This window comes from Streptomyces plumbidurans, assembly GCF_019857225.1.
Lineage (GTDB): Bacteria > Actinomycetota > Actinomycetes > Streptomycetales > Streptomycetaceae > Streptomyces > Streptomyces plumbidurans.
On sequence record NZ_JAFJSY010000037.1, the window covers coordinates 1 to 55,793 of the forward strand.

Here is a 55,793-nt window from a genome sequence, read left to right on the forward strand (position 1 = left end):
GGGTGCTGACCGCCTGCGCCGACGCCCGCACGACCGTCGTCGTCGCCGACGCCCGGCCCACCGCCCGGCCCGTGCGCTGGGCCCGCGAGGACCCGCCCGGCGGCGGACCGCTCGCCGCGCTCGGCGCCGGGCTGCACCACACCACGGCCGAGGAACTCGTCGTACTCTCGGCCGATCTGCCGTTCCTCGGGGCCGCGACGGTGCGGCGGCTGCTGACCGCGCTGCGCGCGAGCGGCACGGACGGCGCCCTGCTCACCGACGCCGACGGCCGCGACCAGCCCCTTGTGGCCGCCTACCGCACCGACGCGCTGCGCCGCGTACTGGCCGCCCTGTCCACCGGGCACGACGGTCTCACCGGGCTGCCGCTGCGCCGGCTGATTGCGGCCCTCGACCTCACCCGCGTCCAGGACCCCGTCGCATCCTTCGACTGCGACACCTGGGACGACATCGCCTCCGCCAGGGCACGTATCAGGGAGCATGGGCACGTGTTGGATGAATGGATTTCCGCAGCCAAGAACGAGCTGGGCATCGACCTCGACGTCGACATCCGTGCCCTGCTCGACGTCGCCCGCGACGCCGCACACTCCGTCGCCAGGCCCGCGGCACCGCTGACCACCTTCCTCGTCGGCTACGCGGCCGCACAGGCCGGAGGGAGCCCCGAAGCCGTCGCCGAAGCCGCCCGCAAGGTCTCGGCCCTCGCTCTGAGCTGGGCCGAGGAGGACGCCGGCGACAAGCCCGGCGACGCCCCCGGCACCGGCCCGGACGCCGGATGACCGCCCGCTCCGCCCGCACCGGCGAGGACGCCGAGGACCTCGACGTCGAGGAGGTGCTCGCCCTGGTGAACGACCCCGACGGCCGCGTCGCTCCCGGCGACGGCGTACCCGCGCCCGCCGCGCCCGGCGCCCACGCCCGCCACGGCGCACCGCACAAGCCCGACGCCCACCACCGGGCCACGTCCTGGCCCGAGGCCCGGGAGATCGCCGCACGCGCCGCCCGGTCCGGTGCCCGCCGCGACCTCGTCTCCGTCCCCCTCGACGCCTCTCTGGGCCTCACCCTCGCCGCCCCCCTCACCGCCCTCACCGACCTGCCCTCCTTCGACACCTCCGCGATGGACGGCTGGGCGGTCGCGGGACCCGGCCCCTGGGACGTACGGGAGGAGGGCGTCCTCGCCGGGCACGACGAGCCGGAGGCGCTCACCGACGGGGAGGCCGTCCGGATCGCCACCGGCGCCCGTATCCCGCCCGACACGACCGCCGTGATCCGCACCGAGCACGGCCGTACCGACGACAAGGGTCGGCTGCACGCCACCCGCGAGATGCACCACGGCCAGGACATCCGCCCCCGCGGCCAGGAGTGCCGCTCCGGCGACCAGCTCCTGCCCGTCGGCGTCCTCGTGACACCCGCAGTGCTCGGCCTCGCCGCGGCCGCCGGCTACGACACCGTCACCGCCGTTCCGCGCCCCCGCGTCCATGTCCTCGTACTGGGCGACGAGTTGCTCACCGAGGGCACCCCGCACGACGGCCTGATCAGGGACGCCCTCGGCCCGATGCTGCCGCCCTGGCTGCGGGCGCTGGGCGGCGAGGTCACCTCCGTACGGCGGATCGGGGACGACGCGAAGGCCCTGCGCAAGGCCATCACCGGCTCCGACGCCGACCTGATCGTCACCACCGGCGGCACGGCCTCCGGCCCCGTCGACCACGTCCACCCCACCCTGCGCCGCATCGGCGCCGAACTCCTCGTGGACGGCGTCAAGGTGCGCCCCGGCCACCCGATGCTGCTGGCCCGCACCAAGGCCGGACAGCACCTGGTCGGCCTGCCGGGCAATCCCCTGGCCGCCGTCTCCGGGCTGCTCACGCTCGCCGAACCACTGCTGCGCACGCTCGCCGCCCGCCCCGCCCCGGAGCCGTACACCCTCCCGGTCCAGGACGCGGCGCACGGGCATCCGTACGACACCCGGCTCATCCCCGTCGTGCTGCGCGGGGACCGTGCCGTGCCGGTGCACTACAACGGCCCGGCCATGCTGCGCGGCATCGCGGCGGCCGACGCCCTCGCCGTCGTCCCACCCGGCGGCGCCCGCCCCGGCCAGGAGCTCGAACTCCTCGACCTGCCCTGGGCGTCCGCCGGAATCGGGGTGTGTTTCACGTGAAACTTCCGGGCCATGACGCGATCGCCCGCCAAGCGGACGAACATCTCGAGCCGACAACCAACAAGAACAGTCGAAACGGTCCGCCGAAGAATCCGGCGGACCGTCACGAATGACCGAAGTTAGTTCCCGGGTGGTTGGGTGATAACGACCCGCCAGATCACGGAATTGCGCGCTGAGAATTTCCACACCAATGCGTGCATATTGGCGTGCGGTACTTTCGCGGTGAATACGCCGCTCCCGTCACCACACTGAGACCCGGCGAGGAGCTTTCCAGCGGCGGTGATGTTGAACTTGGCAGTGCCTGCGCATGTCCACATCGCCGTGACGGATGAGGCTTTCCCGGCTGACGCGGGAAGCCTGACACTGCCCGCACCGTGACCTGACCCTGTGTAGAGCGTCTTCGATCCGACAGGGATCGAAGACTGGATCGGATTGGGGAGGCGGTCGGGGTTCGTCGGGGTCTGTACCTGAGAGGGGGGCGCGCTGATCCCCGTCGTCGCCCCGTGGGTGGCGTTCGCGCGGGGATGAGTGCTGCCGGAACAGGCCGACACAAGCGCCAGGGCCGACAGGCCGACGGCCAGCACGGAAAGCTTCATCAGATCGTCCTCAACTCAGGAGTGGGCGATGTAGGGCGAGAGCGCCGGGAGCTTCGCGGTCCCGTGGTTGGAGACGATCCACTTGCAGCCACCGTTCGTCGAACCCCGTTCCCATTTGAAGGAATATCCCTTCGAGCCGAGGGCGAGCCATCCGTCCCTCTTGCTCGCGGGAACCTTCCACGACCCACCCAGGGTGACGGTGGTGGTCTTGGCGTAGGAGATCGAGCCGCTGATGGTCTCCTCGGCGGAACTGACGAGGATTGACTCACTCAGCTTCACCGCGTAGCTGATGGTGCCGGTCCAGGTGTGGCCCTTGGCCACTGAAACCGAGAGGGTAACGCCGGACTGTCCATAAACGGTCTTGCTCTTGTCCCCGACGAACGTGCTCTTGACATTGTGGAAGCGGAAGCCCGGGTCGGGCGGGCAGCCGTCCGGGTGCATCGAGCTCCCGTCCGAGTTCACCGTGACGTCGGCATCGGCCGGCGCCTGCGGGATCGGGTTTCCGTCCTGGTCGGCATTGACCGGCGCCGGAGAGTCTTCCGCAAAGGCGGGTCCAACTCCTCCGGCTCCTACAACGAGAAAAGCGGTCAGCGCAGCTGCTGTGCACGCGCGAGACAATTTGGCACTCATGATTCCCTCCCGTTCGCCCCCTCCGGGAGCGTCATGGACAGAACAATCACGGAATGCCGGGGTGATCGTCAAGGAAACTCGGACTATCTGAGCGAGACTTGAGCTTGCCTACGCGTAAGGAGTTGCTGCTTATGTCACGGATCTCGTGATGGAGTAAGCAGAATACTTTGCCGTTCAATTAATACCGGCCGATTGAGAGCCGTCAGACATCGTCAGGCGATGGAGGCTGCGCAGCTCTAGTGCAGATGTCATGCCACAAGTACGGCCAAGCCCGTTGGAATGTGAACGCAAGAGTGGCTCGGAGGCCGATGGACCTCGAGTACGGCGGCTCGCCATGGCTGCGGTTCCGGATGGATCGACCGGTCCGGGTCCCACTGCACGCGCACTGGGCGCGTGATGCCTCGCGGGTACGCAGCCGGAGTCGGCGGGTCGACGAGGGGTAGCGTCCCCCTCATGCATGCGATCACGATTCCCGAACCTGGTGGGCCCGAGGCGCTGGTGTGGGACGAGGTCCCCGATCCGGTGGCCGGTGACGGCGAGGTGCTGGTCGAGGTGGTGGCCGGGGCCGTCAACCGCGCCGACATCCTGCAGCGGCAGGGTTTCTACGACCCGCCGCCGGGCTCGTCCCCCTACCCCGGCCTGGAGTGCTCCGGCAGGATCGCCGCGGTCGGCGCCGGCGTCTCCGGCTGGGCGGTCGGCGACGAGGTGTGCGCGCTGCTCGCGGGCGGCGGCTACGCCGAGAAGGTCGCCGTCCCGGCCGGTCAGCTGCTGCCCGTACCGAAGGGCCTCGACCTCAAGCAGGCCGCGGCACTGCCCGAAGTGGTCTGCACCGTCTGGTCGAACGTCTTCATGATCGCCCAGCTGCGCCCCGGCGAGACGCTGCTCGTGCACGGCGGCTCCAGCGGCATCGGCACCATGGCGATCCAGCTGGCCAAGGCCGTCGGCGCCAAGGTCGCGGTCACGGCGGGCACCCGGGAGAAGCTGGAGCGGTGCGCCGCGCTGGGCGCGGACATCCTGATCAACTACAGGGAGCAGGACTTCGTCGAGGAGGTCAAGAAGGCCAGCGACGGGGCGGGCGCCGACGTCATCCTCGACAACATGGGCGCCAAGTACCTGGACCGCAATCTGCGGGCCCTCGCCGTCAGCGGCCGCCTCGCCGTCATCGGCATGCAGGGCGGCATCAAGGGCGAGCTGAACCTCGCCACGCTTCTGAACAAGCGGGCCGCGATCAGCGCGACCTCGCTCCGGGCGCGCCCGCTCGGCGAGAAGGCGGCGATCGTCGCGGCCGTACGCGAGCACGTGTGGCCCCTGATCGACGGCGGCCATGTCCGTCCGGTCGTCGACCGCGAGATCCCGATGAGTGACGCGGCCGCGGCGCACCGGGTCGTGGAGGAGAGCGGGCACGTGGGCAAGGTGCTGCTGGTCGTGCCCTGACACGCGCGCCCGCGGGCCACCGACCGCGTGTCTAGGCCCGCCGCATCCGCAGGCCGATGAAGGCGAGTCCCAGACCGAGCCCGATCAGGACCAGTCCGCTGCCCAGCGGCAGGATCTTCAGTACGGGCTCGGCGGGGCTCCCGGCCTGCGAGGCGGCCTGCCGAGCCGGGGCCTGCGCGGGCCCGGAGGGCGCCAGGCCCGCCTCGTCGGGCGGCGAGGCGGTGGCGTCCCCGGCAGTCTCGTCACCCGGGTCCGACCCTTGCGGGTAGGTCGTGTCCTCGCTCTCGTCCTCCCCCTGGTCCGAGGAGTCGCCGGCCGTCTCGTCCGCCGACGGCGTCTCCTGCCGCCCGGGCCGCTCCCGCCCCTCGCCCGCGACGCTCCCGGCCCGTGGGGGTTTCGGGGAGCCGGTGGGGGAGGCGGAACGGTGCCCGGCCCCCGGGGTGCGGGCACTGGGCGTACGTCCGGCGTGGGGCTTCTCCCCCGCATCCTCCCCGGAGCCCGCCTCGCGCCCCGAACCGTTCTCGTCCCCCGGCCAGGCTTCGTCCCCCGAACCCGCCGCATGCCCGGAGCCGGTCTCGTTGCCGGAGCTGTTCTCATCCCCGGAACCGTTCTCGTCCCCGGAGCCGTTCTCGTCCCGGGAACCGGTCTGACCGGCGTGCCCGGTGTGCCCGGCCTGCCCGGCCTGCCCCCTCGATCCGGCCCCGGCCCCGTGCGTCGGCCCCGGCGCACGCGCAGGGGGACCGGCGATCACCGCCACGGGCGCGTACGACGCGACGCCCCGGTACGACGCGTTCGCCACCGCACCCCCGCAGGGCAGCACGAGCACGCTCGCCCCCACCCCCACCACCAGTCCGGCCCCCTGCAAAGCACGCAGCCATGGAGTCACGTATCAAGGCTCACACCGGGGCGCACTTCCGGCACTCCGGACACCGCCAAAAGTCCGAAGCCCGGCTGCTGCGGACGGTGGACACCGCGCCCTGACGGAAAACACCGCACCGTAAACGGTGGATCACCCTTCACCGGGGGCACCACGGTGATGAGATGCACGGGTGCGAGAGAATGGCGGCATGGAGATGCCGAGGAACGACAGGTCGCCGGAGAACCCCCAGATCCTGGTCGTGGGCCAGGACGGCATGGCGATTGGCGGCGGTACAGACGAGGACTCCCGCGAGATTCCGGTGACGGAACAGGTCGAGCAGCCGGCCAAGGTGATGCGGATCGGCAGCATGATCAAACAGCTCCTCGAAGAGGTGCGCGTGGCTCCCCTGGACGAGGCGAGCCGGGCCCGGCTCAAGGAGATCCACCGCAGCTCGGTGAAGGAGCTGGAGGACGGTCTTGCGCCGGAGCTGGTGGAGGAGCTGGAGCGGCTCTCCCTGCCCTTCACGGACGACGGCACTCCCTCCGATGCCGAACTGCGCATCGCGCAGGCACAGTTGGTGGGCTGGCTGGAGGGGCTCTTCCACGGCATCCAGACCACGCTGTTCGCCCAGCAGATGGCCGCGCGGGCCCAGCTGGAGCAGATGCGGCGCGCGCTGCCGCCGGGCGTGGCCCCCGACGGCACCGAGGACCGCCAGGCGGGCGGCCGCTCGGGCGGACCGTACCTGTAGGCGGACCTGTAACGAGCCGAATCCGTAAGAACCCGTAAGAACCCGTAAGAACCCGTAAGAACCCGTAAGAAAGGGCCCGGCGGCCGAGAAGCCGCCGGGCCCTTCACCTGTCCGTCGCGCGGGTCAGGACGGCGGGTTGCCCGAGGAGACGCTGAGCTCGATCTCGGGCATCTTCTTCGGGTCGACGTCCGTGTCGGCGGACGGGAACTGGTCGATGACCGCGCCCTGGCCGTAGGTGTTCTCGTCGACCGGCTTGATCTTCAGCTCCCAGCCGGCGGCCTGCAGGCACTCCTTGACCGAACCGATGTACTTGAAGCGGAAGTCGGGGAGCTTGATCTTGTGGGGGTCGTTGTACGACTCCTGTGGCTCCGTGCACTCGGTCGACTCGATCTTCTTCGTGGTGTCCGGGCCGCGGTAGCCCGCCGCCTTGGTCGCCGAGGCGCTCGCGCTGCCGCCGCCGCCCTTGCCCTCGTCGTCACCGCCGCCGCTGTTCAGCAGCAGCGCCGCGATCAGGCCGCCGACCGCGATGATCGAGACGACGATCGAGCCGATGATCACCGGCCTGTTGTTCTTGCCGCCGCCGCCCGCGGGGGGCGCGGCGGCCTGGGGCGTGATGTTGTACGGCGGCGGGGTGGAGGGCTGGCCGTACGGGGACGGCGTCGGCTGGTAGCCGCCCTGCTGCGGGTAGCCGTACGCCGGGGAGGCCGGCTGCGACGGCGGCGCCGGGGTGCCGTACGGGTTCGGGGTCGGCTGGTACGGCGTCTGGACGGGGCCCGTCGGTGCCGGGGTCGACTGGTCGACCGGCGGGAAGACCGCGGAGCCGACGCCGGAACCGGCCTGGGCGGGCGCGCCCGGCACGATGCTCGGCGGGGTGGCGTTGAAGGAGGCGGCCACGCGCAGGCACTCGTCGCGCATGGACTCGGAGTTCGGGAAGCGCTCGTTCGGGTTCTTCTTCAGCGCGCGGGCGACCAGGGCGTCCACCGCGGGCGGCAGCGCCCGGTTGATCGACGACGGGGCGACCGGCTCCTCCTGCACATGCGCGTAGGCGATCGCGAGCGGTGAGTCCGCATCGAACGGCAGCCGCCCGGTGACCAGTTGGAAGAGCATGATGCCGACCGAGTAGAGGTCGGAGCGGGCGTCCACACCGCGCCCCAGCGCCTGCTCCGGCGAGAGGTACTGCGGGGTGCCCACGACCATGCCGGTCTGCGTCATCGACGTCACGCCCGACTGCATGGCGCGCGCGATGCCGAAGTCCATCACCTTGACCACGCCGCGCTTGGTCATCATGACGTTGCCCGGCTTGATGTCGCGGTGGACCAGGCCCATCTCGTGGCTGATCTCCAGCGCCGCGAGCACATCGGCGGTGATCTTCAGCGCCTTGTCCGCGGGCATCGCGCCGAGCTGCCGTACGTCCTCGTCGAGCACCGAGCCCAGCGGGCGGCCCTCGATGTACTCCATGACGATGTACGGAGTCGTCATGCCGTCGAGGGTGTCCTCGCCGGTGTCGAAGACGGAGACGATGTTGGTGTGCGTGAGCTTGGCCACGGCCTGGGCCTCGCGGCGGAAGCGCTCGCGGAAGGCCTGTTCGCGCCCCAGGTCGGTGTGGAGCGTCTTGATCGCGACCTGGCGGTCGAGCACGCTGTCGTAGGCGAGATGCACCGAGGCCATGCCGCCCTCACCGAGCAGGTCGCGCAGCTGATAGCGGCCACCGGCCAACGCCCGCCCCGTGTACCGGCCCTGTGCGCCGTCCTGGCTCATGTTCCGCTTCCCCCGTGGGCCTTCAGGCGCCGTTGACTGTCATTGATCCAAAGTGCTATTCCCGGCCAAGTCTGCCCCAGGGCACTGACACGTCAAGTTCAGTGCCCGATCCGTGACCGTACGCGAAAGAAGCGTCGCGCGAGCGTTACAGACGTTGTACGTGCGGTACACAGAATTTGCACGGGACCCTTGTCGGAGGGTTTGATGGCCGGTCCGTCCTCAGCCGGTTCCGGTCCCCTTCTCGGAACGGCGGCTTGCGTTGAGGCTGTAGCGTGGCCGACGGAGACCGTAACAACACCGCGCGCACCGCGGGCAGAAACGACGGCGAGGACTGATGGCACAGCAGCAGCGCGCTCAGGGCCCGTCCGACCCCGAGGCGACTGGCGGCGGTATGTCAGACGCGCCGGAGATGTGGGGTAACGGCGGGCTTGTCGGGGACGGCCGGTACCGGCTGACCCGCAGACTCGGCCGGGGCGGCATGGCAGAGGTGTTCGCCGCCGAGGACGTGCGTCTCGGACGCACCGTCGCGGTCAAGCTGCTGCGCGCCGACCTCGCCGAGGACCCGGTCTCCAAGGCCCGTTTCACCCGCGAGGCACAGTCGGTGGCCGGCCTCAACCACCATGCCATCGTCGCCGTGTACGACTCCGGTGAGGACTTCGTCGGCGGCCAGTCGGTCCCCTACATCGTCATGGAGATCGTCGAGGGCCGCACCATCCGCGACCTGCTGCTCAACGCCGAGGCGCCGGGCCCCGAGCAGGCCCTGATCATCGTCTCCGGTGTGCTGGAGGCGCTCGCCTACTCGCACCAGCACGGCATCGTGCACCGCGACATCAAGCCCGCCAACGTCATCATCACGCACAACGGCGCGGTCAAGGTGATGGACTTCGGCATCGCCCGCGCCCTGCACGGCGCGTCCACGACGATGACGCAGACCGGCATGGTCATGGGCACCCCGCAGTACCTCTCCCCGGAGCAGGCGCTCGGCAAGGCCGTCGACCACCGCTCGGACCTGTACGCGGTGGGCTGTCTGCTCTACGAACTCCTCGCGCTCAGGCCCCCGTTCGTCGGCGAGACCCCGCTGTCGGTGGTCTACCAGCACGTCCAGGACATCCCGGCGCCGCCGTCGGAGGTCTCCGACGCCACCCCGCCGGAGCTCGACGGCCTCGTCATGCGATCGCTCGCCAAGGAGCCGGACGACCGCTTCCAGACGGCCGAGGAGATGCGCGGGCTCGTCCAGTACGGGCTGCAGATGCTCTACGACCAGGGCGGCCACACCGGCACCTGGAACACCGGCCCGGTCGATGTGCACGAGGGCCGGCACACCCCGGCCGCGGGCTTCGCCGGCACCCAGGTGCTGCCGCACCCCGGCCACGCCTCCGGCACGACGCAGATCCCGCAGCAGGTCCTGCCCGCGGGCTACGGCGGCGGGGACGACGGCGGCTTCGAGGGCCACGGGAACAGGGGCGGCGGCCGCGGCAAGCTGTGGATCCTCGCCGTCCTCGCGGTGATCGCCATCGCGGCGGGTGTCGCGCTCGCGCTGAACAACGGAGGCGGCTCGGGCGGGGGCACGGACCCCACCAAGTCGCCGACCGCGACGCACCACACCAAGGACGACTCGACCACCGAGACGCCCAGCTCGGAGCCGAGCGACGACTCGACGAACAGCTCCACGGACGACAACTCCACGAGCGGCGGCTCGGGGGACTACACACCCTCGTACACACCGTCGTACACGCCGTCCGAGGAGCCCACGAAGGAGCCCACCAAGGAGCCCACGGACGAGCCGACCGACGAGCCGACCCAGACACCGACCCAGACGCCGACCCAGTCGGCGGACCCGTCGGACCCGGCGACGGGTGGCGGCGACGACGGCGGGACCGCGGGTCTCGTCCACTGACGAATCACTCCACGAACGCCCCGCACACCGTGTCGTACTCCCGCGTCCACCACACCGCCAGGGCGGAGGCCGCCGGGAACTGGGGGTCGGCGCGGGTGTCGCCGCGTTCGTAGTGCCAGCGCAGCATCCAGAAGTCGTTGAGGCGTTCCCACCACACGCGGTGCACGGCCGCCGCGAGTTCGGAGGGCGTGGCACCGGCCGTGCGCCGGTACGCGCGCGCGTACGCACGCACTTTGGGCAGGTCGAGGGTTCCGGTGGGCCGTACGAAGAAGATCGCGGCGGCGCGTACCGCCTCCTCCGCGCGCGGGCCGAGGCCGAGGCGGTCCCAGTCGACGATGGCGGCGGGCGCGTCCCCCTTGTAGAGCAGGTTGAAGGGGTGGAAGTCGCCGTGCACCCAGCCCACCGAACTCCCGCACGGCGGGCGGCTGTCGGCGTGCCGCTCCAGCAGGGTGCGGCGTTCCAGCAGGCGGTGGCGGGCGAGTTCGTCGAACGAGTCGGCGGGGCGGTGGCGGCGTACCCGGCCGAGCAGGTCGTCGATGAGGGCGAAGGTGTCGGCGGCGTCGGCGGCCACCGGCTCGGTACGGGCACGCGCGTGTGCCGGCATCACCCGCTCCAGGCTCGCGTGCACCACTCCCAGCAGCGCCCCCAGCCGGTCGCACTGTCCGGTCGTGAGCTGTCCGCCGTGCCGGTGCCGTCCGTCGATCCAGGGGTGCAGCGCGTAGGCGTGTCCGCCGACGACGGCGACCGTGCGCCCGTCCCGCGCGGGCAGCGGGGGCGCCACCGGGACGCCCAGATCGGCCAGGCGCTGGGTGGCCCGGTGCTGGCGGGCGATCGCGGCCGGGTCGGCGGTCTCCGGGTCGAAGTGGTGCTTGAGGAAGTAGCGGCCGCGGGTGGTGCACAGGCGGTAGCCGCGGTTGAGCAGACCCTGGTCGACGGGCTCGCAGGCGACGGCGGAACCGGCGCCGTACTGGCGCAGCAGGGCGCCCAGTGGGGGCGCGTGTGGCACGAGCGGTGGTACGGAGGAGCGCGGCACGCGCCAGATGGTAGGGCACGATCCAGGGCTGTGAGCTGGGCGTTGTCACAGGCAGTCGCATTCGGTCACGGCATGTGCTCGAAATGGCGTTCCCGCTCGAAGTGAAGTCTTCCCGTGAACTGGGTCACCGGGATAACGTGCCGTTGTTCCGGCCCCCTGCAAGGCTGTGACCAGGAAACCTTCCGAGCTTTCGCGATTTACTTGGAAATCCAAGCAAAATCGCAGGTCAGGAGGGGTTTCACAGAAATGTGGAGCACTGGGTAACGTGCCTTCTGCAGGGCGCTCGCCGGGGCACCTGTCACGCCTGTTCCCGAACGGACGCACCCACCCTGTGCACCCGCGGGAGTCAGGTGAGCCGCACTGGCACCCGGCGAACCCGGGTAGCCGGACCGACGGAGGAGCACACGTGACCGTGGAGAGCACTGCCGCGCGCAAACCGCGACGCAGCGCCGGAACCAAGAGCACGGCCGGCAAGCGCACGACCGCAAAGAACGCGCCTGGCACCGACCCCGAGCTCGTACAGCTGCTGACGCCCGAGGGCGAGCGGCTCAAGAACGCCGAGTACGACCAGTACGTCGCCGGCATCACCCCCGATGAGCTCCGCGGCCTGTACCGCGACATGGTGCTCACCCGCCGCTTCGACGCCGAGGCCACCTCCCTGCAGCGCCAGGGCGAGCTGGGCCTGTGGGCCTCGCTGCTCGGCCAGGAGGCCGCCCAGATCGGCTCCGGGCGGGCCACCCGCGAGGACGACTACGTCTTCCCGACCTACCGCGAGCACGGCGTCGCCTGGTGCCGCGGGGTCGACCCGACCAATCTGCTGGGCATGTTCCGCGGCGTGAACAACGGCGGCTGGGACCCCAACAGCAACAACTTCCACCTGTACACCATCGTCATCGGCTCTCAGACGCTGCACGCCACGGGCTATGCGATGGGCGTGGCCAAGGACGGCGCGGACAGCGCGGTGATCGCCTACTTCGGCGACGGCGCCTCCAGCCAGGGCGACGTCGCGGAGTCCTTCACCTTCTCCGCGGTCTACAACGCCCCGGTGGTGTTCTTCTGCCAGAACAACCAGTGGGCGATCTCCGAGCCGACCGAGAAGCAGACCCGCGTGCCGCTCTACCAGCGCGCGCAGGGCTACGGCTTCCCGGGCGTGCGGGTGGACGGCAACGACGTGCTCGCCTGTCTCGCGGTCACCCGGTGGGCGCTGGAGCGGGCGCGCAGCGGCGAGGGCCCGACCCTCGTGGAGGCGTTCACCTACCGCATGGGCGCGCACACCACCTCCGACGACCCGACGAAGTACCGGGCCGACGAGGAGCGCGAGTCCTGGGAGGCGAAGGACCCGATCCTGCGCCTTCGCCGGTACCTGGAGGCCGCAAACCACGCGGACGAGGGATTCTTCGCGGAACTCGAAGCGGAGAGCGAAGCGTTGGGCAAGCGAGTGCGTGAGGCGGTCCGCGCCATGCCGGACCCGGACCGCTTCGCCATCTTCGAGAACGCGTACGCGGACGGGCATGCGCTCGTCGACGAGGAGCGAGCCCAGTTCGCCGCCTACCAGGCGTCGTTCGCAGACGAGGGGGGTCACTGAGATGGCGGAGGCTGTGACAGTCAGGACCATGGCTCTGGCCAAGGCGGTCAACGAATCGCTGCGCCGCGCCCTGGAGACCGACCCCAAGGTCCTGGTCATGGGCGAGGACGTCGGCAAGCTCGGCGGTGTCTTCCGGGTGACGGACGGCCTGCAGAAGGACTTCGGCGAGAGCAGGGTCATCGACACCCCGCTGGCCGAGTCCGGCATCGTGGGCACCGCGATCGGTCTGGCCCTGCGGGGCTACCGCCCGGTCGTGGAGATCCAGTTCGACGGCTTCGTCTTCCCGGCGTACGACCAGATCGTCACCCAGCTCGCCAAGATGCACGCGCGCTCCCTGGGCAAGGTCAAGCTCCCGGTCGTCGTGCGCATTCCCTACGGCGGCGGCATCGGCGCCGTGGAGCACCACTCCGAGTCGCCGGAGGCCCTGTTCGCGCATGTCGCGGGCCTGAAGGTGGTCTCGCCCTCGAACGCCTCGGACGCGTACTGGATGATGCAGCAGGCCATCCAGAGCGACGACCCGGTGATCTTCTTCGAGCCCAAGCGGCGCTACTGGGACAAGGCCGAGGTCAACACCGAGGCCATCCCGGGACCGCTGCACAAGGCGCAGATCGTGCGCCCCGGCACCGACCTCACGCTGGCCGCCTACGGCCCGATGGTGAAGCTCTGCCGTGAGGTGGCCGACGCGGCCGCCGAGGAGGGCAAGTCCCTGGAGGTGCTGGACCTGCGCTCGGTCTCCCCGCTGGACTTCGACTCGATCCAGGCCTCCGTGGAGAGGACGGGCCGCCTGGTCGTCGTCCACGAGGCGCCGGTGTTCTTCGGCTCGGGCGCGGAGATCGCCGCCCGGATCACGGAGCGCTGCTTCTACCACCTGGAGGCTCCGGTCCTCAGGGTCGGCGGCTACCACGCCCCGTACCCGCCGGCCCGCCTGGAGGAGGAGTATCTGCCGGGCCTGGACCGGGTGCTCGACGCCGTCGACCGTGCCCTGGCGTACTGAGGAGAGGGTCGTGACGACGATGACGGAAGCTTCCGTACGCGAGTTCAAGATGCCGGACGTGGGCGAGGGACTCACCGAGGCCGAGATCCTCAAGTGGTACGTCCAGCCGGGCGACACGGTCACCGACGGCCAGGTGGTGTGCGAGGTCGAGACGGCGAAGGCGGCGGTGGAACTGCCCATCCCGTACGACGGCGTGGTCCGTGACCTGCACTTCCCGGAGGGCGCCACGGTGGACGTGGGCACGTCGATCATCGCGGTGGACGTCTCGGGAGGCGCCGCGGCCCCCGAGGCTCCGGCCGAGCCGGCAGCCCCGGCCGCCGCGCCCGCCGCACCGGCCGAGGAGAGCAAGCCGCAGGGCTCGGGCCGCCAGCCGGTCCTGGTGGGTTACGGCGTGGCGGAGTCCTCCACCAAGCGCCGCCCGCGCAAGGGCGCCGACACGGAGGCCGCGCAGGCCTCGACGGCGATCCAGACCGAGCTGAACGGCCATGGACCGGCGCCCGTGGCCGAGCCGGTGGCGACGACGACCGGGCAGCGCCCGCTCGCCAAGCCGCCGGTGCGCAAGCTGGCGAAGGACCTGGGCGTCGATCTGGCGACGGTCGTCCCGTCGGGCCCGGACGGCATCATCACGCGTGAGGACGTCCATGCCGCCCTCGCGCCTGCCCCGGCACCGGAAGCGCCCGTGGCGGCGCCCGCCGCGCCCGTGTCCGCCCCGGCCCCCGTGGCGGCGTACGACGCGGCGCGTGAGACCCGTATCCCCATCAAGGGGGTCCGCAGGGCGACCGCGCAGGCGATGGTCGGCTCGGCGTTCACCGCGCCGCACGTCACGGAGTTCGTGACGGTGGACGTGACGCGCACGATGAAGCTGGTCGAGGAGCTCAAGCAGGACAAGGAGTTCGCGGGCCTGCGGGTGAACCCGCTGCTGCTGATCGCCAAGGCCCTGCTGGTCGCTCTCAAGCGCAACCCGGAGATCAACGCCTCGTGGGACGAGGCCGCCCAGGAGATCGTGGTCAAGCACTACGTCAACCTCGGCATCGCGGCGGCCACCCCGCGCGGCCTGATCGTCCCGAACATCAAGGACGCGCATGCCAAGACCCTGCCGCAACTGGCCGAGTCCCTGGGCGAGCTGGTGTCCACGGCCCGCGAGGGCAAGACCTCCCCGGGCGCGATGCAGGGCGGCACGGTGACCATCACCAACGTCGGCGTCTTCGGCGTCGACACGGGAACGCCCATCCTCAACCCCGGCGAGTCCGCGATCCTCGCGGTCGGCGCGATCAAGCTCCAGCCGTGGGTGCACAAGGGCAAGGTGAAGCCGCGTCAGGTCACCACGCTGGCCCTGTCCTTCGACCACCGTCTGGTCGACGGCGAGCTGGGCTCCAAGGTCCTCGCGGACGTGGCGGCGATCCTGGAGCAGCCGAAGCGGCTGATCAGCTGGGCGTGAGAGTCCGGCCCGGTCCTGCCGGGCCGGCCGTGCAACGCAATGGGCCCGTCGCGACAAGCGACGGGCCCTTTCGCGTGCTGCCGGCTGCCCGGGTCAGATCTTGGTGAAGCCGTAGCTCATGAGCTTCTTCGCGTCCGACTCGCGCTGGGCGATGGAGGAGGAGGCGAGCACGGTGCCGATGACCGTCTTGCCGCCGCGGGTGGCGGCGAAGACCAGGCAGTACTTGGCCTCGGGGCCGGAGCCCGTCTTCACGCCGATCGTGCCGCTGTAGCTGCTGAGCAGGCCGTTGGTGTTGGTCCACGCGGCCATCGTGCGGGTGCTGCCCGTCTTGGTGATGGTCTTCGCGGTGTACTTCTTCGTCTTCACCAGCGTGCGGAACGTGGAGTTCTTCATCGCACTGCTGGCGATCTTCGTCAGGTCACGGGGGGTTGAGTAGTTCGAGCCATTCCCTATGCCGTCGAAGGAGTCGAAGTGGGTGTGCGTCAGGCCCAGGCTCTTGGCGGCGGTGTTCATCTTGCCGATGAAGTTGGACACCCGCTTGGCCCGCGTCGAGCCGGAACCGAACTTGTCGGCGAGCGCGTAGGCCGCGTCGCAGCCGGACGGCAGCATCAGGCCGTACAGCAGCTGGCGGACCGTCACCTTGTCACCGACGATCAGATGCGCCTGCGAGGCGTTGTGGGAGACGACGTAGTCGCTGTACGCCTTCTGGATCGTCACCTTGGAGTCGAGGTTCAGGTGCGACTGCGCCAGCACGACCTTCGCGGTCATGATCTTGGTGGTGGAACCGGTGGAGCGCTTGGTGTCCGCGGCCTTGGTGTAGAGCGTCTTGGCGTTGGAATTGTTCATCACGTAGCCGCCCTTGGCCACGATGGACGGCGCGGAGGCCGCCTGAGCGGGTACGGCGGCCAGTGCTCCGGTCGCGAGCACGGCGCCTGCGGTGACGCTGACCGCGGCGGCTCTGCGAAGCCGCCTGCCCGTCATGCCGTTGATGGCAGTAATCAACTTGAAATACCCCGATTACGTCGAATACCCCTGATGCGCGGCCGAGTTGGAGGGGAAAGAAAGGAGGGCCGCAGGTGTGTGACACGTAAGTAGCACAGAAGGTTGTGCCGTCGCTGAGGCACCTACCTCCTTGTGATGAACCGTCCGCATGATGGACGGGCTCCTTGATGCGTACGTGTTGTATCTATGCTGTCCTCATGACCAGCTCCGGGACCGTGACCAGCAAGCAACCACCAGCCGCCGACCGGGTCTACGCCCACGTCAAGCAGTCGGTCCTGGAGCGCCGCTACGAGGGCGGGACCCTGCTGACCGAGGGCGAGCTCGCCGAGGCCGTGGGAGTCTCCCGCACCCCGGTGCGCGAGGCGCTGCTGCGCCTGGAGGTGGAGGGGCTGATCAAGCTCTACCCCAAGAAGGGCGCCCTGGTCCTGCCCGTGTCCGCGCAGGAGATCGCGGACGTGGTGGAGACCAGGCTGCTGGTCGAGGAGCACGCGGCGCGCAAGGCCGTGCCCGCGCCCGCCGGGCTCGTGGAGCGCCTCGAAGCGCTGCTCGCGAAGCAGCACGAGCAGGTCGCCGCGGGCGACCTCGCCGCGGCCGCCGTGACCGACCGCTGCTTCCACGCCGAGATCGTCCGCAGCGGCGGCAACGAGATCCTCTCCCGGCTCTACGACCAGCTGCGCGACCGCCAGCTGCGGATGGGCGTCGCCGTGCTGCACTCCCACCCCGACCGGGTCGCCAAGACCCTCGCCGAGCACGCGGAGCTGCTTCAGGCGCTGCGCTCGGGCGACGAGGAGGCGGCCGTCGGCGTCGTCCACCGCCACGTCAGCTGGTTCTCGCACCTGGCCCGGGGTGAGGTCCGATGAGCTCCCCCTCCTCCTCGTCCTCGCTCACCCTTCCGGGAGACCCGCCGGGCGGCCGCCGCGCGATCGCCGTGTGGAGCATCGGCGTCTCCGTCTACTTCGTCGCCGTCATCTTCCGTACGTCCCTCGGGGTCGCGGGCCTCGACGCCGCCGACCGCTTCCATGTGAACGCCTCGGCCCTGTCGACCTTCTCGATCCTGCAGCTGCTGGTCTACGCCGGCATGCAGATACCCGTCGGCCTGCTGGTGGACCGGCTCGGCACCAAGAAGGTGCTGACCATAGGCGTGGTGCTGTTCACGGCGGGCCAGCTGGGCTTCGCCTTCTCCCCCTCCTACGGCACCGCCCTCGCCTCCCGCGCCCTGCTCGGCTGCGGCGACGCGCTGACCTTCATCAGCGTGCTGCGGCTCGGCACCCGCTGGTTCCCGGCCCGGCGCGGGCCGATGGTCGCGCAGCTCGCGGGCCTCGTCGGCATGGCGGGCAACCTCGTCTCCACGCTCGTCCTGTCCCGTCTCCTGCACGGCGTCGGCTGGACCGCGGCCTTCGCGGGCAGCGCGCTGGCCGGAGTCGTCGTCCTCGTCCTGCTGCTGCTCTTCCTCAAGGACCATCCCGAGGGGCACGAGCCGCAGCCGCTCGCGCACCAGGGCGCGGCCTATGTGCGCCGGCAGATAGCGGCCTCCTGGCGCGAGCCCGGGACCCGGCTCGGGCTGTGGGTGCACTTCACGACCCAGTTCCCGGCGATGGTGTTCCTGCTGCTGTGGGGCATGCCGTTCCTGGTCCAGGCCCAGGGCCTGTCCCGGGCCACGGCGGGCGAACTGCTGACCCTGGTCGTCCTGTCGAACATGGTCGTGGGCCTGGTCTACGGCCAGGTCGTCGCCCGGCACCACGCGGCGCGGCTGCCGCTGGCGCTCGGCACCGTGGCGGCGACGGCGACGCTGTGGGCGGCGACGATCGCCTACCCGGCCGACAGGGCACCGATGTGGCTGCTGGTCGTGCTGTGCACGGTGCTCGGCGCCTGCGGCCCGGCGTCGATGATCGGCTTCGACTTCGCCCGGCCCGCCAACCCGGCCGAGCGGCAGGGGACGGCCTCCGGCATCACCAACATGGGCGGCTTCGTCGCCTCGATGACCACCCTGTTCGCGATCGGCGTGCTGCTCGACGCCACCGGCGACAACTACTCGATCGCCTTCTCCGCGGTGTTCGTGCTCCAGGCGCTCGGCATCAGCCAGATCCTGCGGCTGCGCCGACGGGTCGCCCGGCGCGAGCGCGAGCGCCTGGTGGCGAGCCGGGTGAAGACGGTGCACGTGCCGGTGTGAGTCGTTCACAGCACGGATGTTGCTCTGTCATAGGCGTGTGACAGCGTTGTCGTGAAGCGAGGACGGGCGTGACCTGCACAGCCGACGAGACCTCATAGTCGGTGAACGCAGTGCTCGTCCTCGAAGGGAACCCGTCCATGAACCGCCACCTCCGCAAGGCCACCCTCGTCACCGCCGCGATCACGGCCGGCCTGCTGATGACGGCTTGTCAGAGCGGCTCCTCGCACGGCGGCTCGTCCCACGGCAGCTCGTCGGGCCACGGATCCAAGAGCACCGGCAGCTCCCGGCACCACTCGGCGTCCAAGGCCTCCGGGGCCACCGGGCACACGGGCTCGACGGGCACGACCGCGCGGAACGCGTCGAGCACGTCGAACACCCACAAGGGCGTCAACGGCACCTTCACCGGCGGCACGGTCAGCTACCTCGCCCCCGGCAAGTACGTCGTCCACACCTCCCGGACGGGCGACCAGGCCTTCTTCGTCGCCGACGACACCGCGGTCTACGGCGCCGGAAAGGTGTGCGGCAGCCCGCGCTCCGAGGCCCGCCCGCGCTGCACCCTCGACCAGCTGGAGACGGCCGTCAAGAAGGCCGCCGTCACCGCCGACGTCACGCTGAAGAACGGCATCGCCACCGTCGTACGCGAGCGCCACGACGTGGACAGCGGCACCGGTTCCGGCACGACAGGCGTGAACGGCACATGGCTCGGCAACGTCGCCTATCTCGCGCCGGGCAAGTACACCGTCTCCGACATGAAGGGCGTCGAGCAGGCGTTCTACGTCTCCGACGACACCGCCGTCCGCGGCGCCGGCACCATCTGCGGCAGCCCGATGTCCGAGTCGATGTACACCTGCACGCTCGACCAGCTGGAGACCGCCGCCAAGAAGGGCGTCTCCGCCAAGGTCGTCATCGCCGACGGCGTCGCGACGTCGGTGACGGAGGACCGCTGAACCGGCCTGCGCCCTACTGCGTCAGCGTGAAGTTGCGCAGGATCGCCGCCGTCAGCTCCGGGTCCCCCTCCGTCTTCAGCCGGTCCGCCACCGCCTCCGGCGTGACCCGGCCGCAGGCCAGGCGCACGAAGGTCTCCCAGTCGAGGGTGAGGGTGGCGGCGGGGCCGAGGGCGGGGGCGGTCTCCAGGGTGCCGCGGCCCTGGATGTCGACGCGGATGGTGCGCAGGAACTCGATCGGCCCGTGCACGTCGAAGACGATCGCCGAACTGCGCGGCGCGGCCGCACCATCCGCGATGACCTGCGGCAGCAGACCCAGCAGCACATCACGGGCGACATGGGCGCCGGGGGAGTCGAGGTTGCCGGGGCGGCCGAGGGCGGCGCGCAGGTCCTGCTCGTGCACCCAGACGTTGAACGCGTGGGTGCGCATGGCCTCTTCGAGCGTGATCTCCGTACCGAGCGGACCGCGCACCTTCGTGCCCGGATCGCGCGACTCGTTGCGCTGCTGGCGGTTGCGGCGGATGATCACGTACTCCAGCTCGGAGGTCATCTCCGGTGCCGTGTGGTGGCGGCGGACGTCGACCTGCATCTCCATGTAGCGCTGGTGGTCGTTGGTGACGTGGAACAGGTCGCGCGGCAGCGTGTGGATGGGGCGGGGGTCACCCAGCATCTCGCAGTCCAGGCCGATGACATGGGAGACCACGTCACGGACCGACCAGCCCGGGCACGGCGTCCGCCGGTTCCACTCTCCCTCCGCGAGCGGCCCCACCAGTTCGGATATCGACTCGATGGAGTGGGTCCAGGCGTCGGCGTAGGGCTGGAGGGTGGGATGCAGACTCACGGAACGGGACCCCTCGGCGGTCGGTACACGGGCGGTTGGCGGCAGCGTTGCCAGCGGGAGGTGGCTGCACTCGGCGACGTCTTGGGACTGTGCCGGTTCTCGACTGCGCTCGAACCGGACGGACCCCCAAGCTACGCTGCTGTGAGGCACCCCGGCAGTGCTTTCGTGTGACGATCGTAGGCCCGTGTGGACGGCTCGAATGCCAGGACGGTGGTAGTGTGCGCGCCTCTCTGCTCCAGATCGACGTGAACGAGGGCGAATCGGTCGAATCACGTCGCCGCCGGGTCACCTCGCTGGTACGGGATCAGGCCGGGGCCGATCTGGTCGTACTGCCGGAGCTGTGGACCACGGGAGCCTTCGCCTACGAGGCGTTCGCCGACGAGGCCGAACCGCTCGACGGCCCGACCCACGAGACCATGGCCAAGGCGGCGAGCGACGCGGGCGTATGGCTGCACGCGGGCTCCGTCCCCGAGCGCGGCGCCGACGGCGCCCTCTACAACACCTCCCTCCTCTTCTCCCCCTCCGGCGACCTGGCCGCCGCCTACCGCAAGATCCACCGCTTCGGCTTCGACAAGGGCGAGGCCGTGCTGATGGGCGCGGGACAGGACCTGGTGACGGTCCGTCTGCCCGAGACCACCCTCGGCCTCGCGACCTGCTACGACCTCCGCTTCCCCGAACTCTTCCGCGGCCTCGTCGACTCGGGCGCCGAGACCCTTCTCGTCCCGGCGGGCTGGCCGGAGCGCCGCCGGTCGCACTGGACGCTGCTGGCCCAGGCGCGGGCGGTCGAGAACCAGGCGTTCGTGCTCGCCTGCGGAACGGCCGGGACCCATGCGGGAGTTCCGCAGGCCGGTCACTCGATCGTGGTGGATCCCTGGGGCGAGGTGCTCGCGCAGGCGGGCGCCGGCGAGGAGGTCCTCACGGTGGAGTTCGACCCCGCGAAGGCCGCCACGACCCGCGAGCAGTTCCCGGCCCTCAAGGACCGCGTACTGGGCCTGGACCCGCCGCACCGTCCCCAGCCGGGCCGGGCCTGACAGGCGTCCCCGCGACCCGTCCCCGTCGAGCCGTCTCCGTCGGCCCGTCCCGGTCGGCCCCGCTCCCTCAGTCGTCCTCGCGCTCCTTCTCCGCGAGATGGATCACGCACACCGCCACCGCGATCAGCAGCGCCGGATCGGCGTCGTCGCGCACCACGTCCACGCCGTACGTCTCCCGGACGTGCAGCCACCGCCGGGAGATCACCGCCAGCAGCTCCCCGTCGTACTCGACGGCGAACTCCCGGTCGAGGATCTTGCCGCTGACGTCCAGTTCGGTGCCGTCGACGAGCGTGACCCGGTAGTGGTTGCGCAGCAGCGACAGCCGCTTGCGCCTGATGGTGGCCAGGGCCTCGCCCTCGCGTTCGATCACCATCGTGTCGCGCAGCGCGAACATCTTCTGGTGGATGTCGATCAGGACACGCCCCTGCGCGTCCTTGATCTCGAAGGTGTCCCGGATGCGCATGGCCTTGCCGTCGACGAGGAACACCTTGTTGCCGTGCTCGTCCTCGATCCAGTAGTCGTCACCGATGCCGAGGAGCCGATCGCGTACGAGGAATCTCATACCCTCACCGCTTCCCCGGCGGACGGCCCGAAACGCCGCCGGTAGGCCGACGGACTGAGCCCGGTCTCGCGCCGCACGCGCGCGCGGAGGTTCGCGGCGCTCCCCAGGCCGCTCAGCGCCGCCACCACGTCCAGCCGTTCCTCGCCGCGCTCGATCAGCCGGCAGGCGAGCGCGACCCGCTCCCCCGTCAGCCAGGCCAGCGGGGTCGTACCCAGCTCGGCCCGGAAACGCCGGTGCAGGGTGGCCGGAGACACGGCCGCGCGGGCCGCCAGGTCCGCCACCGTCAGCGGCTCGCCGAGGCGCTCCTGCGCCCACGCCAGCAGCGGGGCGAGCGACTCGTCGGGCACGCTCGGCACCGGCCGCTCCACGAACTGCCGCTGCCCGCCGTCCCGGTGGGCGGCGAAGACCAGACGCCGGGACACGGCGTTGGCGATCTCGGCGCCGTGGTCCTGCCGTACGACATGCAGCCCGAGGTCGAGCGCGGCCGCGCTGCCCGCCGCGGTCAGGATGCGGCCCTCGTCGACGAAGAGCACGTCGGGCTCCAGGAGCACCTTCGGATGCAGCTCGCGGAAGATGTCGGCCCACATCCAGTGCGTGGTGGCCCGGCGCCCGTCGAGCAGCCCCGCCTCGGCGAGCGCGAAACTCCCGGTGCACAGGCTCATGACGCGCGCCCCGCGCGCGTGCGCGCGCCGGACGGCCTCCAGGACGGCCTCGACGCGCGGGACGACGTTGTCGGGCCGCCCGGGCACGACGAGCGTGTCCGCGCGATCCACGGCGCCGAGACCCGCCACGCCGGTCAGCGTGAAGAAGCCGTGGTTCATCCGCACCTCGCGCGCGGGCGCGCACAGCGTCACCTCGTACAGCGGTGCGGACAGCCCGAGTTCGGGCCGCGGCAGCCCGAACAGCTCGGTCGCGACCCCGACCTCGAAGGGGTTGGTGCCCTCGTCGACGATCACGGCGACCCGGTGCGGCGGGCTCTTCCGCGCTCGCGTGCGGCCCTGCGAGGATCCTTGCGCCATATGCGATTTCTAGCACTCGCGCCCGCGCCGGGCCACCGCCGACGATGGAGCGCATGACCAACGAACCCGTCGCCCTGGACCAGGCCCTCGCCTCCTTCACCGAGCAGTGGAGCCCCCGCATCGTCACCACCGTCAACGACTACGACGTCCGCATCGCGAAGGTCGAGGGCGAGCACCTCTGGCACGTCCACGACCACACCGACGAGTTCTTCCTGGTCCTGGACGGAGAACTGCACATCTCGCTGCGCGAGCCGGCCGGCGAGCGCACGGTCGTCCTCGCGCGCGGCTCGGTCTTCACCGTCCCGCGCGGCACCGAGCACAAGCCGTACGCGCGCGTGCCCACCGCGATCCTCATGCTGGAACCGGCCGGCACCTCCACGGTCGGCGACCGCCACGACGACATCCCCGCGCACGTGGACGCCACCACCGGCCACGCCCTCGGCTGACCGGGCCGCGGAATCCACCGGGACACGAGGTGACCCGGAGTTGAACATCCCGTGCGTATGCGGGAGTTGGCCAACCAAACAGGCGCAGGCCGTGTCGGACGTTACGTAAGCCGCACAGTGCTCACGTTCCTCACGGAGGTCTTCCATGCGCTCTCGTCCCGCCCGCCACCGGCTGATCGGCGTCGTCCCGGCGGTGACGCTGGCCTTCGGCGCGGCCCTGGCCGTACCGCTCACGACGGCCGGCAGCGCCGCCGCCGCGACGACGCCCGCCACCGCCTCGGTCAACGAATACGACTGGCAGCTCACCTACAAGGCCGCCCCCGGCCAGGCCAACACGGCCACGGTCACGGCGTCGTACACCGCGGACCGCACCGGCTTCACCTACGTCATCGACGACGTCGTCCCGATCAGCGCGGGCCACGACTGCACCTACCTCGACGCATCGGACCGGACCAAGGTCTCCTGCACGGTCACCGACGTGGAGAGCCAGGACCCGTACCCCGCCCTGGTCATGGACCTCGGCGACGGCAACGACAAGGCGGCGTACAACAACGCCACCGGCCAGGTGTACTCCTACGCCGAGATCTCGCTCGGCGCCGGCGACGACAAGGCCATCGACACCGGCCGGCTCGACGGTGCCTACGTCGACGGCGAGGCGGGCAACGACACGATCAACGTGGGCGCCGACGGCCTGGCCTGGGGCGGCGACGGCAAGGACACGATCTTCGCGAGCGGCGGCGACAACATCGTCAAGGGCGGCGCGGGCGACGACACGCTGCACGGCGGCGCCGGCGCCCAGGACCTGTCGGGCGACGACGGCAACGACACCATTTACGGCGGCACCGGCGACGACTTGCTCTACGGTGGCAAGGGCAACGATGTCATCTACGGCAACAGCGGCAACGACACCCTGTACGGCAACAGCGGCAACGACAAGCTCTACGGCGGCCCCGGCACCGACACCCTCTCGGGCGGCCCGGGCAGCAATGTGATCCACCAGGACTGAGGGCACGGGACGGCTTGAGGGCTTGAGGGCCCGAGCGGCCCGGACGGCCCGGAGGCGGTCGCCGGGCCGGTTGTCGGTGCCGAGTGGCACCCTTGATCCATGACCGACTCCACCCCTCGCCGCGTCCGAGTCCGCGCCCCCGAGCTGGTCGGCAAGGGCGGCTGGCTGAACACCGGAGACAAGCAGTACACCCTCGCCGACCTGCGCGGACGCATTGTTCTGCTCGACTTTTGGACGTTTTGCTGCATCAACTGCCTACATGTCCTCGACGAGCTCCGTGAGCTGGAGGAGAGGCACGCCGACACCGTCGTGGTGATCGGTGTGCACTCGCCGAAGTTCGTGCACGAGGCGGAACATGCGGCGGTGGTGGACGCGGTGGAGCGGTACGGGGTGGCGCATCCGGTGCTGGACGACCCGGAGCTGGCGACGTGGAAGCAGTACGCGGTGCGCGCGTGGCCGACACTCGTGGTGATCGACCCCGAGGGGTACGTCGTCGCGCAGCACGCCGGTGAGGGCCATGTGCACGCCATCGAGCGGCTGGTGACGGAGCTGGAGGCCGAGCACGGGGCCAAGGGGACGCTGCGGCGCGGGGACGGGCCCTATGTGGCGCCGGAGCCGCAGCCGACGGCCCTGCGCTTCCCCGGCAAGGCGCTCGTGCTGCCGTCCGGCAATTTTCTGGTGAGCGACACGACCCGGCATCAGCTGGTGGAGCTGGAGGCGGACGGGGAGAGCGTCGTACGGCGGATCGGGTCCGGGGAGCGCGGGTTCACGGACGGCCCGGCGGGCACCGCCGCCTTCAGCGAGCCGCAGGGGCTCGCGCTGCTCGACGAGGGCGCGGTCGTCGTCGCCGACACGGTGAATCACGCCCTGCGCCGGCTCGACCTCGCGACGGGCGAGGTCACCACGCTCGCGGGCACGGGCCGGCAGTGGTGGCAGGGCTCGCCCACCTCGGGTCCGGCGCGCGAGGTCGACCTGTCGTCACCGTGGGACGTTGCCCTCTTCGGCGGCAGGGTGTGGATCGCGATGGCGGGCGTGCACCAGTTGTGGGCGTACGACCCGGTGGAGCGGACGGTCGCCGTCACGGCGGGTACGACCAACGAGGGTCTGGTGGACGGGCCCGGCGCCGAGGCCTGGTTCGCGCAGCCCTCCGGGCTCGCCGCCACCGCCGATCGCCTGTGGGTCGCCGACTCCGAGACGTCGGCCCTGCGTTGGGTGGAGCCGGACGGCAGTGTGCACACCGCGGTCGGCACCGGCCTGTTCGACTTCGGGCACCGCGACGGCGCCGCCGAACAGGCCCTGCTCCAACACCCGTTGGGCGTCACCGCGCTGCCCGACGGCTCGGTCGCGGTGAGCGACACGTACAACCACGCCCTGCGCCGCTACGACCCGGCGACCGGCGAAGTCACCACCCTCGCCACGGACTTGCGGGAGCCGAGCGACGCGGTGCTCGTCGGCGACGACCTCGTGGTGGTGGAGTCGGCCCGGCACCGGCTGACCAGGCTGCGCCTGCCGGAGGAGGCCGTCCAGGTGGCGTCGGTGGCCCACCGCACGCAGCGCGCGGCCACCGAAGTCGCCCCGGGCAGGCTGGAGTTGGACGTGATCTTCCAGGCCCCGGCGGGTCAGAAGCTCGATGAGCGGTACGGCCCCTCGACCCGGCTGCTGGTCTCGGCCACCCCGCCGGAGCTGCTGCTGTCGGGAGAGGGAGCGGGCACGGATCTCAGCCGCGTCCTGGAGCTGGATCCGCGGGTCACGGAGGGGGTTCTGCATGTGTCCGCGATGGCGGCGTCGTGCGACGACGACGAGGCGAACGAGTACCCGGCCTGCCATGTCCATCAGCAGGACTGGGGTGTGCCGGTCCGCCTCGCCCAGGGCGGTGCGGACCGGCTGCCGCTGGTGCTCGCCGGTCTGGACGATCAGGCGTCTCTGGACGATCAGACGCCGTAGCCGTCGCTGTAGCCGTCGCGGTGGTGGTGCCGTTCCTCTTCCACGACCGGCGTCGTGGGCGGTACGACCACACGGCGGCGGCGGGCGATGCCGCTGAAGGTGCTGACGCCGATCAGTCCGACGATCATGAGGATGATGCCGACCAGATCGAGATTGACCCCCTTCATGTGCCAGTCGGTCGCGAACGTGAGAATTGCTCCCGCGGCGATGAGGATGATGCATCCGCCGAGGCCCATGAGTGTCGCCTCCCTCTCCGGTCCGGTGGCTTCCGGACTCCCGGTCAACTCCGGGTACCCGCAGGGGAGCTGCTCATGCGGAGGCGACCGCTCAGGTCTGCGCCGTCAGCCCTGAAGGAACGCCACCAGCGCGTTCGCCAGCAGATGCGGGTCGTCGGCGCCGCACAGTTCACGCGCGCTGTGCATGGAGAGGATCGCCACGCCGATGTCGACGGTCTTGATGCCGTGCCGGGCGGCGGTGATCGGGCCGATCGTGGTGCCGCACGGCATGGAGTTGTTGGAGACGAAGGACTGGAAGGGGACGTTCGCCTTCTCGCAGGCGGCGGCGAAGACCGCGCGGCCCGAACCGTCGGTGGCGTAGCGGTTGTTGACGTTGACCTTGAGGATGGGACCGCCGTTGACCCGCGGGTGGTGCGTCGGGTCGTGCCGCTCCGCGTAGTTGGGGTGGACGGCGTGGCCGGTGTCGGAGGACAGGCAGACCGTGCCCGCGAAGGCCCTGGCCCGGTCCTCGAAGGACCCGCCGCGCGCGAACACCGAACGCTCCAGCACGCTGCCGAGCAGCGGCCCGTCCGCGCCCGTGTCCGACTGCGAGCCGTTCTCCTCGTGGTCGAAGGCGGCCAGGACGGGGATGCAGGACAGGTCGCTGCTGCCGGCCACCGCCGTCAGCGCGGCCACACCGGCGTGCACGGACAGCAGGTTGTCCATCCGCGGCCCGGCGACCAGTTCCTTGTCCCGGCCGAGATGGGCCGGCGCCTCCACGGAGTGCGTCATCAGGTCCCAGCCGGTGACCTGGCCCGCGCCGAGCCCGGCCTCCTCCTCCAGGAAGGCGATCAGATCGCCCTCGCGCACGTCGTTGCCCAGGCCCCAGATCGGCAGGATGTGGCGCTGCTTGTCGAGCTTGAGGCCGTCCGCCGACACCGAGCGGTCGAGGTGGATGGCGAGCTGGGGGACCCGCATCAGCGGCCGGTCGACGTTGACCAGCCGGGTCGAGCCGTCCCGCAGGGTGAGCCGGCCGGACAGGCCCAGGTCGCGGTCGAGCCAGGAGTTCAGCAGCGGCCCGCCGTAGATCTCCACGGCGACTTGGCGCCAGCCGTGCGCTCCGGTGTCGGGCTGCGGCTTGACCCGCAGGTTCGGGGAGTCGGTGTGCGCGCCGACGATGCGGAACGGCGTGTGGGGCGCCGCTCCCTCGGGGACGTACCAGGCCACGATCGCGCCGCCGCGCAGCACGTATCTGCCGCCGCTGCCCGCGGCCGAGACCGCGACGCCGGCGTCGGCGGCGTCCGCCGCCGGCTCCATGTCCCAGGCGTCCGTCTCCGAGACCTGCCTGAACCCGGCCTTCTCCAGCCGCTCGGCGGCACTGGCCACCGCGTGGTACGGCGACGGGCTCGCCGCCAGGAAGGACATCAGGTCGTCGGTGTGGCCGCGGTCGAAGCGGTGGGGTGCGCTCATGGGGTTCACCTTAACGACGTACGAGGGCCCACTCCTCGTAGCGGGAGCGGGCCCTCGTGAGGGCGATGTGGAATTTTGGCTACCCAGAACCGGGGCGCCGGAACCCGCGACGGGGAACGCGACGGGGAACGCTAGAAGGCGTCCTCGTCCAGCTCCATCAGGTCCAGCTCGACGCCCTCGGCGAGCTTGCGCGCGCCGGTGACGCCCGGCAGGACGTTGGCCGCGAAGAACTTCGCCGCCGCGATCTTGCCCTGGTAGAACGCCTTGTCCTTGCTGCTGGCCGTCTCCAGCTTGTCGGCGGCGACCGCGGCACCCTTGAGCAGCAGATAGCCGACGACCACGTCACCGGAGGCCATGAGCAGGCGGGTGGTGTTCAGGCCCACCTTGTAGATGTTCTTGACGTCCTGCTCGGTGGCCGCGAGGTCGGTCAGCATCAGGCCGACGATGGCCTCCAGCTCGACGGCGGCCTTCGCCAGGTGCTCACGGGCGCCCGCCAGCTCCTCGCCGCCGGTGCCGAGCGCCAGGAACTTCTTGATGTCCTCGGCCAGCGAGTTCAGCGCCGCGCCCTGGTTGCGGACGATCTTCCGGAAGAAGAAGTCCTGGCCCTGGATCGCGGTGGTGCCCTCGTACAGGGTGTCGATCTTGGCGTCGCGGATGTACTGCTCGATCGGGTACTCCTGCAGGAACCCGGAGCCGCCGAAGGTCTGCAGCGACTGGGCGAGCTGCTCGTAGCCCTTCTCGGAGCCGTAGCCCTTGACGATCGGCAGCAGCAGGTCGTTGAGCGCGATCTCGGCCTTGGCGTCCTCGCCGGCCGCTTCCTTGACCTGGATCTCGTCCTGGAGGGCGGCGGTGTGGAGGACCAGGGCGCGCATGCCCTCGGCGTACGCCTTCTGCGTCATCAGCGAGCGGCGCACGTCGGGGTGGTGGGTGATGGTGACCTTCGGCGCGGTCTTGTCCATGAAGTTCGCCAGGTCGGGGCCCTGGACGCGCTCCTTGGCGTACTCCAGCGCGTTCAGGTAGCCCGTCGACAGCGTGGAGATCGCCTTCGTGCCGACCATCATGCGGGCGAACTCGATGATGCGGAACATCTGGCGGATGCCGTCGTGCTTGTCGCCGATCAGCCAGCCCTTGGCGGGGTGCTGGTCGCCGAAGGTCATCTCGCAGGTGTTGGAGGCCTTCAGGCCCATCTTGTGCTCGACGTTGGTGGCGTAGACGCCGTTGCGCTCGCCGAGTTCACCGGTCTCGAAGTCGAACTCGTACTTCGGCACGAGGAAGAGGGACAGGCCCTTGGTGCCGGGACCGGCACCCTCGGGGCGGGCGAGGACGTAGTGGAGGATGTTCTCCGACATGTCGTGCTCACCGGAGGTGATGAAGCGCTTCACGCCCTCGATGTGCCAGGAGCCGTCCTCCTGCTGGACCGCCTTGGTACGGCCGGCGCCCACGTCGGAGCCCGCGTCGGGCTCGGTGAGCACCATCGTGGAGCCCCACTGCTTCTCCACGGCGATCTTGGCGATGTGCTTCTGGACCTCGTTGCCCTCCTCGAAGAGGATGCCGGCGAACGCGGGGCCCGAGGAGTACATCCACACGGCCGGGTTGGCGCCGAGCACCAGTTCCGCGTAGGCCCAGATCAGGGAGCGCGGGGCGGTGGTGCCGCCGATCTCCTCGGGCAGGCCCAGGCGCCAGTACTCCGACTCCATGAAGGACTTGTAGCTCTTCTTGAAGGACGCCGGGACCGGGGCGGTGTGGGTCTCCGGGTCGAAGACCGGGGGGTTGCGGTCGGCGTCGGCGAAGGACTCCGCCAGCTCGTTCTCCGCGAGCCGGGTCAGCTCCTCGAGGATGCTCTTCGCGGTCTCGGTGTCCATCTCCTCGAACGGGCCGGTGCCGTACAGCTTGTCCCGCCCGAGGACTTCGAAGAGGTTGAACTCGATGTCGCGCAGATTCGACTTGTAGTGCCCCATGGCGACGGCTCCGTTAGAGAGATCGGCGAGGCACCGGGTGTAGCTCCTCGCGCTAGTTCACGTACCAACAAGTAGCTACGATGATGCTACCCGTCGGTAATAAGAAGCAAGCCCGAATCGGTCATCTGTGACTCAGTACTCTTGCGTCCATGTACGGCTACGACCAGAACGTGGGTGCGGGTGCGCAGCAGCAGTACGCCCAGCCGCCGCCGGGCCCGGGCGGTTACGGGCAGCAGCCACCGCTGTACCCCGAGCCGTCCCCGCCGTCGCTCGCGGACGCGGTGCGGGCCTTCACCACCGGCCAGCTCTCCGCGGAGGATTTCCAGCAGGTCTTCGCCACGTCGAAGGTCTACTGCCCGCGCGGCGACAACCCGGGTTTCCTCGCCCTGCACAACACCCAGCAGCCGGTGATCCCGATGTTCACCTCGCTCAAGGAGCTGCGCCGGTACGCGGGCAAGGAGTCCAAGTACTTCGTGATCACGGGAGCGGAGGTCATCGACCTGCTGCCCACCGGCTACGGCTTCGTCCTCGACATGGAGGGCGAGCACCGCATGGTCTTCGACGCGAAGGCCGTGGAGCAGATGGTCGAGTTCGCGATGCGCAGGATGTACGGCTGACGCGTGCCACCGGCGGCCCGGAGGGAATGCCCTCCGGGCCTTCTCTGTTTTGGGTGGCAGAAAGTTCAATGCTCAACTAAACTGGTGTCACACCAAGGAGGTACCGACATGCCTGCAGTGACTGTCGAGAACCCGCTGACGCTGCCGCGCGTCACCGCGCCGGCCGACGCAGAGGCGCGTCCCGTACTCGCCGTCACGACCGCGCCGAGCGGTTTCGAGGGCGAGGGCTTCCCGGTGCGCCGGGCGTTCGCGGGGATCAATTACCAGTACCTCGACCCGTTCATCATGATGGATCAGATGGGTGAGGTGGACTACGGGCCGTCCGAGCCGAAGGGGACCCCCTGGCATCCGCACCGGGGGTTCGAGACCGTGACGTACATCATCGACGGAACGTTCGTCCACCAGGACAGCAATGGCGGCGGCGGGACCATCACGAACGGCGACACCCAGTGGATGACGGCGGGCTCCGGCCTGCTGCACATCGAGACCCCGCCCGAGTCGCTCGTCGTGTCCGGCGGCCTCTTCCACGGCCTTCAGCTCTGGGTCAACCTGCCCGCCAAGGACAAGATGCGGGACCCGCGCTACCAGGACATCCGCGGCGGCCAGGTGCAGCTGCTGACCTCGCCGGACGGTGGCTCTCTGCTCCGCGTCATCGCGGGCGAACTGGACGGCCACCAGGGCCCCGGCATCACGCACACGCCGATCACCATGGTCCACGCGACCCTGGCACCGGGCGCTGAGATCACGCTGCCGTGGCGCGAGGACTTCAACGGTCTCGCCTACGTCCTGGCCGGGCGCGGCAGCGTGGGCGCCGAGCGCCGCCCGGTCCACCTGGGCCAGACGGCCGTCTTCGGCAGCGGCGGCTCGCTGACCGTGCGCGCGGACGAGAAGCAGGACTCGAACACCCCGGACCTGGAGGTCGTGCTCCTGGGCGGGCAGCCCATCCGTGAGCCGATGGCCCACTACGGCCCGTTCGTGATGAACACCCGCGAGGAACTGCAGCAGGCCTTCGACGACTTCCAGAAGGGCCGCCTGGGGACGATCCCGGCGGTGCACGGGATGTCGGAGGGCGGCCTGTAGGGCCTCGCGCCGGACCTCCTCGCAGGCGCGAGCCAGGCGCGAGCGCTACTCCTGGAGTGAGCCGTCCGTCCCGGCCGTGCCCGGACCGGCGGACTCGTGGAGTTCGAACCAGATGCGTTTGCCCTCGCCCTGGGGGTCCACGCCCCAGGCGTCGGCGAGGAGTTCGATGAGGACCAGGCCGCGGCCGGAGGAGGCCAGCTCGCCGGGGCGGCGTTTGTGGGGGAGGGCGTCGCTGGTGTCGGTGACCTGGATGCGCATCCGGCGGGCGCCGGGCTCGCCCCGGACCTCGGCCAGCAGCAGTGCGTCGGCGTCGGTGTGCACCAGGACGTTGGTGAGCATCTCGGAGACCAGCAGCACCGCCGAGTCGACCTGGTCCGGCTCGGGCCAGTCGTGCAGCAGCTCGCGCAGTTGCTGGCGGGCGGCCGCCACCCGCTCCGGTTCCGCCTGTGCGACGGACAGCATGGTGCGGCGCACCGGCGGCGGTACGAGCAGGGCCTCGTCGGGGCTCTCCCCCGGCCGGGACAGCAGCAGTACCGCTATGTCGTCCTCGCGCCGGTCGGCGAGCGGGCCGGTGGTGTGGTGCGAGGAGGGCCCGTGCACGCCCTGTACCAGGGCGTCCGCCAGTTCCTCCAGATCGTCGCCCTTGTGTTCCTCCAGGATCGCGCGGATCCGCTGCCAGCCGCTCTCCAGGTCGTGGCCGCCGGTCTCGATCAGGCCGTCGGTGCAGATCAGCATGGTCTCGCCGGGTTGGAGGGTGATCCGCGTGGTCGGGTAGTCGGCGTCCGGGTCGATGCCCAGCGGCAGGCCGCCCGCCGTCGGACGGGCCAGCACCGTGCCGTCCGCCATGCGGATCGCCGGGTCGGGATGTCCGGCGCGCGCGATCTGCAGGACGCCCGTCGCCGGGTCGGCCTCCACGTACAGGCAGGTCGCGAAGCGCAGATCCGCCTCGTCGTCCTCGGAGTCGTCGGCTGCCATCCCGTGCAGGAAGCGGGAGGCGCGGGAGAGCACGGCGTCGGGGCGGTGGCCCTCGGAGGCGTAGGCGCGCAGTGCGATCCGCAGCTGGCCCATGAGACCGGCCGCGCGGACGTCGTGGCCCTGGACGTCGCCGATGACCAGGGCGATCCGGCCGCTCCCGGAGTGCGGACCGCCGGGCAGCGGGATCATGTCGTACCAGTCGCCGCCGACCTGGAGCCCGCCGCCGGTGGGTACGTAGCGGGCGGCGACGTTCATCCCGGGTATCTGCGGGCCGAGCGTCGGCAGCATCGAGCGCTGCAGGCCGTCGGTGAGCGCGCGCTCGGTCTCGGCGGCGCCGGCCCGCGACAGGGCCTGGGCGAGCATGCGGGCCACCGTCGTCAGCACCGAGCGCTCGTCGGGGTTGAAGGTGACGGGGTAGGCGAAGGCCGCCATCCAGGCGCCCATCGTGCGTCCGGCCACGGTCAGCGGCAGGAAGGCCCACGAGTGGCGGCCGAAGGACGAGGCGAGCGGCCAGGTGGCGGGATAGCGGGCCTTGTACTGCTCGGGGGTGGAGATGTACACGGCGCGGCCGGTGCGGACCACCTCGGCGGCCGGGTAGTCCGTGGCCAGGGCCATGTTCGAGAAGGGGCCGTCGTCGCCGGCCTTGTGTCCGTGGTGGCCGATGATCGTCAGGCGGTCGCCCTCGACGCCGAAGACGGCGAGCCCGTCCGGGCTGAACCCCGGCATCGACAGGCCGGCCGCGACCCGCAGCACCTCCTCCGTGGAGCGCGCCTCCGCCAGCGCGCGGCCCGCATCCAGCAGGAACGCCTCTCTGGAGCGCCGCCAGTCACCGGTGACGGCGCTGCGTCCGGCCGGGGTGCCCGGGGCGGGTTCGGTGACCTCCTGAAGGGTGCCGATCAGCTGGAAGGACCGCTTCTCGCGGTCGAAGGACGGCTTGGAGCGGGAGCGGACGACACGGATCACCCGGCCCTGCTCGTCCATGATCCGGATGCGGACCTCGGCCAGGGTGCGTTCGGCGACGGCGAGACCGACCACGGCGGTGATCTCGTTCCAGTCGACCGGGTGCAGACGGGCCCGGGTCTGTGCCTCGGTGAGGGTGGTCCCCACGGCGGGCAGGCCGAGCAGCCGGGCGGCCTCGGCGTTCACCGTGACCCGGTCGGTGGCGGTGTCCCATTGCCAGATGCCGGTCGCGAGGGTGGCGAGAACCTCCCCCACGGCGGGCAGAGGCTCACCAGTGCGCATTGCCCCACTTTATGAAGAGGTGATCCAGGAGTGCCACTGATTGCCACCCCGTAATGACCGATTGCCTCCCCGTAATGGTGGGGAGGCGATCTTGGGGTGCCCGGTACCCTGGGGTTGTTTCACGTGAAACGCCATGAAACACAGACCCCGATCCGCGAAGACTGGATGAACGACGATGCATCGGTACAGGTCCCACACCTGCGGCCAGCTCCGCTCCTCTGACGTCGGCAGCGACGTCCGGCTGAGTGGCTGGCTGCACAATCGGCGCGACCTGGGCGGCATCCTCTTCATCGATCTGCGTGACCACTACGGCATCACGCAGCTGGTCGCCCGTCCCGGCACGGCCGCCTACGAGGCCCTCGACAAGGTCACCAAGGAGTCGACCGTCCGGGTCGACGGCAAGGTGGTCTCCCGTGGCGCCGAGAACATCAACCCCGAGCTGCCCACCGGTGAGATCGAGGTCGAGGTGAGCGAGGTCGAGCTGCTCGGCGCCGCCGCCCCGCTCCCCTTCACGATCAACACCGAGGACGGGGTCAACGAGGAACGGCGCCTGGAGTACCGCTTCCTGGACCTGCGCCGCGAGCGCATGCACAAGAACATCCTGCTGCGTACGTCGGTGATCTCGGCGATCCGCCACAAGATGACGGCGCTGGGCTTCAACGAGATGGCGACGCCGATCCTGTCGGCCACCTCCCCCGAGGGCGCCCGCGACTTCGTCGTGCCCTCCCGCCTGAACCCCGGCAAGTTCTACGCGCTGCCGCAGGCCCCGCAGCAGTTCAAGCAGCTGCTGATGATCTCCGGCTTCGACCGCTACTTCCAGATCGCGCCCTGCTTCCGTGACGAGGACGCGCGTGCGGACCGTTCGCCGGGCGAGTTCTACCAGCTCGACATCGAGATGAGCTTCGTCGAGCAGGAGGACGTCTTCCAGCCCGTCGAGAGGCTGATGACCGAGCTGTTCGAGGAGTTCGGCAACGGCCGCCATGTGACCTCGCCGTTCCCGCGGATCCCGTTCCGTGAGGCGATGCTCAAGTACGGCTCCGACAAGCCGGACCTGCGCGCGCAGCTGGAGCTCGTCGACATCACGGACGTCTTCGAGGGCTCGGAGTTCAAGGCGTTCGCGGGCAAGCACGTACGGGCGCTGCCCGTCCCGGCGGTTCAGGACCAGCCGCGCAAGTTCTTCGACCAGCTGGGTGACTACGCCGTCTCGCTGGGCGCCAAGGGCCTTGCCTGGGTGCGGGTCGCCGAGGACGGCTCGCTGACGGGCCCGATCGCGAAGTTCCTCACCGAGGAGAACGTCGCCGAGCTGACCAAGCGGCTGTCGTTGGCCGCCGGTCACGCCGTGTTCTTCGGCGCGGGCGAGTTCGACGAGGTCTCGAAGATCATGGGCGCGGTGCGGGTCGAGGCCGCCAAGCGCGCCGGGCACTTCGAGGAGGGCGTCTTCCGCTTCTGCTGGATCGTCGACTTCCCGATGTACGAGAAGGACGAGGAGACCGGCGCGATCGACTTCTCGCACAACCCCTTCTCGATGCCGCAGGGCGGCCTCGAGGCCCTGGAGACGCAGGACCCGCTGGACATCCTGGGCTGGCAGTACGACATCGTCTGCAACGGCGTGGAGCTGTCCTCCGGCGCGATCCGGAACCACGAGCCGGACATCATGCTCAAGGCCTTCGAGATCGCGGGCTACGACCGCGAGACGGTCGAGGACAAGTTCGCCGGCATGTTGCGCGCCTTCCGCTTCGGCGCCCCGCCGCACGGCGGCATCGCGCCGGGTGTCGACCGCATCGTCATGCTGCTGGCCGACGAGCCGAACATCCGCGAGACCATCGCCTTCCCGCTCAACGGCAACGCCCAGGACCTGATGATGGGCGCGCCGACGGAGCTGGAGGAGGCGCGGCTGAGGGAGCTGCACCTGTCGGTGCGCAAGCCGCAGCCGAAGTAGGAAGCAACGAGCGGTCGGCGAAGGGCCCGGACGGCGGTGACGCCGGTCCGGGCCCTTCGCCGTGCCTCAGGTGTCGTACGTGCCGTCCCACGGCTCGCCGAAGCCGAGGTGGTCCGGGTACAGCTCGGCCCAGGCCTCGCCCTCGTCCTCGCCGGTCACCAGGCCGAACAGCACGCCGTCCACGGTGACGCGGAAGGGCCGTACGGCTATGTCGGTGTAGGAGCGGCGGGGCAGGCTGCGCAGGAGCTTGGCCAGATGGACCCGCGCGCGGGCCAGGACCGAACCGTCGCCGTCGGGGTTGCTCTGCTGCTCGGCCCAGGTGCCGGCACACCAGATCTCCGAGTCGCGGTAGTTGCCCTCGGCGTCGAAGAGATGGAGCACGGTGTACAGCCGTTTGTGCTCTTCCCAGCCGTCGTCGGGGTGGAACCCTTCGGGGAACGCATAGGTGACCGACGCCAGGAACTGGCCGTCCGCATACCGTCCGATGGACTCGGTCCGGTGCTTGGGCATGTAGGCGATCGGGATGACTTCGGGTACTGCCATGGCGGAACAATACGGGGCCCGGGAGGCGCATCCGCCTCCCGAGCCCCGTTTTCCACTGTTCCTACGCGGGCTCGCCCCCGAAGCGCTCCTTGTACTCCTCCAGGTCGTCGTCCGTCAGCTTGGCGAAGAGGACCGGCGGGACCGTGAAGGGGGTGCCTGCGGGCACCGCGGCGAGGGACTTCGCCTCGTCCGGGGAGACCCAGGTCGCGGTGTCGTCGGGCAGGGCGAAGGCCTGGCGCATGGCGGTCGAGGTGGTCGGGATGAGGGGTACCGAGATCACCGCGTAGAGGTGGATCAGGTTCATCGCCGTGCGCAGGGTGAGGGCCGCGCCGTCCTTGTCCGTCTTGATCTCCAGCCAGGGGGCCTTCTCCTCCAGGTAGGAGTTGCCGGCCGACCACAGGGCGCGCAGGGCCGAGGCCGCCTTGCGGAACTGGAGCGCCTCCATCTGGGTCTCGTACTCGGCGAGCAGCTCGGCGATCTGCTCGCCCAGCTTGCGCTCCGCCTCGCCGGGCTCGCCGCCCGCCGGGACCTCCTCGCCGAAGCGCTTCTTCGAGAACGACAGGACGCGGTTGACGAAGTTGCCGAGGGTGTCGGCCAGGTCCTTGTTCACCGTCGCCGTGAAGTGCTCCCAGGTGAACGACGCGTCGTCCGACTCGGGGGCGTTGGCGATCAGGAAGTAGCGCCAGTAGTCGGCGGGCAGGATCTCGAGGGCCTGGTCGGTGAAGACGCCCCGCTTCTGGGAGGTGGAGAACTTTCCGCCGTAGTACGTCAGCCAGTTGAAGGCCTTGACGTAGTCGACCTTCTTCCACGGCTCGCGCACGCCCAGCTCGGTGGCCGGGAACATGACCGTGTGGAAGGGGACGTTGTCCTTCGCCATGAACTCGGTGTAGCGGACGGTGTCGTCGGCCTCGTACCACCACGACTTCCAGTCGCGGTTCTCCGGGTCCTTGTCCGACCACTCCTTCGTCGCGCCGATGTACTCGATCGGGGCGTCGAACCAGACGTAGAAGACCTTGCCCTCGGCGGCCAGCTCCGGCCAGGTGTCGGACGGGACCGGGACGCCCCAGTCCAGGTCACGGGTGATCGCGCGGTCGTGCAGGCCCTCGTTCAGCCACTTGCGGGCGATCGAGGAGGCCAGCTGCGGCCAGTCGTCCTCGTGCCGGGAGACCCACTCCTCGACCTCGTGCTGGAGCTTCGACTGCAGGAGGAAGAGGTGCTTGGTCTCGCGGACCTCCAGGTCCGTGGAGCCGGAGATCGCCGAGCGGGGGTTGATCAGGTCGGTCGGGTCCAGGACGCGGGTGCAGTTCTCGCACTGGTCGCCGCGGGCCCGGTCGTAGCCGCAGTGGGGGCAGGTGCCCTCGACATAGCGGTCCGGGAGGAAGCGGCCGTCGGTGGGGCTGTAGACCTGGCGGATCGCCCGTTCCTCGATGAAGCCGTTCTCGTTCAGGCGGCGGGCGAAGTGCTGGGTGATCTCGACGTTCTGCGGGCTGGAGCTGCGGCCGAAGTAGTCGAAGGCCAGCGCGAAGCCGTCGTAGACCGCCTTCTGGGCGTCGTGGGCCTGGGCGCAGAACTCGTCGACCGGGAGGCCCTGCTCCTTGGCGGCCAGTTCGGCGGGGGTGCCGTGCTCGTCCGTCGCGCAGATGTACAGGACGTCGTGGCCGCGCTGGCGGAGGTACCGGGAGTACACGTCGGCCGGGAGCATGGACCCCACCATGTTGCCCAGGTGCTTGATTCCGTTGATGTACGGAAGGGCGCTGGTGATGAGGTGTCGAGCCATCGGTGGGGTGCTCCCAGGTCGGTGTTCGGGGCGGTGTTCGGTGCGGTGCTCGGGCGGTGCTCGGTGCGGTGCTCGGGTCGTGTTCGCGGGGCTTGTCGTCTTTTTTGCGAACCTTGAAATCGTAGCCGACATGGGTGGGCCGCCCGCTTCCCGTTTTGGTGGGTGGGAAGGGGCGGCCGGTTGTCCCTGTGCGGCGGTGCCGGTTACGGGCGCCAGTCGATCAGTACGCCGTCGTAGAGCTCGGCGTCCGTGAGCTCCAGGGGGGTGGGGCCCGCGTGGAAGAAGGCCGTGTTGTCGGTCTTCAGTTTGCGGAGGTAGTCGAAGGCCTTGTTGTCGTGGTGGCCGAACGCGACGAAGGAGAAGAAGACGGACGGGTGGGACTTGGCGGCGCTGGTGAGGGCCTGGGTCGCGGGGGTTTTCGCGTCCGGGGCGCCGTCCGTCTGGAAGACCACGAGGGCGGGGGTGCCGGGGGTGACGTGCTTGTCGTAGTGGGCGAGGACTGCCTCTACGGCTGCGTGGTAGCTGGTGCGGCCCATGCGGCCGAGGGTGGCGTGTGTCGCGTCCACGGCGTTGTCGGGGGAGGTGGGGGTGAGGTCTGTGGTGCCGTCCACTTCCGTGGAGAAGAAGACGACGTGGACTGTTGTGTTGTCCGGGGCGTCGGGGTCCAGGTGTTCGGCGAGGGCGAGGGTTTGGTCGGCCAGGGCCTGGGCCGAGCCGTCCTTGTAGTACGGGCGCATGCTCGCGGAGCGGTCCAGGACGAGGTAGGTCTTTGCTTTGGTGCCGGTGAGGTTGGCTTTGGCCAGGGCGTTTGCGGCCTCGGCTGCGCCTTCGGCCGCTGTGTTCCCACCCGCACCACCCGTGACAGTCTCGTTGTCGGGTGCGGGTGGCCCCTGTGGGGCTTCCTCGCCGTCGGCGGCTGCCGATGCGTCCACGACAGGCGGCGCCTGCGGCGCCTCCTCGACCTCGGGGGCGGGTGCGGCTTCTGCGACGGGCTCGGGCTCGCTGTCCACGACGGGCTCAGCCTTCGCCTCGGGCTCGGGGTCGGGCTTGGCGACCGGCTCGCTCGCGCTCGCAGCGACGGGCTCGGCCTCGGCGACCGGCTTGCTCTCGGCCTCCGCCTCGACCACCGGCTCCGGCTCCGCCTCGACCACCGGCTCCGGCTCCGCCTCGACCACCGGCTCCGGCTCCGGCTCCGTCGCCTCCGTGGCCGGTTCCTGTTGTTCTGTCGGCTTCGGCTTCGGCTGCTCGGTCGCCGTTGTCGTTGCCGTTTCGTTCTCAGTCGCCGCCCGCTCAGGGGCGTCCACCGGCTCCGAAGGCCTAGGCACCGTCACGTTGTCGAAGGCGGCTGAGACCAGGTCGTGTTCGTTCGGGGACTTGTCGGTGGCGGAGCGGGGCTCCGGGACCTGGGTGGAGGGGAGGTCCGTGGAGTGCGAAGGGGTTAGGTCCGCACCCTCTGCCTCGGCGGCACGCCCCTTGCGTGACCTGCCGAATGCGTTCCGCAGGAGAGTGAGAATGCCCATGTGCGCAACCCTTCGCGTGAGTTGATGCCCGTCAATCCCTGGCCAGGACGGACACGTAAGGTTAGCGGCCCCGGATGGTGATCTTGGGGAGGGGCAAGGGACAGTACGGTCACTTCTGTCAACCGGCCCCGGACAGCGCGCCAGTGGAGTGTTCCAGCCACTCACGGTACGCCGGCGCCTGCCGTGCCGATTCCCAGTACGCCTCCTCCAGCGACGGCAGCGCTCCGTCCAGATCGGTCTCCGTGCGGGCCGCCAGCAGCAGCCGTACACCGAGCGGATCGCCCAGCAGCCGGCGTACCACCATGTCGGAGTGGGAGATCGCGGTCGGCTGGCAGACGGTGACCACCTCGCCGGTGGCGACCAGTGCGGCGGCCGTGTGGTAGTCGCCGTGCAGGACGTGCGGGTTGATGCCCGCCCCGCGGAACATCCGCTGCACCGCGTCCCACTCCCCGTCCACCGTCGGATCGATCATCCAGCGGTCACCGGCCAGTTCACGCACGTCGACGACGGCGTGCACGGCCGCCGGATGGTCGGACGCCAAGTACACGAACTGCGGCTCGCGTTCCACCAGGACCCGCAGCCGCAGCCCCTCGGGGATGCGCAGCCGGCTGCCCTCGACCTCGTGCACGAAGGCGACGTCCAGCTGGCCGTCGGCGACCATGCGCAGCAGGGCGTTCGGGGAGACGTTCATGTGCAGGGTGGGGTCCTGGCCGCGGGCGCGCAGCCGGCGCAGCCAGCCCGCCAGCGCCTTGCTCGCGGTGGAGCCGATGCGCAGTTCGGGGCCGCCGGTCGCCGCGGCCCGCGCCTCGCTGACCAGGGAGCGCATCTCGGCCACCAGGGGGCGGGCCCGGCTCAGCACCAGGCTGCCCAGCGGGGTGGGCCGGCAGCCGGTGCGGGCGCGGACGAACAGCGCCCCGCCCAGCTCGTGCTCGATGCGGCGCAGCTGGGTGCTCAACGACGGCTGGGCGACGCCCAGTTGCCGCGCGGCCCGGTGCAGGCTGCCGGTGTCGGCTATGGCGCACAGCGCGCGGAGGTGTCGCACCTCGAGGTCCATGTCCTCGGAGGGTAAAGCGGAATCAAACCTTTCACCAGACGCACAAACCCCGGCGAGCACACGTGAATTGGGCGTTGTGACAGATCGGCGATAGGGCCGCGCTATCGCCGGTTGCCATCATCACAGCGCACCCACAGGGGCCGAGACTCACCGGTGACGTCTTGACTCACCCCCACCTAGGAGTCATCGATGCGCCTTTCCCTGCGCATGTCCGCAGTCACCGCCGCGGCCGCCGGCCTCAGCCTCGCGGCCTTCGGCCTGGGTTCGGCGGTTCCGGCCGCCGCCGCCCCGGCCCCGGCACCCTACTCCGGCTACAACGGCTCCGCCGCCGAGGCCAAGGCCAACAAGGCCTTCTTCGAGGCGGTGCTCAGGTCCGTCGCCGAGAAGCGGGCCGCCCACCCCACCAGCGCCGCCGCCGTCACGGTCACCTACGACCCCTCCGGCGCCCCCACGTTCAGCGCCCAGATATCCCGCGCCGCCCAGATATGGAACGGCGCGGTCTCGAACGTGAAGCTCCAGGCGGGCTCCAACGCCGACTTCAGCTACCGCGAGGGCAACGACCCGCGCGGGTCGTACGCCTCCACCGACGGTCACGGCAGCGGCTACGTCTTCCTCGACTACGCGCAGAACCAGGAGTACGACTCCACGCGCGTGACCGCCCACGAGACCGGCCACGTCCTCGGTCTGCCCGACCACTACGAGGGCCCGTGCAGCGAGCTGATGTCGGGCGGCGGCCCCGGCCCGTCCTGCACCAACCCCAACCCGGACGCCAATGAGCGGGCCAAGGTCGACCAGCTGTGGGCCAACGGCTTCGCCGCCGCCCTCGACCAGGCCATGAGCGAGAAGTCCCTCCACAAGAGCGCCCGCCAGTAAGCCATTTGACGGGACCTGGTCCCGCCGCGGCACGCCTGGACCCTCCACCCCCCACCCGGTGCGGGCCGCCTCCTGCACGAGGCGGCCCGCACCCGCGTGCGTACGCCCCGAGCGGCTCATCCGCGCTTGTGCAGTGTGATGTCGACGACGAGGGCGCGGTGGTCGGTGTCGGCGAGCCGCAGGAAGCTCGCGCTGTTCGCGGAGAAGTCCCGGCTGACGAGGACGTGGTCGATCTGCGCGCCGAAGGCGGGCGTGAGCCGGGCGGGCCAGCTCGGTGTGCGGTCGTGCCCGGCGAGCCGGGCGGAGTCGCGCAGGCCGGTGTCGAGGATGTGGCGGAAGGCGGCGTGGTCCTGGGAGGCGTTGAAGTCACCGGCCAGGATCATCGGGGTGCGGGTGGCGGCGGCCGCCGCGCGCAGCCGCGCGAGTTCCCGGTGCCATACGTCCACCTGGCCCGGCAACGGCGGCATGGGGTGCGCGAGTTGCAGCCGTATGTCGTGTCCGTCCACGTCGGCGACGGCGCCGGGCATGCCCATCGTGCCGCGCACGCCGGCCGTGCCGCTGAGCGGGTACCGGCTGAGGATGATCGACCCCTTGGAGCCCTCGGCCGCGACCGCCTGCCGGTAGGGGTAGTCGGCGTCGAACTCCCGGCGCAGGGTGGCCTGGCAGGAGTACTCGCACTCCTCGACGAACACGATGCCGGGGCGATGGCGCCGGATCTGGGGGACGAGGGAGTCGGTGCCGCGACCGAACTCCACGTTCGAGGTGAGCACCTTGAACTCGGCCAGCGGCGCCCCGCCGGGATCGTCGGTCCTGCCGTAGGGCTCGATGTACCAGGCGAGCAGCCCGAGCACGGCGAGCGCCCACACCATGCCGAGCCGCCACCGGGCGAGCAGCGCGAGGAGCAGGGCGCATCCGGCGGGTGCGAGCAGCCAGGGGAGAAAGGCGAGGAACTGGGGGACGGGAGTGAACCCGTCGCTGTCGGCGACCCGGCAGCCGACCACGACGCTCACGCCGAGCAGCAGCAGTCCCGCGCACCAGGCGGCGAGGCGTCGTCCGGGATGTCGTAGGGGTTCGTCCTCGTGCGCGGCGGTCCACTCGGCAGTGGCAGTGTCCACGTCCCGGCCTCCCGCTCGCGAGTGAGATGCCCGAATCATCCCCCAGCCGGGCAGTCTCGCGCAGGGACTTCCGCAACGCGTCAGGCCCGTACCCGGGTCGGGCGGTCGGCCGGATCGCGGCCGGGAGCCGCTGAGCCCCGGCGGCGGCGCAGGCGGAGGCGGAGGCTCCGGCGGCCGGTGAGCCGGGCGGCCAGGGCGACCGTCAGGCCGAGGACGACCAGCAGCCAGGAGGCCTGGCGGAGGGTTGCCGTGAGGGCGTCGTAGACCGCGCCCGCGGCCGGCTGGTGGGCGTCCTCGGGGAGGTCGGCGAGGGTGAGCCTGCGGCCGATCATCACGGCGAGGGCGAGCAGCGCACCGCCCAGGGCCGTGCCGAGCCCGGTCGCGGTGACCGCGCGGCGGCGGCAGGTGGCGACGGCGATTCCCGTGAGGGCGAAGACGACGGCGGCGACGGGCAGCCAGAAACCGGCGACCTCCAGCACATGGAATCCTTTCCGCAGCCGGTCCAGTTCCTGGGCCGGGAGGACCGAGACCGCGGTGTGCTCGACCGGGATGCGGTTGGCGAACGGCACGTGGTCGACGGTCAGTTGACGCTTGACCTGCGCGGTGACCGGGGCCAGGTCGACGGTGACGTCCTGCTCGCTCTCGTCGTTCAGGGCGCGCAGCACCGCGTCGTGGACGGCACGGTTCGCGGCGTCCCAGGCGAGCCGGAAGGCCTCGGTGCGGGTGAAGGAGTGGACCGCGTCGTGGACGTAGGGGCGCACGGCCCCGCGTATCGGGCTCACGTCCACGCGTGCGTCGACCTCGTCCATGATTCCGGCGCCGACGGTGTCCGCGATCGCGTCGCGCACGTCAGGGTCCCCGGCCAGCGGTGCCATGGTCGTGACGTAGCGTCCCGTGTCGGCGAGGTCGTACGCCGCCCAGGCCGCGAGCGCGCCGCAGGGCGCGAGCAGACAGGCGAGGGCGATCAGTGACGCCGACAGGGCGTTCCGCAGGCGCGCAGGACGTGGGGCCACCTCTCCAGGCAACGGCCCGCGGGCCGCACGCGCGAGCGCTACGGCTCCGAACGGGTGACCGCCCGCCGTCAGGGATACGGCAGGGGATCAGGCCGCCGGGGCTCAGCGGATGCGGTTGCCCGCCCCGTCCTCGCGTGTGTAGTAGCGGTAGAAGAACACCAGGAAGATGCCCGCCGTGACGACCACGCCCAGGGCGACCGACCGGTAGATCGACTCGCCGGTCTGGCTGTAGAGGAAGCCGACCGCCGCACCGGCGAAGCCGGATTTCACCAGCGAGTGCAACTCGCGCTTCAGCAGCGGCGCGAAGGTCGCGACGGCGATGCACAGCACGATGAACGCGATCGCGGTGACGAAGCCGAACAGGATGTTCCAGCCGGTGATCTCGCCGCCGCCGCGCCGGTTGGCCGCCGCCCACAGTCCGTAGACGAGCCCGAGCACGACGGGGATGCCGTACCGGCCCACGGCGTGGACCCGGTCGTCGAACAGATCGGGTGTGCGGGTGGGACGGGCCGCTCGGTTCGCCCTGATCCGCCCCATCATGCCGCCGGACCTCATGCCGCCGGACGTGATGCCGCCGGGCGTCGGTGCCGCTTGAGCCATGAGAGCACTCCTCTCTCCTCGCCCCCGACTACCAGAGCACACCTGCGACGCGGGCATGGCAAGTCGGTCGACGGCCCCGATCCGCGGGAAGCGGCCCGGACGCCCGTGGGCGGGCGTTTGCGGTCCTGAGACCCACCTTTGCAGCCGCAGCGGTTACCGTTTGCCGTACGTGATCGACGGGGGATGGGGAGGGAACGATGCCCGGGACCGTGCTGTTGCTCGCCGCAGCCCCGGCCGGCAAAGGGTGCCTGGTGGACGCGGCGTCCGTGCTCCCCGTCCTCGCGGCCGTCCCGCCCGGCGTCCTGTCCGGCACGGACACGGCGAACGTCGTCGAACTCGCCGACCCGCTGGAGCCGCAGGCCGTCCTGACCCGGCTGCGGGCCGCGGCGGCCGCCCCGGGACCGCTCACCGTCTTCGTCACCGGACAGCTGCAACTCGACCGCCGCCAGCGCCTGCCGCATCTCGCCCTGGCCCGTACGACGCCCACCACCGTCCGCTACACCGGCCTGCCCTGGCACTGGATCCGGGAGGAGCTGCGGTTGCGCGCCCCGGGTACCGCGACGCTGATCCTGGATCTGCACGCCGACCCCGAGATGTGGGAATGGCTGCGCTCGAACCCGCTCGACGCGGGGCGCACCGTCGCCGTCTACGGCCGGATCGCGCCGCCGCCCTCGCGGCGGACCGTGGGGGTGCCCGCCTATATGAAGGCGGTGGCGACCATTTTGCGCGCCGGGTGGCGTCCGGAGGTCCCGCAGTTGCATGAGCAGGCGTTGGCTCGTGTGGGGGTCGGGGGGTACGGGGACTTGGTGTTGGCCTCGGGTGGTGTCGTGGCCGGTGTCCCTGGGGGCTTCGCCCCCAGACCCCCGTATCGGCCCGAAGGGCCTCGTCCTCAAACGCCGGACGGGCTGAAGGGTGCGGACCGGGGCTTGGAAGGCGAGGGCGATCCTCACTCCGCCATCTCCGCCGCCGTGCAGTCCGGTCGGCACCCCGAGGCCGATGCGCTCGCCGCGCGGCACGAGCAGGTCGCCGTACGAGCCCATGGGCCCGGGTCCGAGGAGGCGTTGCACTGGGCCGAGGTGCGGGCGGATCTGGCGATGTTCGCGGGGGATCCGGCGCGCAGCTGCCGGACCTGGCTGGGGGTGGCGGCCGCGCGGCTGGCGGCGGGGCAGGCGCCGGACGGGCCGGCGGTCGAGTCGGCCGTGGACCGGGCGCACCACCAGTGGGGACAGGTGCAGGATGCTGTGGTGGCGCGGGAACTCGGTGCGTCGCTCGCCGAGTTGCGTTCGCGGGTGCCGGGGCGCCGGCAGGGTGCGCTGGACCATGTCCGGCGCCAGTTGCGGCAGTTGCAGACCCAGGGGTAGAGGGGCGGGCGCGGCTAGGCGAGGTACTCCAGTGCCGCCGAGACCAGTGTCCGCACGCCCGGCACGACCGTCGCGAGGTCGGGGCCGAAGTGGGGGCTGTGGTTGCTGGGGACGGCCAGGAACTTCTCCATGAGGTCCGCGCCGGGCGCCGCGTCCCACACGTCGGCCGGGGTGGTCGTCACGAACCAGTACGCGTACGGGATGCTGCCGCCCTGGGCCAGATGCGGGAAGTCCTCGCTGCCCATCACCGGACCGAAGTCCAGCACCGTCCCGGCCCCGAGCACCTCCTCGTGCACGGCCGCGATCCGGCGGTCGGTGCCGGCGTCGTTCATGGTCACCGGGAAGGTCGCGCCCACGGTCACCTCGGGCTCGCGCGGGCAGCCGGCGGCGAGCGCCTCCCCCGCCGCGATGCGCCGGATCGCCGCGATCATCCGCTCGCGCACCTCGTCGGACTGGGTGCGCAGATTCAGGGAGATGTGCGCCTCGGCCGGGATGATGTTGTGCCGGGTGCCCGCCTCGATCTTCCCTACGGTCAGTACGGCGGACTCACGGGCGGGGATCTCGCGGGAGACGACCGTCTGCAGCCGGGTGACCAGGTAGGCGGCCGTGACGACGGGGTCGACGGTGGTCTCGGGGCGGGAGCCGTGCCCGCCGCGTCCGTGCACGACGATGTCGACGTCCGTCGAGGCCGACATCAGCAGGCCCGGCGAGTGGGCGTAGAAGCCGACGGGGCCGGGCGCCGCGTGCTGGCCGAGCAGCACGTCGGGGCGGGCGAAGCGCTCGTACAGCCCGTCCGTGACCATCCTCAGCGCGCCCTGCCCGGTCTCCTCGGCGGGCTGGCCCACCACGAGCAGGGTGCCCGACCAGGCGTCCCGGCCCGCCGCCAGCGCCTCGGCCGCGCCCGCCAGCCAGGTCACGTGCAGATCGTGCCCGCAGGCGTGCATCACGCCGGGCACCTCGGAGGCGTACGGCAGCCCGGTCTCCTCCTGCACCGGCAGCGCGTCCATGTCTGCGCGCAGCAGCACCGTCGGGCCCTCGCCGTTGCGCAGCATCCCGGCCACTCCCGTACCGCCGATGCCCTCGACGGTCTCGTAACCCGCCTTGGCCAGCCGCTCGGCCAACCTCGCCGCCGTGCGGTGCTCCTGGAGCGACAGCTCGGGGTGCCGGTGCAGATCCCGGTAGAAGTCCGTGAGTCCGGCGACGGGGAGGTCGGGGGTCAGATCCAGCGCGGCACGAGCGGCGGGAGAGGTCATCGGAGCAGCGTATTACGGGATTTCAGCCACCTGAGCGTGTCCGTTTGCTTACTCTCGGTGTATGGCTCACCTTCGTGAACTCGATCCTGCCGCCTCCCCGTTGGACTACTTCGGCTACGAGCTGCGCAGAAAACGGGAGGAGGCGGGGCTGACCCAGCGCGAGCTGGGGGCGGTCGTCTTCTGCACCGGGTCCCTCATCGGCCAGATCGAGACGACGCAGAAGGTGCCGACCCGCGAATTCGCCGAACGCGTGGACGCTGCGCTGGGCACGGACGGGGCGTTCTCGCGGTTGGTGGGGTTGGTTCTTCGGTGCCAACTGCCGACGTGGTTTCAGGCGTTCGCGGACATGGAGTCCAAAGCGACCTACGTTTCGACGTATCAGGCTCAGATGATCTACGGCCTTCTGCAGACGGAGGCGTATGCACGGGCCGTGCTGGCAACGGGTGTACGGGACAAGCTCGACGAGCTGGTCGCCGCGCGAATGGAGCGCCAGCGCATTCTGACGCGCGAGCACCCGCCGTTGACCTGGATCGTGCTGGACGAGGCGGCCCTGCACCGGCCCATCGGAGGCCGTGAGGTCATGCGCGAGCAACTCGCCCACCTGTTGAGCGTCTTCGACCACAAGTGGGTGCGTATCCAGGTGCTGCCGTTCGAGGTGGGTGAACATGCCAGTCTCATCGGGTCGTTCACCGAACTCCGCTTCGACGATCACCCGGACCTGGTGTACACCGAGGACCTGATCTCGGGTCACATGACGGCCAATCCGGAGACCGTCAGGGAAGCCGCCCTTCGTTACGCTCACTTGCAGGCGTCCGCCCTTTCCGTGGAGGATTCGGCGGCACTGATCACCCGGGTGATGGAGGAGCGCTATGGGCACGAACCTGGATCTGACGAACGTGCGGTGGCGTAAGTCCTCGTACAGCGGCAACACCGGAGGCGAATGTGTTGAGGTCGCCGACCTCAACCCTCACATCGCGATCCGCGATTCAAAGCACCCCGCGCACGGCATACTCACGCTCACGCCGGAAGCGTGGGCCGCCCTTGTCGCGTACGTCCGCCGGTAAGCCCTAACGGGAGTGCGGAGCCTGCTGCACCTGCTGGACCTGTCCCGCGTCCGTGGCTCGCGCCGGGCCCGCGTTGGCGGCGAGGACGAGGGCGGCCACGGCGACCAGGGCTGCACCGAGACCTCGGGCGTAACGCTCGGAGATGTGTCGAAGCACGGCAACCTCTCAACAGCGTTGTATTAAACGCGCTTAAGACGCCGTTTAACCTAGAGGCTGTCGTGGGGCAACAGCAAGAGGTACAGGGGGAGTTGGCGTGTCGGAGCGTGACGATCCGGTGACCATCGGCCGCAGAGTCCAGCAGTTGCGGGCCGAACGTGGACTCACCCAGAGACAATTGGCGGAGCCCGCCTACACACCCGCGTACATCTCCACGCTCGAGGCCGGACGGGTGCGGCCCTCCGAGGAGGCGCTGCGGCATGTCGCCGGGCGGCTCGGGATCGCCTACGAGGAACTGGTGACCGGGCGCCCGGCGCATCTCGCCACCGATCTGCGGCTGAGGCTGACCGAGGCGCAGCGCACGCTGGCGTCGGGGGAGGCCGAGCAGGCCGCGGAGCAGTACGCCGCGCTGCTCGCCGAGGCCGAGGCGCACGAGCTGACCGAAGTGCAGGCGGTCGCGCTGCTGGGGCTCGGCGAGTGCGCCCTCGACACCGGTGAACTGGATGCCGCGCGGGGGTACTTCGAGGGCTCCGAGCAGGCGCTCGCCGATGTTCCGCTGCCGGCCCGCGTGCCCGCCCTGCGCGGCCGGGCCGTCTCGCACTACCTGGCGGGCGAACTGCGCTACGCCGTCTACCTGCTGGAGTCCACCCTCGACGAGCTCAACCGCGGCGGACTGCACGACCCGGACGCCCTGCTGCTGCTCTACGCCAGCGTGATCGGCCCGTACATGGACATGGGCGCCCACGCCCGCGCCGCCCAGGCCGCCGAGTTCGCGCTCGCCCTCGCCCCGCAGTCCGGCGACCCCGCGCTCGTCGCCCGGATGCACCGCTCGGTCGCGCGCACCCTGCTCGCCGAGGGCCGTATCGCCGAGGCCGACGCCTCGCTCGCCAAGGCCGCCGAGCTGTACCGCACCCTGCAGATCCGCACCGAGCTGGCCAACTGCCACTGGATGCGCGGGTACGTGTGCGCGCAGAACGGTGAACTGGAGCGTGCGGAGGGCGAGTTGAGGCAGGCGCTGGACATGCTCTCGGCCAAGCGCGCCGCCCTCTACAGCAGCCAGGTCGCCGTCGAGCTGGCCGACGTACTGCACCGGCGCGGCAAGTCCGAGGAGGCCGCGGCCCTCCTGCACGACGTGCTCAGCGACCTCAGTCCCGAACGCGGCGCCCTGCACTCCGCCGCCGCGCACCGGCTGCTCGGCATCATCGCCGAGGACGCCCGCGACACGGAGGCCGCCGAGGAGCACTACGTCCGCGCCCTGAGCCTCCTTGAGCGGGCGGGGGCGGCGGGCGACCTGGCCGACCTGTGCCGCCTGCTCGGGGACCTGCTGCGCCGCACCGGCCGGGTGGAGGCGGCCCTCGACGCGTACCGCACGGGTCTCGGACACCGTACGGCCCCCGGCACCACCACCCTCGGCCCGGCACCCGCACAGCCTCCGCTGTGACGCCTGTGACGCCCTTTACGATCGTGTCATGGACATACTGGGACTCGCCCTGATCATCCTGCTCGTGCTGTTCGGCATCGGCAGCATCGAGAACCGGATCTCCCGCCAGGACAGGCGGATGGCCCGGGTCGAGCACAAACTCGACCTGGTCCTGGGCCACTTGGGCCTCAGCGAGCCGGAACCGTGGTCGGACGAGATCAACGCGCTGCTGGTCGAGGGCAAGAAGATCCAGGCGATCAAGGTGTACCGGGAGGCCACGGGGGCGGGCCTGAAGGAGGCCAAGGAGGCCGTGGACAAGCTCGGTTAGTACTCACACCCGCAGCCGGGCCTGCTTCCTGACGTCGGCCAGTCGCTGCACGCCCACCTGTACGAAGGCCTGGGTGGCGTCGGAGGACACGTAGCCGGGGCCGCCGTGCGTGAGGGCGATCGTGTCGTCGCCCACCCGGACCACGGCGACGTCCAGGGTGAGCAGGAGCTGCTCGCCCTCGGCCGTCCGCCCGGTGAACGTCACCCGCAGCCCCTGCCGCGCGTCACCGACCTCCGGCAGCTCGGCCGTACTGACCTGGACGCCCTCGGCGACGCCGTGGTCGGTCACCGCCGAGAAGCTGCCGCACGTCTGCGGCAGCGACCCCAGCCACGCCAGCGTGCGGTCCACGTCCGCGGGGTTCAGGGCCAGCACCTGGTAGCGCAGCTGCGCCTGGTCCATCGCGTCGTCGAGCCCGATCACCGCCCGGGTCCCGCGCGCCGCCCCGAACAGGTCGTCGGTGTACAGCGCGTCCAGCAGCTTGCGGCAGTCCGGCGCCTCGGCCGTCGCCTTGAGTACGCCGTCCCGCCAGGTCGCCGCGCCCTGCGTCGGCGCCCACGGCTCGCCGAGGTCGTTCTCGGTCACCAGCGCGGCCTGCGCCTGCGCCTCGGTGAGCGAGGGGGACTGGGGTGACTGCGACGACTGCGGCGAGGCGGGGGCGGTCGGGGACGGCCCGGCGCTGTGCGAGGGCGCGGGCGCCTGCGCCTTCACCTGGGAGAGGGCACCGCACGCGCTCGCGCTCCCCAGGGCCCCCAGGGACAGCACCGAGGCGACGACGACACGGGACGGAATGCGGATCATCTGGCCTCCGGGCGCCTGTTCAAGATCGGGTGTGTCTCAACGGGACCACCCCGCCCGGCACCCCACCAGCGCGCCGGGCCGTCCGGGTTACGAGAAAACCCGTGGCCCCCGCACCGGACGGCGGGCTACCCTCCCGCCATGAAGCGCGCCCACTCGTTGTCCACGACGACGCCGGAGAGTCTCCCGGCGCGCTGAGTTCTGGACCGGCAGGTCCCAAGCCCCGGGCGAGTGGCCCGGGGCTTCGTCATAGGTCGCTCACCCGTCATCACGAGGAGAGAGACCATGCACGACCACCGCAGACTGGGCCGTGAGCTGGATCTGTTCGACACCGATCCGCTGATGGGCGCGGGACTGCCGTACTGGCTGCCCGACGGCGCGATCGTGCGGCACACCCTGGAGGAGTACATCCGCGAGCAGGAGCGCGCGGCCGGCTACCGGCACGTGTACTCGCCCGTGCTCGGCAAACGGGAGCTGTACGAGATCTCCGGGCACTGGTCCCACTACAGCGACGACATGTTCCCGCCGATGGAGCTGGGCAGCGAGGAGGTCGTGCTGCGGCCCAGCCTGTGTCCCCACCACGCCCTCATCTACCGCTCCCGCTCCCACAGCTACCGCGAACTGCCGCTGCGGATGGCCGAGTTGGGTGGCATGTACCGCTCCGAGCTGTCCGGCGTACTCGGCGGACTGACCCGCGTACGGTCCATCCAGCTCAACGACGCCCACATCTTCTGCACCCTGGAGCAGGCCGTGGACGAGGCCCGCTCCGCCCTGGAGCTGATCGCCCGCGCCTATGCCGACCTCGGCATCAGCGCCCTGCGCCACCGGCTCTCGCTGCCCGGCGAGGGCGGCAAGTACGTCGCCGACCCGGAGCTGTGGCAGCGCGCCACCGGCCTGCTCAAGGAGGTCCTGGCGGGCGCCGGGATCCCCTACGACGCCGTGGAGGGCGAGGCCGCCTTCTACGGTCCCAAGATCGACGTCCAGATCGCCGACCCGGCCGGGCGCGAGTCCACCCTCTCCACCGTCCAGATCGACTTCCACCAGCCCGAACGCTTCGACCTGCACTACATCGGACCCGACGGCTCCAAGCACCGCCCGGTCATGGTGCACCGCAGCATCATCGGCAGCGTGGAGCGCGCGGTGGCCCAGCTGATCGAGGTGCACGGCGGCGCCTTCCCGGCCTGGCTCGCCCCCGTCCAGCTCGTGGTGCTGCCGGTCTCCGACGCCCAGGAGGAGCAGGCCCAGGGCGTCGTACGGCGGGCCGTGGCCAGGGGGCTGCGGGCGGAGCTCGCCGGACCCGAGCAGGGCAGCCTCGGCGCCCGCATCCGGGCGAACCGTCTGGTGCCGTACCAGGCGGTGATCGGCGCGCAGGAGGCGGACGGCGACCTGGCGGCCGTACGGCTGCGGGACGGGCGGCGTCCGGGGGCCGTACCGGTGCACGCTCTGCTGGAGCGGGCCGAGGGATGCGTGCGGTCCCGTGCCGCCGAACTCTGGGCGGCTGCGTAGGGTCGTTCCACAGCCCTCGGGGCTTGCACACGACGCGGGGCTCCCGCAGGACTCGGGGCTCCCGGACGAGAGGAGCGCGGCAGTGACCGGTCAGCCCATCCCGGTGATCATCGACTGCGACACCGGAGTCGACGACGCCCTGGCCCTGCTGTTCGCCGTGCGGCACCCCGCGATCGACCTGCGGGCGATCACCTGCGTGGCCGGGAACACGGACGTCGACGGCGTCGTCCGCAACACCCTGACCGTGCTGGAGCAGGCCGGCGCTCCCGACATCCCGGTCGGCCGGGGAGCCGAGCGCCCGCTGCTCGAACCGGCGCGCTCGGCCCGGCACGTACACGGCGCCGACGGGATGGGCGACCTCGGCCTGCCCGCGCCGACCCGCGCCCCCGCCGACGTGGACGCGGTGAGCCTGCTGCGCCGCGAGATCCTCGCCTCCCCGCGTCCGGTCACCCTGGTGCCCACGGCGCCGCTGACCAACATCGCGCTGCTGCTGCGCACCCACCCGGAGGTGACCCGCAACATCGACCGGATCGTGTTCATGGGCGGCGCGGTGGCCACCGGAAACGCCACGCCCGTCGCCGAGTTCAACGTCTGGCACGACCCGGAGGCGGCCGCCGTCCTGCTCACCGCGGGCGTACCGATCACGATGTACGGCCTGGACGTCTTCACCCGGGTCGTGGTCCCCGGCGCCGATGTGCACCGGCTGCGCGCGAGCTCCGAGCCCGGCACCCGCCTGGCCGGCGAACTCCTCGCCCACCGTCCAGCCCACCAGGGCGAGGCACCCGAGGCCGAGGAGGCGGGCGGCCTCGGCGACGCGGGCGCGGTGTGCACGGTGGTCGACCCGGCGGGCATCACCACCCGCCTCCTCCCGGTCGAGGTCTCCCTCGCCCCCGGCCCCACCCGCGGCCAGACGGTCGTCGACCGCCGCCTGAGCCCGGGGGAGGCGGAGATCCACGAGGGCGTACGCGAACAGCCTTTGGTGGACGTGGCGTTGGACGTGGACGTGGACCGGTTCGTGAAGCTGTACCTGGAGACGGTCGAGCGCTGAGGCCCGTACTTTCCGGAGGGTCCTCGCGGCTCGCTCGCGGGGACCGGATCCGCTCCCCGTGAACGGACCGGTCCGGTCCCGCCGTCGGTACGGCCCTGTCTCACCTCACCGTCGGGCTCGGGTCTCACCTCACCGTCGGGCTCGGGCTGGCGCTCCCGCTCGGCTCGCCGGGCAGCACCGGCGGCTGGGTGGTGCTGTCGACCGGCGGGCTGAGCACCACCTGCGGCTGGCCCGCGGCCGGCGGCGGCGGGGTCAGGTCCTTGGCGGGCAGCTTCGGCGGGGTCGTCTCCTGGAAGAGGACCTGGTCGAAGTTGACCAGACCGGTCTGCTCCATGACCTGGATGTGGTCCAGCACCGTGTCGTTGGCCTGATCGGCCAGCGCCCGCACCACGGTGTTCTTGGTCGTCGAGCGGATCTTCGCGATGGTGTTGAAGATCGAACCGTGCGTCACCCGCAGGATGTTGGCGAAGTCCGTGTCGAACTGCTTGCCCTTGTCCGCGCTCAGCGTGTTCACGAAGCCGACCTGCTGCGGGCTGGCCACGTTGGGGATCGTGATGTTCAGCATCGCGCTGATCTTGCGGCAGCTGGCGTCCAGCGCCGCGTGTCCGTCGACCAGGTGCTTGCTCGCGGTGATGACCGCCTTGGTCGTCCCCTTCTTCAGGCCCATCTGACCGACCGGGTACTCCCACAGCCCCGCCGCGCGCACCTTGACCACGAAGTCCCGGTCCGCCTCCGTCAGCGGTCCCCACTGGGTCTGCGCGATGACACGCGACCCGTTGCTCGACGTCGTGTTGACTCCGAGCATCGCGGGATACGCGAGCGCCACCAGTGTCACGCTCAGGGCACCGCCCACGAAGAGAGTTCCCATCGCATTCCGCGAAAAGCGCACCGTGCCTCCTGCCCGGTCGGGGATCCCGTCAGCGATCGACGGGCTCGGACGGTGGAAAGTACGCAACGGTCGCGGCTCGGAACCTTTTGATTTGGTAAAAAACTCAGGGTGTGAGGCATGTCTCGGTGCCGGCCCGAGGCCGCGCACTCCCCACCGCACGCCCCCCTCCCAGCGGTTGACGAAATGTTGACCGTTTCACGGGAGAGACGAGGCCGGGACGAGGGAGAGTCGATACGGGCCTCGCACCTAGATTCGGCCCATGCCCCCACAGCTCCCCCGGCCGTCCCAGCAGCGAAGGGGCCCCGCCGCCCTCCCCGTCCTGCCCTACCGCAAGCCCACCAAGGGCCGTGACTACTGGGTCCTGGACGACGTCCTGCCCGACGCGGACGCGGTGCGCGAGCGATGCCTCGCCAAGGACGACTGGGTCAGGGGATACCCGTACACCTCGGAGACCTGGCCGGGACTGCGCACCATGCCGGGGCTCGAACCCGGCGAACTCGCCCGCGTCGAGCGGCTGGTGAAGCAGGCGACCGGCGCGAAGGAGCTGTGGGTCCAGCAGGCCCCCGGCGGCGGCACCCTCAACCACAACTGCGTCCAGGTCGTCGGCGAGGGCGAGAGCGAACCGCGTCCGCACACCGACTCCCGTGCCCTGTGCCGGTATGCGGCCGTGCTGTATCTCAACCCCGGCGTCCCCAAGGACTGCGGAACCGCCTTCTACCGCCAGTCACTGCCCGGCGGCAGGCTCGGCGGCAACGTCGTCCAGGCCCCGCACAACAACCTCGTAGAGGCCCTCGGGACCCGGTTCGTCGCGCCGGACGCCTTCGAGGAGGACGTACGGGTCCCGCACCGGTACAACCGGCTCCTTCTCTACAACGCCAACCTCGTGCACAGCGCGACGGGTTACTCCGGCCGGACGCTCGAGGACAAGCGGATGACAGCGGTCTTCTTCTGGATGGCGTGAGGTTCCGGGAGGCGTCAGCGTCCCAGGCCGCCGCTGCCGAAGGAGCCGCTCGTGCCGGGCAGCCAGCGCCGGCGGTGCTGATCCTTTCCTGTCCTGCTGCTGGAACTGTGGAGCTCGTAGGGCATGAGCCGCCTCCCACCCGGCGTGTGCGGCACCTCGTCCGGTTCCCGCATCTCGCGTGTCTCCCGGACGGCGCCGCCGTCCGGCAGGTGGGGCTGCTCGTCCGGATTGGGTCGCGGCAGCTCGCGGTCCCGGACGGTCATGCCGAACTGCACGGCCCAGACCAGCGCGCCAGCGATGATCAGGCCACCGACAAAGGCGGCGATCACGTTGAGTACTTCACTCGACGTGGCCGCTAGTACAAACGTCGCCGTACTCATGCCCCAATTATCGCCGAAAGGAGCCGTTTGGGGAGCCCTCGGTGTTGTCGCAGGTCACGACGGGTGCCGAGACGTGACGCAGCGCATCACGTCTCCTACGGGTTACGGATGCCGCAATGCCTGGTGTCTGCGTGGTGAGCACCGCACCATGGGTCCATGACACCGGCGCAGAAAGCCATGAACCAGCTGGCGACGTGGCCCGACCTCAGCCTGTGCGAGGCCGGTTGCGGTACGGGCCGGGCGCTGCGCTCCGCACGTGACGAGATCGTGCACTTCCACTCCGACCGCGACGTGGACCTGCACCTCACCACCCGCGCGATCCAGCGCCTGCACTACGACTTCGCCGAGTCGACCGCCATCCGCCTGGTGCCGGGCTCCCGTTGGGTCACCGTCCACCTCGACTGCGACGCCGACGTCGACCTCCTGCTCAGCCTGGTCAGCGTCGCCCTCAAGGCCCACACCGGCCCCCAGGAGCCCCCCGCGTCGGCCGTCTGCAACTTCCACCGCGTGACCGTCCTGGTCCGCGACGAGGCCGACGAGAACTGACGACGCCGGGCA

Annotated in this window: 52 protein-coding genes; 28 read left to right on the forward strand and 24 right to left on the reverse strand. The window is 70.7% G+C overall.

What is annotated here, in order from left to right:
- Together JYK17_RS23250 and JYK17_RS23255 are read left to right on the forward strand one after the other, a co-directional pair.
- Positions 1-773 (forward strand): DUF6457 domain-containing protein (locus JYK17_RS23250; protein WP_222811122.1); only part of this gene is annotated, 773 nt, incomplete at its 5' end.
- Entirely contained in the window at positions 770-2,146 is a 1,377-nt protein-coding gene (locus tag JYK17_RS23255) for a molybdopterin molybdotransferase MoeA (RefSeq protein ID WP_108010525.1), read from the forward strand. The genes JYK17_RS23250 and JYK17_RS23255, both read left to right, overlap by 4 nt.
- A 611-nt stretch (positions 2,147-2,757) precedes the next feature.
- On the opposite strand, the gene JYK17_RS23260 is transcribed toward JYK17_RS23255, so the two are convergent.
- Positions 2,758-3,372: a hypothetical protein gene (locus tag JYK17_RS23260; protein WP_128802420.1), complete on the reverse strand. Its 615-nt coding sequence runs from the start codon at positions 3,370-3,372 to the stop codon at positions 2,758-2,760.
- Positions 3,373-3,825: 453 nt separating this feature from the next.
- Here JYK17_RS23260 and JYK17_RS23265 point away from each other — a divergent pair, with 453 nt between their 5' ends.
- Positions 3,826-4,806 (forward strand): NAD(P)H-quinone oxidoreductase, encoded by a 981-nt coding sequence (locus JYK17_RS23265; RefSeq protein ID WP_222811123.1) that lies wholly within the window; start codon positions 3,826-3,828, stop codon positions 4,804-4,806.
- A gap of 31 nt (positions 4,807-4,837) precedes the next feature.
- Here the strand turns inward: JYK17_RS23265 and JYK17_RS23270 are convergent, their stop codons facing one another.
- Positions 4,838-5,692: a hypothetical protein gene (locus JYK17_RS23270; RefSeq protein WP_222811124.1), complete on the reverse strand. Its 855-nt coding sequence runs from the start codon at positions 5,690-5,692 to the stop codon at positions 4,838-4,840.
- A gap of 181 nt (positions 5,693-5,873) precedes the next feature.
- Here JYK17_RS23270 and JYK17_RS23275 point away from each other — a divergent pair, with 181 nt between their 5' ends.
- Positions 5,874-6,413 (forward strand): bacterial proteasome activator family protein, encoded by a 540-nt coding sequence (locus JYK17_RS23275; RefSeq protein WP_108010533.1) that lies wholly within the window; start codon positions 5,874-5,876, stop codon positions 6,411-6,413.
- Between the two features lie 123 nt (positions 6,414-6,536).
- On the opposite strand, the gene JYK17_RS23280 is transcribed toward JYK17_RS23275, so the two are convergent.
- On the reverse strand, positions 6,537-8,171 hold the full coding sequence (locus JYK17_RS23280; protein ID WP_222811125.1) for a Stk1 family PASTA domain-containing Ser/Thr kinase: 1,635 nt from the start codon (positions 8,169-8,171) through the stop codon (positions 6,537-6,539).
- Positions 8,172-8,505: 334 nt separating this feature from the next.
- Here JYK17_RS23280 and JYK17_RS23285 point away from each other — a divergent pair, with 334 nt between their 5' ends.
- On the forward strand, positions 8,506-10,068 hold the full coding sequence (locus JYK17_RS23285) for a protein kinase domain-containing protein (RefSeq protein WP_108010536.1): 1,563 nt from the start codon (positions 8,506-8,508) through the stop codon (positions 10,066-10,068).
- A gap of 4 nt (positions 10,069-10,072) precedes the next feature.
- Here the strand turns inward: JYK17_RS23285 and JYK17_RS23290 are convergent, their stop codons facing one another.
- The gene (locus tag JYK17_RS23290) at positions 10,073-11,074 is read right to left on the reverse strand and encodes a phosphotransferase (protein WP_108011090.1); all 1,002 of its coding nucleotides are present in this window, start codon (positions 11,072-11,074) and stop codon (positions 10,073-10,075) included.
- 433 nt (positions 11,075-11,507) lie between these two features.
- Here JYK17_RS23290 and pdhA point away from each other — a divergent pair, with 433 nt between their 5' ends.
- Genes pdhA through JYK17_RS23305 form a run of 3 tightly spaced genes read left to right on the forward strand, consistent with a single transcriptional unit; the run spans position 11,508 to position 15,118 of the window.
- Complete coding sequence (gene pdhA / locus JYK17_RS23295) at positions 11,508-12,686, forward strand: pyruvate dehydrogenase (acetyl-transferring) E1 component subunit alpha (protein ID WP_108010538.1); 1,179 nt, start codon at positions 11,508-11,510, stop codon at positions 12,684-12,686.
- 28 nt (positions 12,687-12,714) lie between these two features.
- The gene (locus JYK17_RS23300; RefSeq protein ID WP_372465249.1) at positions 12,715-13,680 is read left to right on the forward strand and encodes an alpha-ketoacid dehydrogenase subunit beta; all 966 of its coding nucleotides are present in this window, start codon (positions 12,715-12,717) and stop codon (positions 13,678-13,680) included.
- A 10-nt stretch (positions 13,681-13,690) separates the two neighbouring features.
- Positions 13,691-15,118: a dihydrolipoamide acetyltransferase family protein gene (locus JYK17_RS23305; protein WP_108010542.1), complete on the forward strand. Its 1,428-nt coding sequence runs from the start codon at positions 13,691-13,693 to the stop codon at positions 15,116-15,118.
- Between the two features lie 93 nt (positions 15,119-15,211).
- Here the strand turns inward: JYK17_RS23305 and JYK17_RS23310 are convergent, their stop codons facing one another.
- Positions 15,212-16,099 (reverse strand): D-alanyl-D-alanine carboxypeptidase family protein, encoded by an 888-nt coding sequence (locus JYK17_RS23310; protein ID WP_108010544.1) that lies wholly within the window; start codon positions 16,097-16,099, stop codon positions 15,212-15,214.
- A 218-nt stretch (positions 16,100-16,317) separates the two neighbouring features.
- Between JYK17_RS23310 and JYK17_RS23315 the strand changes: the two genes are divergently transcribed.
- The 3 genes from JYK17_RS23315 to JYK17_RS23325 all read left to right on the forward strand — a co-directional run bounded on the left by JYK17_RS23315 (position 16,318) and on the right by JYK17_RS23325 (position 19,237).
- Positions 16,318-16,980: a GntR family transcriptional regulator gene (locus tag JYK17_RS23315; protein WP_108010546.1), complete on the forward strand. Its 663-nt coding sequence runs from the start codon at positions 16,318-16,320 to the stop codon at positions 16,978-16,980.
- Entirely contained in the window at positions 16,977-18,290 is a 1,314-nt protein-coding gene (locus JYK17_RS23320) for an MFS transporter (RefSeq protein WP_128802426.1), read from the forward strand. The genes JYK17_RS23315 and JYK17_RS23320 overlap by 4 nt, the downstream gene beginning before the upstream one ends.
- A 137-nt stretch (positions 18,291-18,427) precedes the next feature.
- The gene (locus JYK17_RS23325; protein WP_108010550.1) at positions 18,428-19,237 is read left to right on the forward strand and encodes a hypothetical protein; all 810 of its coding nucleotides are present in this window, start codon (positions 18,428-18,430) and stop codon (positions 19,235-19,237) included.
- A gap of 13 nt (positions 19,238-19,250) precedes the next feature.
- Here the strand turns inward: JYK17_RS23325 and JYK17_RS23330 are convergent, their stop codons facing one another.
- Positions 19,251-20,075, reverse strand: coding sequence for a maleylpyruvate isomerase family mycothiol-dependent enzyme (locus tag JYK17_RS23330; RefSeq protein ID WP_128802427.1), 825 nt, complete (start codon positions 20,073-20,075; stop codon positions 19,251-19,253).
- 218 nt (positions 20,076-20,293) lie between these two features.
- Between JYK17_RS23330 and JYK17_RS23335 the strand changes: the two genes are divergently transcribed.
- Positions 20,294-21,106: a carbon-nitrogen family hydrolase gene (locus JYK17_RS23335; RefSeq protein ID WP_222811126.1), complete on the forward strand. Its 813-nt coding sequence runs from the start codon at positions 20,294-20,296 to the stop codon at positions 21,104-21,106.
- A gap of 67 nt (positions 21,107-21,173) precedes the next feature.
- Here the strand turns inward: JYK17_RS23335 and JYK17_RS23340 are convergent, their stop codons facing one another.
- Both JYK17_RS23340 and JYK17_RS23345 read right to left on the reverse strand, forming a co-directional pair.
- The gene (locus tag JYK17_RS23340; protein ID WP_128802429.1) at positions 21,174-21,668 is read right to left on the reverse strand and encodes an LURP-one-related/scramblase family protein; all 495 of its coding nucleotides are present in this window, start codon (positions 21,666-21,668) and stop codon (positions 21,174-21,176) included.
- Entirely contained in the window at positions 21,665-22,687 is a 1,023-nt protein-coding gene (locus JYK17_RS23345; RefSeq protein ID WP_222811127.1) for a helix-turn-helix domain-containing protein, read from the reverse strand. Before JYK17_RS23345 ends, JYK17_RS23340 begins: the two co-directional genes overlap by 4 nt.
- A gap of 53 nt (positions 22,688-22,740) precedes the next feature.
- Here JYK17_RS23345 and JYK17_RS23350 point away from each other — a divergent pair, with 53 nt between their 5' ends.
- The 3 genes from JYK17_RS23350 (at position 22,741) to JYK17_RS23360 (ending at position 26,083) form a co-directional block, all read left to right on the forward strand.
- On the forward strand, positions 22,741-23,133 hold the full coding sequence (locus JYK17_RS23350; RefSeq protein WP_128802431.1) for a cupin domain-containing protein: 393 nt from the start codon (positions 22,741-22,743) through the stop codon (positions 23,131-23,133).
- 145 nt (positions 23,134-23,278) lie between these two features.
- Positions 23,279-24,139: a calcium-binding protein gene (locus JYK17_RS23355; protein ID WP_222811128.1), complete on the forward strand. Its 861-nt coding sequence runs from the start codon at positions 23,279-23,281 to the stop codon at positions 24,137-24,139.
- 99 nt (positions 24,140-24,238) lie between these two features.
- Entirely contained in the window at positions 24,239-26,083 is a 1,845-nt protein-coding gene (locus JYK17_RS23360; protein ID WP_128802433.1) for a thioredoxin-like domain-containing protein, read from the forward strand.
- On the opposite strand, the gene JYK17_RS23365 is transcribed toward JYK17_RS23360, so the two are convergent.
- The 3 genes from JYK17_RS23365 to JYK17_RS23375 all read right to left on the reverse strand — a co-directional run bounded on the left by JYK17_RS23365 (position 26,071) and on the right by JYK17_RS23375 (position 29,726).
- Positions 26,071-26,319 carry a DUF6458 family protein gene (locus JYK17_RS23365; protein ID WP_108010566.1) on the reverse strand — a complete coding sequence of 83 codons (249 nt, stop codon included), beginning with the start codon at positions 26,317-26,319 and terminating at the stop codon, positions 26,071-26,073. The genes JYK17_RS23360 and JYK17_RS23365 overlap by 13 nt on opposite strands.
- A 105-nt stretch (positions 26,320-26,424) precedes the next feature.
- Positions 26,425-27,768: a M18 family aminopeptidase gene (locus tag JYK17_RS23370; protein ID WP_108010568.1), complete on the reverse strand. Its 1,344-nt coding sequence runs from the start codon at positions 27,766-27,768 to the stop codon at positions 26,425-26,427.
- A 131-nt stretch (positions 27,769-27,899) separates the two neighbouring features.
- Positions 27,900-29,726: an acyl-CoA dehydrogenase gene (locus JYK17_RS23375; protein WP_108010570.1), complete on the reverse strand. Its 1,827-nt coding sequence runs from the start codon at positions 29,724-29,726 to the stop codon at positions 27,900-27,902.
- A 149-nt stretch (positions 29,727-29,875) separates the two neighbouring features.
- Here JYK17_RS23375 and JYK17_RS23380 point away from each other — a divergent pair, with 149 nt between their 5' ends.
- Positions 29,876-30,343: an SseB family protein gene (locus JYK17_RS23380; protein ID WP_016437136.1), complete on the forward strand. Its 468-nt coding sequence runs from the start codon at positions 29,876-29,878 to the stop codon at positions 30,341-30,343.
- A gap of 108 nt (positions 30,344-30,451) precedes the next feature.
- Complete coding sequence (locus JYK17_RS23385) at positions 30,452-31,423, forward strand: pirin family protein (protein ID WP_108010574.1); 972 nt, start codon at positions 30,452-30,454, stop codon at positions 31,421-31,423.
- Between the two features lie 45 nt (positions 31,424-31,468).
- On the opposite strand, the gene JYK17_RS23390 is transcribed toward JYK17_RS23385, so the two are convergent.
- Positions 31,469-33,640: an ATP-binding SpoIIE family protein phosphatase gene (locus tag JYK17_RS23390; protein ID WP_108010576.1), complete on the reverse strand. Its 2,172-nt coding sequence runs from the start codon at positions 33,638-33,640 to the stop codon at positions 31,469-31,471.
- 175 nt (positions 33,641-33,815) lie between these two features.
- Here JYK17_RS23390 and aspS point away from each other — a divergent pair, with 175 nt between their 5' ends.
- Positions 33,816-35,579: an aspartate--tRNA ligase gene (gene aspS, locus JYK17_RS23395; RefSeq protein WP_108010578.1), complete on the forward strand. Its 1,764-nt coding sequence runs from the start codon at positions 33,816-33,818 to the stop codon at positions 35,577-35,579.
- 66 nt (positions 35,580-35,645) lie between these two features.
- Here aspS and JYK17_RS23400 read toward each other — a convergent pair whose 3' ends face one another.
- From JYK17_RS23400 to JYK17_RS23415, 4 genes are all read right to left on the reverse strand, one after another.
- Positions 35,646-36,122: a hypothetical protein gene (locus JYK17_RS23400; protein WP_108010580.1), complete on the reverse strand. Its 477-nt coding sequence runs from the start codon at positions 36,120-36,122 to the stop codon at positions 35,646-35,648.
- A 61-nt stretch (positions 36,123-36,183) separates the two neighbouring features.
- A complete protein-coding gene (gene metG / locus JYK17_RS23405; protein WP_108010582.1) occupies positions 36,184-37,899 on the reverse strand; it encodes a methionine--tRNA ligase in 1,716 nt (571 codons plus the stop codon).
- A 203-nt stretch (positions 37,900-38,102) separates the two neighbouring features.
- Complete coding sequence (locus tag JYK17_RS23410) at positions 38,103-39,419, reverse strand: VWA domain-containing protein (protein ID WP_222811129.1); 1,317 nt, start codon at positions 39,417-39,419, stop codon at positions 38,103-38,105.
- Between the two features lie 118 nt (positions 39,420-39,537).
- Positions 39,538-40,473 (reverse strand): LysR family transcriptional regulator, encoded by a 936-nt coding sequence (locus JYK17_RS23415; RefSeq protein WP_222811130.1) that lies wholly within the window; start codon positions 40,471-40,473, stop codon positions 39,538-39,540.
- Between the two features lie 189 nt (positions 40,474-40,662).
- On the opposite strand from JYK17_RS23415, the gene snpA reads away from it, so the two are divergent.
- The gene (snpA, locus tag JYK17_RS23420; protein WP_108010588.1) at positions 40,663-41,346 is read left to right on the forward strand and encodes a snapalysin; all 684 of its coding nucleotides are present in this window, start codon (positions 40,663-40,665) and stop codon (positions 41,344-41,346) included.
- 116 nt (positions 41,347-41,462) lie between these two features.
- On the opposite strand, the gene JYK17_RS23425 is transcribed toward snpA, so the two are convergent.
- From JYK17_RS23425 to JYK17_RS23435, 3 genes are all read right to left on the reverse strand, one after another.
- The gene (locus tag JYK17_RS23425) at positions 41,463-42,461 is read right to left on the reverse strand and encodes an endonuclease/exonuclease/phosphatase family protein (protein ID WP_222811131.1); all 999 of its coding nucleotides are present in this window, start codon (positions 42,459-42,461) and stop codon (positions 41,463-41,465) included.
- 80 nt (positions 42,462-42,541) lie between these two features.
- Positions 42,542-43,474 (reverse strand): hypothetical protein, encoded by a 933-nt coding sequence (locus JYK17_RS23430; protein WP_164932205.1) that lies wholly within the window; start codon positions 43,472-43,474, stop codon positions 42,542-42,544.
- 102 nt (positions 43,475-43,576) lie between these two features.
- On the reverse strand, positions 43,577-44,074 hold the full coding sequence (locus JYK17_RS23435; RefSeq protein ID WP_372465254.1) for a hypothetical protein: 498 nt from the start codon (positions 44,072-44,074) through the stop codon (positions 43,577-43,579).
- 197 nt (positions 44,075-44,271) lie between these two features.
- On the opposite strand from JYK17_RS23435, the gene JYK17_RS23440 reads away from it, so the two are divergent.
- Complete coding sequence (locus tag JYK17_RS23440) at positions 44,272-45,435, forward strand: hypothetical protein (protein WP_108010594.1); 1,164 nt, start codon at positions 44,272-44,274, stop codon at positions 45,433-45,435.
- A 14-nt stretch (positions 45,436-45,449) separates the two neighbouring features.
- Here the strand turns inward: JYK17_RS23440 and JYK17_RS23445 are convergent, their stop codons facing one another.
- Positions 45,450-46,688: an amidohydrolase gene (locus JYK17_RS23445; RefSeq protein ID WP_108010596.1), complete on the reverse strand. Its 1,239-nt coding sequence runs from the start codon at positions 46,686-46,688 to the stop codon at positions 45,450-45,452.
- Positions 46,689-46,749: 61 nt separating this feature from the next.
- Here JYK17_RS23445 and JYK17_RS23450 point away from each other — a divergent pair, with 61 nt between their 5' ends.
- Together JYK17_RS23450 and JYK17_RS23455 are read left to right on the forward strand one after the other, a co-directional pair.
- Entirely contained in the window at positions 46,750-47,598 is an 849-nt protein-coding gene (locus JYK17_RS23450) for a helix-turn-helix domain-containing protein (protein ID WP_108010598.1), read from the forward strand.
- Positions 47,558-47,752: a DUF397 domain-containing protein gene (locus JYK17_RS23455; protein ID WP_108010600.1), complete on the forward strand. Its 195-nt coding sequence runs from the start codon at positions 47,558-47,560 to the stop codon at positions 47,750-47,752. The genes JYK17_RS23450 and JYK17_RS23455 overlap by 41 nt, the downstream gene beginning before the upstream one ends.
- A gap of 3 nt (positions 47,753-47,755) precedes the next feature.
- Here JYK17_RS23455 and JYK17_RS23460 read toward each other — a convergent pair whose 3' ends face one another.
- Positions 47,756-47,908: a hypothetical protein gene (locus tag JYK17_RS23460; RefSeq protein ID WP_164932206.1), complete on the reverse strand. Its 153-nt coding sequence runs from the start codon at positions 47,906-47,908 to the stop codon at positions 47,756-47,758.
- Between the two features lie 97 nt (positions 47,909-48,005).
- On the opposite strand from JYK17_RS23460, the gene JYK17_RS23465 reads away from it, so the two are divergent.
- Both JYK17_RS23465 and JYK17_RS23470 read left to right on the forward strand, forming a co-directional pair.
- Positions 48,006-49,349 (forward strand): helix-turn-helix domain-containing protein, encoded by a 1,344-nt coding sequence (locus JYK17_RS23465; protein ID WP_108010602.1) that lies wholly within the window; start codon positions 48,006-48,008, stop codon positions 49,347-49,349.
- Between the two features lie 28 nt (positions 49,350-49,377).
- Complete coding sequence (locus JYK17_RS23470) at positions 49,378-49,656, forward strand: ribosomal protein L7/L12 (protein WP_128802440.1); 279 nt, start codon at positions 49,378-49,380, stop codon at positions 49,654-49,656.
- A 3-nt stretch (positions 49,657-49,659) separates the two neighbouring features.
- Here JYK17_RS23470 and JYK17_RS23475 read toward each other — a convergent pair whose 3' ends face one another.
- Entirely contained in the window at positions 49,660-50,454 is a 795-nt protein-coding gene (locus JYK17_RS23475; protein WP_128802441.1) for a hypothetical protein, read from the reverse strand.
- Between the two features lie 282 nt (positions 50,455-50,736).
- On the opposite strand from JYK17_RS23475, the gene thrS reads away from it, so the two are divergent.
- Both thrS and JYK17_RS23485 read left to right on the forward strand, forming a co-directional pair.
- Positions 50,737-51,957 (forward strand): threonine--tRNA ligase, encoded by a 1,221-nt coding sequence (gene thrS, locus JYK17_RS23480; RefSeq protein ID WP_108010608.1) that lies wholly within the window; start codon positions 50,737-50,739, stop codon positions 51,955-51,957.
- A gap of 82 nt (positions 51,958-52,039) precedes the next feature.
- Entirely contained in the window at positions 52,040-53,005 is a 966-nt protein-coding gene (locus JYK17_RS23485; protein ID WP_108010610.1) for a nucleoside hydrolase, read from the forward strand.
- A 124-nt stretch (positions 53,006-53,129) separates the two neighbouring features.
- On the opposite strand, the gene JYK17_RS23490 is transcribed toward JYK17_RS23485, so the two are convergent.
- Positions 53,130-53,873, reverse strand: coding sequence for a DUF4142 domain-containing protein (locus JYK17_RS23490; protein WP_234548009.1), 744 nt, complete (start codon positions 53,871-53,873; stop codon positions 53,130-53,132).
- A gap of 280 nt (positions 53,874-54,153) precedes the next feature.
- On the opposite strand from JYK17_RS23490, the gene JYK17_RS23495 reads away from it, so the two are divergent.
- Complete coding sequence (locus JYK17_RS23495; protein WP_108010612.1) at positions 54,154-54,855, forward strand: DUF6445 family protein; 702 nt, start codon at positions 54,154-54,156, stop codon at positions 54,853-54,855.
- A 14-nt stretch (positions 54,856-54,869) separates the two neighbouring features.
- Here the strand turns inward: JYK17_RS23495 and JYK17_RS23500 are convergent, their stop codons facing one another.
- Positions 54,870-55,235: a DUF6479 family protein gene (locus JYK17_RS23500; RefSeq protein WP_108010614.1), complete on the reverse strand. Its 366-nt coding sequence runs from the start codon at positions 55,233-55,235 to the stop codon at positions 54,870-54,872.
- 156 nt (positions 55,236-55,391) lie between these two features.
- On the opposite strand from JYK17_RS23500, the gene JYK17_RS23505 reads away from it, so the two are divergent.
- Complete coding sequence (locus JYK17_RS23505; RefSeq protein WP_108010616.1) at positions 55,392-55,781, forward strand: luciferase domain-containing protein; 390 nt, start codon at positions 55,392-55,394, stop codon at positions 55,779-55,781.
- Positions 55,782-55,793: the final 12 nt, after the last annotated feature.

Coding starts and splice junctions, on each gene's coding strand:
- JYK17_RS23280 (WP_222811125.1), bottom strand. CDS start 8,171: ATGAGCCAGGACGGCGCACAGGGCCGGTACACGGGGCGGGCGTTGGCC.
- JYK17_RS23435 (WP_372465254.1), bottom strand. CDS start 44,074: ATGGCTCAAGCGGCACCGACGCCCGGCGGCATCACGTCCGGCGGCATG.
- JYK17_RS23300 (WP_372465249.1), top strand. CDS start 12,715: ATGGCTCTGGCCAAGGCGGTCAACGAATCGCTGCGCCGCGCCCTGGAG.
- JYK17_RS23390 (WP_108010576.1), bottom strand. CDS start 33,640: ATGCGCACTGGTGAGCCTCTGCCCGCCGTGGGGGAGGTTCTCGCCACC.
- JYK17_RS23375 (WP_108010570.1), bottom strand. CDS start 29,726: ATGGGGCACTACAAGTCGAATCTGCGCGACATCGAGTTCAACCTCTTC.
- JYK17_RS23440 (WP_108010594.1), top strand. CDS start 44,272: ATGCCCGGGACCGTGCTGTTGCTCGCCGCAGCCCCGGCCGGCAAAGGG.
- JYK17_RS23380 (WP_016437136.1), top strand. CDS start 29,876: ATGTACGGCTACGACCAGAACGTGGGTGCGGGTGCGCAGCAGCAGTAC.
- JYK17_RS23340 (WP_128802429.1), bottom strand. CDS start 21,668: ATGAGATTCCTCGTACGCGATCGGCTCCTCGGCATCGGTGACGACTAC.
- JYK17_RS23370 (WP_108010568.1), bottom strand. CDS start 27,768: ATGAGCGCACCCCACCGCTTCGACCGCGGCCACACCGACGACCTGATG.
- JYK17_RS23400 (WP_108010580.1), bottom strand. CDS start 36,122: ATGGCAGTACCCGAAGTCATCCCGATCGCCTACATGCCCAAGCACCGG.
- JYK17_RS23310 (WP_108010544.1), bottom strand. CDS start 16,099: ATGACGGGCAGGCGGCTTCGCAGAGCCGCCGCGGTCAGCGTCACCGCA.
- JYK17_RS23260 (WP_128802420.1), bottom strand. CDS start 3,372: ATGAGTGCCAAATTGTCTCGCGCGTGCACAGCAGCTGCGCTGACCGCT.
- aspS (WP_108010578.1), top strand. CDS start 33,816: ATGCATCGGTACAGGTCCCACACCTGCGGCCAGCTCCGCTCCTCTGAC.
- JYK17_RS23265 (WP_222811123.1), top strand. CDS start 3,826: ATGCATGCGATCACGATTCCCGAACCTGGTGGGCCCGAGGCGCTGGTG.
- JYK17_RS23355 (WP_222811128.1), top strand. CDS start 23,279: ATGCGCTCTCGTCCCGCCCGCCACCGGCTGATCGGCGTCGTCCCGGCG.
- JYK17_RS23255 (WP_108010525.1), top strand. CDS start 770: ATGACCGCCCGCTCCGCCCGCACCGGCGAGGACGCCGAGGACCTCGAC.
- JYK17_RS23490 (WP_234548009.1), bottom strand. CDS start 53,873: ATGGGAACTCTCTTCGTGGGCGGTGCCCTGAGCGTGACACTGGTGGCG.
- JYK17_RS23495 (WP_108010612.1), top strand. CDS start 54,154: ATGCCCCCACAGCTCCCCCGGCCGTCCCAGCAGCGAAGGGGCCCCGCC.
- JYK17_RS23320 (WP_128802426.1), top strand. CDS start 16,977: ATGAGCTCCCCCTCCTCCTCGTCCTCGCTCACCCTTCCGGGAGACCCG.
- JYK17_RS23415 (WP_222811130.1), bottom strand. CDS start 40,473: ATGGACCTCGAGGTGCGACACCTCCGCGCGCTGTGCGCCATAGCCGAC.
- JYK17_RS23350 (WP_128802431.1), top strand. CDS start 22,741: ATGACCAACGAACCCGTCGCCCTGGACCAGGCCCTCGCCTCCTTCACC.
- JYK17_RS23385 (WP_108010574.1), top strand. CDS start 30,452: ATGCCTGCAGTGACTGTCGAGAACCCGCTGACGCTGCCGCGCGTCACC.
- metG (WP_108010582.1), bottom strand. CDS start 37,899: ATGGCTCGACACCTCATCACCAGCGCCCTTCCGTACATCAACGGAATC.
- JYK17_RS23450 (WP_108010598.1), top strand. CDS start 46,750: ATGGCTCACCTTCGTGAACTCGATCCTGCCGCCTCCCCGTTGGACTAC.
- JYK17_RS23360 (WP_128802433.1), top strand. CDS start 24,239: ATGACCGACTCCACCCCTCGCCGCGTCCGAGTCCGCGCCCCCGAGCTG.
- snpA (WP_108010588.1), top strand. CDS start 40,663: ATGCGCCTTTCCCTGCGCATGTCCGCAGTCACCGCCGCGGCCGCCGGC.
- JYK17_RS23275 (WP_108010533.1), top strand. CDS start 5,874: ATGGAGATGCCGAGGAACGACAGGTCGCCGGAGAACCCCCAGATCCTG.
- JYK17_RS23455 (WP_108010600.1), top strand. CDS start 47,558: ATGGGCACGAACCTGGATCTGACGAACGTGCGGTGGCGTAAGTCCTCG.
- JYK17_RS23500 (WP_108010614.1), bottom strand. CDS start 55,235: ATGAGTACGGCGACGTTTGTACTAGCGGCCACGTCGAGTGAAGTACTC.
- JYK17_RS23325 (WP_108010550.1), top strand. CDS start 18,428: ATGAACCGCCACCTCCGCAAGGCCACCCTCGTCACCGCCGCGATCACG.
- JYK17_RS23285 (WP_108010536.1), top strand. CDS start 8,506: ATGGCACAGCAGCAGCGCGCTCAGGGCCCGTCCGACCCCGAGGCGACT.
- JYK17_RS23445 (WP_108010596.1), bottom strand. CDS start 46,688: ATGACCTCTCCCGCCGCTCGTGCCGCGCTGGATCTGACCCCCGACCTC.
- JYK17_RS23410 (WP_222811129.1), bottom strand. CDS start 39,419: ATGGGCATTCTCACTCTCCTGCGGAACGCATTCGGCAGGTCACGCAAG.
- JYK17_RS23475 (WP_128802441.1), bottom strand. CDS start 50,454: ATGATCCGCATTCCGTCCCGTGTCGTCGTCGCCTCGGTGCTGTCCCTG.
- JYK17_RS23470 (WP_128802440.1), top strand. CDS start 49,378: ATGGACATACTGGGACTCGCCCTGATCATCCTGCTCGTGCTGTTCGGC.
- JYK17_RS23315 (WP_108010546.1), top strand. CDS start 16,318: ATGACCAGCTCCGGGACCGTGACCAGCAAGCAACCACCAGCCGCCGAC.
- thrS (WP_108010608.1), top strand. CDS start 50,737: ATGCACGACCACCGCAGACTGGGCCGTGAGCTGGATCTGTTCGACACC.
- JYK17_RS23345 (WP_222811127.1), bottom strand. CDS start 22,687: ATGGCGCAAGGATCCTCGCAGGGCCGCACGCGAGCGCGGAAGAGCCCG.
- JYK17_RS23365 (WP_108010566.1), bottom strand. CDS start 26,319: ATGGGCCTCGGCGGATGCATCATCCTCATCGCCGCGGGAGCAATTCTC.
- JYK17_RS23505 (WP_108010616.1), top strand. CDS start 55,392: ATGACACCGGCGCAGAAAGCCATGAACCAGCTGGCGACGTGGCCCGAC.